Origin of the sequence: Hyphomicrobium sp. (assembly GCF_051860585.1) — a bacterium.
Lineage (GTDB): Bacteria > Pseudomonadota > Alphaproteobacteria > Rhizobiales > Hyphomicrobiaceae > Hyphomicrobium_C.
Window position 1 is genome coordinate 55,783 of sequence record NZ_JBHYDS010000009.1, and the last position, 55,207, is coordinate 110,989.

Annotated in this window: 56 protein-coding genes and 1 tRNA gene (1 of these 57 cut by a window edge); 33 read left to right on the forward strand and 24 right to left on the reverse strand. The window is 64.1% G+C overall.

The window, feature by feature from the left end; all coding sequences use genetic code 11:
• Positions 1-219: 219 nt before the first annotated feature.
• The gene (locus tag ACTIFK_RS14665; protein ID WP_439543828.1) at positions 220-1,278 is read left to right on the forward strand and encodes a phytase; all 1,059 of its coding nucleotides are present in this window, start codon (positions 220-222) and stop codon (positions 1,276-1,278) included.
• 228 nt (positions 1,279-1,506) lie between these two features.
• Here ACTIFK_RS14665 and ACTIFK_RS14670 read toward each other — a convergent pair.
• Positions 1,507-1,582, reverse strand: a tRNA-Ile gene (locus tag ACTIFK_RS14670).
• Positions 1,583-1,645: 63 nt separating this feature from the next.
• On the opposite strand from ACTIFK_RS14670, the gene ACTIFK_RS14675 reads away from it, so the two are divergent.
• From ACTIFK_RS14675 to ACTIFK_RS14685, 3 genes are all read left to right on the forward strand, one after another.
• A complete protein-coding gene (locus tag ACTIFK_RS14675) occupies positions 1,646-2,116 on the forward strand; it encodes an IS1595 family transposase (RefSeq protein WP_439543829.1) in 471 nt (156 codons plus the stop codon).
• Positions 2,117-2,169: 53 nt separating this feature from the next.
• Positions 2,170-3,027 (forward strand): hypothetical protein, encoded by an 858-nt coding sequence (locus tag ACTIFK_RS14680; RefSeq protein ID WP_439543830.1) that lies wholly within the window; start codon positions 2,170-2,172, stop codon positions 3,025-3,027.
• A gap of 195 nt (positions 3,028-3,222) precedes the next feature.
• The gene (locus tag ACTIFK_RS14685; RefSeq protein WP_439543831.1) at positions 3,223-3,942 is read left to right on the forward strand and encodes an SIMPL domain-containing protein; all 720 of its coding nucleotides are present in this window, start codon (positions 3,223-3,225) and stop codon (positions 3,940-3,942) included.
• Positions 3,943-4,004: 62 nt separating this feature from the next.
• On the opposite strand, the gene ACTIFK_RS14690 is transcribed toward ACTIFK_RS14685, so the two are convergent.
• The 5 genes from ACTIFK_RS14690 to ACTIFK_RS14710 all read right to left on the reverse strand — a co-directional run bounded on the left by ACTIFK_RS14690 (position 4,005) and on the right by ACTIFK_RS14710 (position 7,044).
• Positions 4,005-4,913, reverse strand: a complete 909-nt coding sequence (locus ACTIFK_RS14690; protein WP_439543832.1) for a carbon-nitrogen hydrolase family protein — start codon at positions 4,911-4,913, stop codon at positions 4,005-4,007.
• Entirely contained in the window at positions 4,913-5,503 is a 591-nt protein-coding gene (locus tag ACTIFK_RS14695) for a GNAT family N-acetyltransferase (RefSeq protein WP_439543833.1), read from the reverse strand. Before ACTIFK_RS14695 ends, ACTIFK_RS14690 begins: the two co-directional genes overlap by 1 nt.
• Positions 5,504-5,621: 118 nt before the next feature.
• Positions 5,622-6,047, reverse strand: coding sequence for a ketosteroid isomerase-related protein (locus ACTIFK_RS14700; RefSeq protein ID WP_439543834.1), 426 nt, complete (start codon positions 6,045-6,047; stop codon positions 5,622-5,624).
• A gap of 218 nt (positions 6,048-6,265) precedes the next feature.
• Entirely contained in the window at positions 6,266-6,589 is a 324-nt protein-coding gene (locus ACTIFK_RS14705; protein ID WP_439543835.1) for a hypothetical protein, read from the reverse strand.
• Positions 6,590-6,624: 35 nt separating this feature from the next.
• Positions 6,625-7,044, reverse strand: a complete 420-nt coding sequence (locus tag ACTIFK_RS14710) for a secondary thiamine-phosphate synthase enzyme YjbQ (RefSeq protein ID WP_439543836.1) — start codon at positions 7,042-7,044, stop codon at positions 6,625-6,627.
• Positions 7,045-7,091: 47 nt separating this feature from the next.
• Between ACTIFK_RS14710 and greA (ACTIFK_RS14715) the strand changes: the two genes are divergently transcribed.
• The 4 genes from greA (ACTIFK_RS14715) to ACTIFK_RS14730 all read left to right on the forward strand — a co-directional run bounded on the left by greA (ACTIFK_RS14715) (position 7,092) and on the right by ACTIFK_RS14730 (position 9,413).
• Positions 7,092-7,559 carry a transcription elongation factor GreA gene (greA, locus tag ACTIFK_RS14715; protein ID WP_439543837.1) on the forward strand — a complete coding sequence of 156 codons (468 nt, stop codon included), beginning with the start codon at positions 7,092-7,094 and terminating at the stop codon, positions 7,557-7,559.
• 166 nt (positions 7,560-7,725) lie between these two features.
• Positions 7,726-8,025, forward strand: coding sequence for a hypothetical protein (locus tag ACTIFK_RS14720; protein WP_439543838.1), 300 nt, complete (start codon positions 7,726-7,728; stop codon positions 8,023-8,025).
• 169 nt (positions 8,026-8,194) lie between these two features.
• Positions 8,195-8,692, forward strand: coding sequence for a hypothetical protein (locus ACTIFK_RS14725; protein WP_439543839.1), 498 nt, complete (start codon positions 8,195-8,197; stop codon positions 8,690-8,692).
• Between the two features lie 145 nt (positions 8,693-8,837).
• On the forward strand, positions 8,838-9,413 hold the full coding sequence (locus tag ACTIFK_RS14730; protein ID WP_439543840.1) for a BPSL1445 family SYLF domain-containing lipoprotein: 576 nt from the start codon (positions 8,838-8,840) through the stop codon (positions 9,411-9,413).
• Between the two features lie 28 nt (positions 9,414-9,441).
• Here ACTIFK_RS14730 and ACTIFK_RS14735 read toward each other — a convergent pair whose 3' ends face one another.
• The 5 genes from ACTIFK_RS14735 to ACTIFK_RS14755 all read right to left on the reverse strand — a co-directional run bounded on the left by ACTIFK_RS14735 (position 9,442) and on the right by ACTIFK_RS14755 (position 14,064).
• Positions 9,442-10,977, reverse strand: a complete 1,536-nt coding sequence (locus ACTIFK_RS14735; RefSeq protein WP_439543841.1) for a diguanylate cyclase — start codon at positions 10,975-10,977, stop codon at positions 9,442-9,444.
• A 146-nt stretch (positions 10,978-11,123) separates the two neighbouring features.
• Positions 11,124-11,486 carry a hypothetical protein gene (locus ACTIFK_RS14740; protein ID WP_439543842.1) on the reverse strand — a complete coding sequence of 121 codons (363 nt, stop codon included), beginning with the start codon at positions 11,484-11,486 and terminating at the stop codon, positions 11,124-11,126.
• A 99-nt stretch (positions 11,487-11,585) separates the two neighbouring features.
• Complete coding sequence (locus tag ACTIFK_RS14745) at positions 11,586-12,479, reverse strand: aldose 1-epimerase family protein (protein ID WP_439543843.1); 894 nt, start codon at positions 12,477-12,479, stop codon at positions 11,586-11,588.
• A 65-nt stretch (positions 12,480-12,544) separates the two neighbouring features.
• Positions 12,545-13,354, reverse strand: a complete 810-nt coding sequence (locus ACTIFK_RS14750) for a DUF429 domain-containing protein (RefSeq protein WP_439543844.1) — start codon at positions 13,352-13,354, stop codon at positions 12,545-12,547.
• A gap of 77 nt (positions 13,355-13,431) precedes the next feature.
• Positions 13,432-14,064: a hypothetical protein gene (locus tag ACTIFK_RS14755; protein ID WP_439543845.1), complete on the reverse strand. Its 633-nt coding sequence runs from the start codon at positions 14,062-14,064 to the stop codon at positions 13,432-13,434.
• Between the two features lie 296 nt (positions 14,065-14,360).
• Here ACTIFK_RS14755 and ACTIFK_RS14760 point away from each other — a divergent pair, with 296 nt between their 5' ends.
• Positions 14,361-14,699: a GIY-YIG nuclease family protein gene (locus tag ACTIFK_RS14760; protein ID WP_439543846.1), complete on the forward strand. Its 339-nt coding sequence runs from the start codon at positions 14,361-14,363 to the stop codon at positions 14,697-14,699.
• Positions 14,700-14,737: 38 nt separating this feature from the next.
• Here the strand turns inward: ACTIFK_RS14760 and ACTIFK_RS14765 are convergent, their stop codons facing one another.
• The 4 genes from ACTIFK_RS14765 to ACTIFK_RS14780 form a co-directional block, all read right to left on the reverse strand.
• Positions 14,738-14,971, reverse strand: a complete 234-nt coding sequence (locus tag ACTIFK_RS14765; RefSeq protein WP_439543847.1) for a hypothetical protein — start codon at positions 14,969-14,971, stop codon at positions 14,738-14,740.
• Between the two features lie 62 nt (positions 14,972-15,033).
• Positions 15,034-17,007 carry an RNA polymerase sigma factor RpoD gene (gene rpoD / locus ACTIFK_RS14770; protein WP_439543848.1) on the reverse strand — a complete coding sequence of 658 codons (1,974 nt, stop codon included), beginning with the start codon at positions 17,005-17,007 and terminating at the stop codon, positions 15,034-15,036.
• Positions 17,008-17,274: 267 nt separating this feature from the next.
• On the reverse strand, positions 17,275-19,275 hold the full coding sequence (gene dnaG / locus ACTIFK_RS14775; protein ID WP_439543849.1) for a DNA primase: 2,001 nt from the start codon (positions 19,273-19,275) through the stop codon (positions 17,275-17,277).
• Positions 19,276-19,796: 521 nt separating this feature from the next.
• A complete protein-coding gene (locus tag ACTIFK_RS14780; RefSeq protein ID WP_439543850.1) occupies positions 19,797-20,246 on the reverse strand; it encodes a GatB/YqeY domain-containing protein in 450 nt (149 codons plus the stop codon).
• Positions 20,247-20,331: 85 nt separating this feature from the next.
• Here ACTIFK_RS14780 and ACTIFK_RS14785 point away from each other — a divergent pair, with 85 nt between their 5' ends.
• The 7 genes from ACTIFK_RS14785 to ACTIFK_RS14815 all read left to right on the forward strand — a co-directional run bounded on the left by ACTIFK_RS14785 (position 20,332) and on the right by ACTIFK_RS14815 (position 29,158).
• A complete protein-coding gene (locus ACTIFK_RS14785) occupies positions 20,332-20,805 on the forward strand; it encodes an SRPBCC family protein (RefSeq protein WP_439543851.1) in 474 nt (157 codons plus the stop codon).
• A gap of 208 nt (positions 20,806-21,013) precedes the next feature.
• Positions 21,014-22,216, forward strand: coding sequence for a glutamine-hydrolyzing carbamoyl-phosphate synthase small subunit (gene carA, locus ACTIFK_RS14790; RefSeq protein ID WP_439543852.1), 1,203 nt, complete (start codon positions 21,014-21,016; stop codon positions 22,214-22,216).
• 129 nt (positions 22,217-22,345) lie between these two features.
• On the forward strand, positions 22,346-22,933 hold the full coding sequence (locus ACTIFK_RS14795; protein WP_439543853.1) for a hypothetical protein: 588 nt from the start codon (positions 22,346-22,348) through the stop codon (positions 22,931-22,933).
• A 110-nt stretch (positions 22,934-23,043) separates the two neighbouring features.
• Entirely contained in the window at positions 23,044-23,700 is a 657-nt protein-coding gene (locus ACTIFK_RS14800; protein ID WP_439543854.1) for a hypothetical protein, read from the forward strand.
• Positions 23,701-23,858: 158 nt separating this feature from the next.
• The gene (gene carB / locus ACTIFK_RS14805; protein WP_439543855.1) at positions 23,859-27,236 is read left to right on the forward strand and encodes a carbamoyl-phosphate synthase large subunit; all 3,378 of its coding nucleotides are present in this window, start codon (positions 23,859-23,861) and stop codon (positions 27,234-27,236) included.
• Positions 27,237-27,355: 119 nt separating this feature from the next.
• Complete coding sequence (gene greA / locus ACTIFK_RS14810; protein ID WP_439543972.1) at positions 27,356-27,829, forward strand: transcription elongation factor GreA; 474 nt, start codon at positions 27,356-27,358, stop codon at positions 27,827-27,829.
• A gap of 78 nt (positions 27,830-27,907) precedes the next feature.
• Positions 27,908-29,158, forward strand: coding sequence for an MFS transporter (locus tag ACTIFK_RS14815; protein WP_439543856.1), 1,251 nt, complete (start codon positions 27,908-27,910; stop codon positions 29,156-29,158).
• 3 nt (positions 29,159-29,161) lie between these two features.
• On the opposite strand, the gene ACTIFK_RS14820 is transcribed toward ACTIFK_RS14815, so the two are convergent.
• Positions 29,162-29,644, reverse strand: coding sequence for an Lrp/AsnC family transcriptional regulator (locus ACTIFK_RS14820; RefSeq protein WP_439543857.1), 483 nt, complete (start codon positions 29,642-29,644; stop codon positions 29,162-29,164).
• A gap of 151 nt (positions 29,645-29,795) precedes the next feature.
• Here ACTIFK_RS14820 and ACTIFK_RS14825 point away from each other — a divergent pair, with 151 nt between their 5' ends.
• Together ACTIFK_RS14825 and ACTIFK_RS14830 are read left to right on the forward strand one after the other, a co-directional pair.
• A complete protein-coding gene (locus tag ACTIFK_RS14825) occupies positions 29,796-30,833 on the forward strand; it encodes a mitochondrial fission ELM1 family protein (RefSeq protein ID WP_439543858.1) in 1,038 nt (345 codons plus the stop codon).
• Positions 30,834-30,971: 138 nt separating this feature from the next.
• Positions 30,972-31,706: a CPBP family intramembrane glutamic endopeptidase gene (locus ACTIFK_RS14830; RefSeq protein WP_439543859.1), complete on the forward strand. Its 735-nt coding sequence runs from the start codon at positions 30,972-30,974 to the stop codon at positions 31,704-31,706.
• A 67-nt stretch (positions 31,707-31,773) separates the two neighbouring features.
• On the opposite strand, the gene ACTIFK_RS14835 is transcribed toward ACTIFK_RS14830, so the two are convergent.
• Positions 31,774-32,475, reverse strand: a complete 702-nt coding sequence (locus ACTIFK_RS14835; RefSeq protein ID WP_439543860.1) for a DUF1003 domain-containing protein — start codon at positions 32,473-32,475, stop codon at positions 31,774-31,776.
• 168 nt (positions 32,476-32,643) lie between these two features.
• Between ACTIFK_RS14835 and ettA the strand changes: the two genes are divergently transcribed.
• The 4 genes from ettA (at position 32,644) to ACTIFK_RS14855 (ending at position 36,076) form a co-directional block, all read left to right on the forward strand.
• A complete protein-coding gene (gene ettA, locus ACTIFK_RS14840; protein ID WP_439543861.1) occupies positions 32,644-34,305 on the forward strand; it encodes an energy-dependent translational throttle protein EttA in 1,662 nt (553 codons plus the stop codon).
• Between the two features lie 148 nt (positions 34,306-34,453).
• Positions 34,454-34,690, forward strand: coding sequence for a hypothetical protein (locus ACTIFK_RS14845; RefSeq protein WP_439543862.1), 237 nt, complete (start codon positions 34,454-34,456; stop codon positions 34,688-34,690).
• A gap of 92 nt (positions 34,691-34,782) precedes the next feature.
• Positions 34,783-35,439, forward strand: a complete 657-nt coding sequence (locus ACTIFK_RS14850; RefSeq protein ID WP_439543863.1) for a glutathione S-transferase family protein — start codon at positions 34,783-34,785, stop codon at positions 35,437-35,439.
• 208 nt (positions 35,440-35,647) lie between these two features.
• Positions 35,648-36,076, forward strand: coding sequence for a hypothetical protein (locus tag ACTIFK_RS14855; protein ID WP_439543864.1), 429 nt, complete (start codon positions 35,648-35,650; stop codon positions 36,074-36,076).
• A 26-nt stretch (positions 36,077-36,102) separates the two neighbouring features.
• Here the strand turns inward: ACTIFK_RS14855 and ACTIFK_RS14860 are convergent, their stop codons facing one another.
• Positions 36,103-36,906: a pentapeptide repeat-containing protein gene (locus ACTIFK_RS14860; protein ID WP_439543865.1), complete on the reverse strand. Its 804-nt coding sequence runs from the start codon at positions 36,904-36,906 to the stop codon at positions 36,103-36,105.
• 85 nt (positions 36,907-36,991) lie between these two features.
• Positions 36,992-37,738 carry a Crp/Fnr family transcriptional regulator gene (locus ACTIFK_RS14865; protein ID WP_439543866.1) on the reverse strand — a complete coding sequence of 249 codons (747 nt, stop codon included), beginning with the start codon at positions 37,736-37,738 and terminating at the stop codon, positions 36,992-36,994.
• A 227-nt stretch (positions 37,739-37,965) separates the two neighbouring features.
• On the opposite strand from ACTIFK_RS14865, the gene ACTIFK_RS14870 reads away from it, so the two are divergent.
• Both ACTIFK_RS14870 and ACTIFK_RS14875 read left to right on the forward strand, forming a co-directional pair.
• Complete coding sequence (locus tag ACTIFK_RS14870) at positions 37,966-38,406, forward strand: response regulator (RefSeq protein ID WP_439543867.1); 441 nt, start codon at positions 37,966-37,968, stop codon at positions 38,404-38,406.
• 130 nt (positions 38,407-38,536) lie between these two features.
• Positions 38,537-40,312 carry a glucan ABC transporter ATP-binding protein/ permease gene (locus ACTIFK_RS14875; RefSeq protein ID WP_439543868.1) on the forward strand — a complete coding sequence of 592 codons (1,776 nt, stop codon included), beginning with the start codon at positions 38,537-38,539 and terminating at the stop codon, positions 40,310-40,312.
• A gap of 122 nt (positions 40,313-40,434) precedes the next feature.
• Here the strand turns inward: ACTIFK_RS14875 and ACTIFK_RS14880 are convergent, their stop codons facing one another.
• A complete protein-coding gene (locus tag ACTIFK_RS14880) occupies positions 40,435-41,331 on the reverse strand; it encodes an EamA family transporter (RefSeq protein ID WP_439543869.1) in 897 nt (298 codons plus the stop codon).
• Positions 41,332-41,391: 60 nt separating this feature from the next.
• Positions 41,392-41,802: a DUF983 domain-containing protein gene (locus ACTIFK_RS14885; protein WP_439543870.1), complete on the reverse strand. Its 411-nt coding sequence runs from the start codon at positions 41,800-41,802 to the stop codon at positions 41,392-41,394.
• Positions 41,803-41,888: 86 nt separating this feature from the next.
• On the opposite strand from ACTIFK_RS14885, the gene ACTIFK_RS14890 reads away from it, so the two are divergent.
• On the forward strand, positions 41,889-43,256 hold the full coding sequence (locus ACTIFK_RS14890; RefSeq protein ID WP_439543871.1) for a PLP-dependent aminotransferase family protein: 1,368 nt from the start codon (positions 41,889-41,891) through the stop codon (positions 43,254-43,256).
• On the opposite strand, the gene ACTIFK_RS14895 is transcribed toward ACTIFK_RS14890, so the two are convergent.
• The 3 genes from ACTIFK_RS14895 to ACTIFK_RS14905 form a co-directional block, all read right to left on the reverse strand.
• Positions 43,253-45,193 (reverse strand): acyl CoA:acetate/3-ketoacid CoA transferase, encoded by a 1,941-nt coding sequence (locus ACTIFK_RS14895; protein ID WP_439543872.1) that lies wholly within the window; start codon positions 45,191-45,193, stop codon positions 43,253-43,255. The genes ACTIFK_RS14890 and ACTIFK_RS14895 overlap by 4 nt on opposite strands.
• Positions 45,194-45,481: 288 nt before the next feature.
• Positions 45,482-46,774 (reverse strand): serine hydrolase domain-containing protein, encoded by a 1,293-nt coding sequence (locus ACTIFK_RS14900; protein ID WP_439543873.1) that lies wholly within the window; start codon positions 46,772-46,774, stop codon positions 45,482-45,484.
• A 58-nt stretch (positions 46,775-46,832) separates the two neighbouring features.
• Positions 46,833-48,239 (reverse strand): alginate export family protein, encoded by a 1,407-nt coding sequence (locus ACTIFK_RS14905; protein WP_439543874.1) that lies wholly within the window; start codon positions 48,237-48,239, stop codon positions 46,833-46,835.
• A 170-nt stretch (positions 48,240-48,409) separates the two neighbouring features.
• Here ACTIFK_RS14905 and ACTIFK_RS14910 point away from each other — a divergent pair, with 170 nt between their 5' ends.
• The 8 genes from ACTIFK_RS14910 to ACTIFK_RS14945 all read left to right on the forward strand — a co-directional run.
• Positions 48,410-48,586: a hypothetical protein gene (locus ACTIFK_RS14910; RefSeq protein WP_439543875.1), complete on the forward strand. Its 177-nt coding sequence runs from the start codon at positions 48,410-48,412 to the stop codon at positions 48,584-48,586.
• Positions 48,583-49,272 carry a hypothetical protein gene (locus ACTIFK_RS14915; RefSeq protein WP_439543876.1) on the forward strand — a complete coding sequence of 230 codons (690 nt, stop codon included), beginning with the start codon at positions 48,583-48,585 and terminating at the stop codon, positions 49,270-49,272. Before ACTIFK_RS14910 ends, ACTIFK_RS14915 begins: the two co-directional genes overlap by 4 nt.
• 101 nt (positions 49,273-49,373) lie before the next feature.
• Positions 49,374-50,588, forward strand: a complete 1,215-nt coding sequence (locus tag ACTIFK_RS14920; RefSeq protein WP_439543877.1) for a D-alanyl-D-alanine carboxypeptidase family protein — start codon at positions 49,374-49,376, stop codon at positions 50,586-50,588.
• A gap of 167 nt (positions 50,589-50,755) precedes the next feature.
• Positions 50,756-51,385 carry a dTMP kinase gene (gene tmk, locus ACTIFK_RS14925; RefSeq protein WP_439543878.1) on the forward strand — a complete coding sequence of 210 codons (630 nt, stop codon included), beginning with the start codon at positions 50,756-50,758 and terminating at the stop codon, positions 51,383-51,385.
• Positions 51,385-52,512: a DNA polymerase III subunit delta' gene (locus ACTIFK_RS14930; RefSeq protein WP_439543879.1), complete on the forward strand. Its 1,128-nt coding sequence runs from the start codon at positions 51,385-51,387 to the stop codon at positions 52,510-52,512. Before tmk ends, ACTIFK_RS14930 begins: the two co-directional genes overlap by 1 nt.
• Before the next feature lie 78 nt (positions 52,513-52,590).
• A complete protein-coding gene (gene metG, locus ACTIFK_RS14935) occupies positions 52,591-54,213 on the forward strand; it encodes a methionine--tRNA ligase (protein WP_439543880.1) in 1,623 nt (540 codons plus the stop codon).
• Positions 54,214-54,382: 169 nt separating this feature from the next.
• On the forward strand, positions 54,383-55,189 hold the full coding sequence (locus tag ACTIFK_RS14940; RefSeq protein WP_439543881.1) for a TatD family hydrolase: 807 nt from the start codon (positions 54,383-54,385) through the stop codon (positions 55,187-55,189).
• A protein-coding gene (locus tag ACTIFK_RS14945) for an MBL fold metallo-hydrolase (protein ID WP_439543882.1) crosses the window boundary here: on the forward strand, positions 55,186-55,207 show its 5' portion. 773 nt of this gene lie beyond the right edge of the window; 22 of the gene's 795 nt are visible here — the first part of the coding sequence; the start codon lies at positions 55,186-55,188; the stop codon falls past the right edge of the window. Before ACTIFK_RS14940 ends, ACTIFK_RS14945 begins: the two co-directional genes overlap by 4 nt.

Sequence of the window (55,207 nt, forward strand, 5' to 3'; positions counted from 1 at the left end):
TGGATGCGAACGGACTGTTGCGTCGCGGGCTCCCTAGGTAGCCGTGAGCGTCCGGAGCAATCGATCAGCGCCGCCGATGTCATCGTGCTGTTAAGCGGCGAAACGAGTTTCGGGGCGCTTCGCAGTTATCGGCATTGCGCCGGAGAACTGCCCATCATGGCGCGCGTCGATCGGAGCGGCGGCCGCCGACAGCTCATTCGATCCAAGGACCTATCCAACATGATCCGTGTTTTCTGCATCTTCCTCGCGTGTGCCGCCGTCGCCGTTCAACACCAAGCGGCGCTTGCGCAGGATGTTCCCCTGTTTGACGTGCCGGCTTCGGTCGAAACCGTAGCGGTGCAGGATAAAGGCGACGCGGCCGACGATGCGGAGATCTGGCGCAATGCGGCCGATCCGGCCCGCAGCCTGATTTTCGCGACCGACAAGAAGCAGGGACTGTTCGTGCTGGATCTCGAAGGGCAGATGAAGGAGTTCTTCCCGGTCGGCCGCATGAACAACGTCGATCTGCGCGAGGGATGGACGGCGGCCGGCAAGACGCGCGTGCTGGTCGCCGCGAGCGACCGGACGCAGCTCGGCATCACGTTCTTCATGCTCGATCCCGAAACGTTGGCCGTCTCCCACCTCAAGCAATCGTTCGTGCCGGCGGACGTGGGCGATCCTTATGGCATGTGCCTCTATCGGAGCCGGACGACGTCGAAGCTCTATGCCTTCGTAACCGGCAAGACCGGAGATGTCCGGCAATTCGAGCTCAAGCCGCGCGAGACGGGGGAGGTCGAAGCGGCGCTCGTGCGTAGCTTTGCCGTGGGTTCGATCGCCGAGGGCTGCGTCGCCGACGACAGATCTGGCAGGCTCTACATCGCCGAGGAGATGAAGGGCATCTGGCGCTACGGCGCGGAGCCCGAGACCGGAGACGCGCGCACGATGATCGCACCCGTCGACGGCACGCAGCTCGTCGCGGACATCGAGGGGCTGACACTTGCTCCTTCGGATGAGGCCGGCGGCTATCTCATCGCGTCCATCCAGGGCAACAACACCTTTGCACTGTTCTCGCTTCCGGATGAGAAGCTCGTCGCGCGTTTCAGCATCGCGGAGAACGCAGCCCTCGGCATCGATGCCGTCACCGGAACGGACGGCGTGGCCGTTGCGATCGGCGATTTCGGGCCGGCGTTCCCAAAAGGCATCCTGGTCGCTCAGGACGATGCGAACGCGGGCGGGACGGCCCAGAACTTCAAGATCGTCTCCTGGGGGGCGGTGCTCGACAAACTTCCGAGCCAATGACGCTGTTCGACGTCCCAACCGCTAAGAGCGAAGTGTGTCTGAAGCGGGCAGCCGGATAGACCTTGTCCGTCGTGTCCGAAAGTCACTCTCGTCGGAATGAGCAGCGGCTTGAGCGCTGCCGAGCGAGAAAGACGCGCGTGAAACGACACTCACCGAGGCGTGCTGCCCCGGGTGCTGTCCCGGCAGTATCGCGTGAGCCGAACGGAGAGCTCAAGTGATTGAATGTGTTGGTGGGCCCGCCAGGACTCGAACCTGGAACCAGGCGGTTATGAGCCGCCAGCTCTAACCGTTGAGCTACGGGCCCCCAGGGGAGGCGAGGCGACCTCTATAAACAGGTTCGACGGCTGGTGCCAGAGCATCCGGCAACGTGTGCCGGAGCATCGGCAAGGCGAAGAACAAGCACAAGGGCAAGCGCGGCGACGGCGGCACGGGCGGCGGCGGTTCCGGCAAGACGCCCATCGCTGGCGCTGTCAGCCGCAAGGGCAACGTCGTGGCGCGCGTCATCGAGCGCGTAAACGAGCGCAGCTTGAACCGCTTCATTGAGGACCGCGTATCGGAGAAGGTCAGCCTTCTCGTGACGGACCAGTACGTCGGCTACACCAGCGTCGGTAAGAAGTTCCCGCACGGCGTCATCAACCAAGCCAAGGGCCAGTACGTTGTCGGCGCAATCCACACCAACACAATTGAAGGCTTCTGGTCGATCTTCAAGCGCGGCGTGGTCGGCACCTACCACAAGGTCAGCAAGAAATACCTGCCGCTCTATATCGCCGAGTTCGAGTTCCGGTATAACAACCGTCAGAATCCCGACATTTTTGGGCAAGCCGTAGCGCGTTGCTGAGGCGCAAGAAGAGCCGCAAAAAGCGGAAGCGCTCTCAGTAAAGGGGTGAGGAAATGATCTGGGCGTTAGGTCGCAAGTACGCTGGTGCTCTCGTGCTCTCGTTCGCTTACTTAGGGTTATGCCTGCTGCTCGTATGGGCAGTTCCCTCACCATCGCCAACTCCAGGTGTCCGAGATCTGGGTAGCCCACAGCAGTCCCACACTTCCAATCAAACCAAGCAGGCCCACACAAACGACGCTGCACAAAAGGAAACGATACCGAGAGCCGCTAGCCAAAGCGGCAACGGCAGCAACGCCGCACAAAAACCCGGTCAAACCAACGGAGATGACAACGAGGAAACGGCGTTCAAGCGCCGCTCTGAATTGATGACGGCCATCGTCGCCCTCGCTACCGTCATACAAGCCCTGGGGTTGATGGTAACCATCGGCGTCATGATCTTTGTCTCTACCCGACAGTTGCGCGCCTACATTGGAGTGATCGATGGGAAGATCACTCTTCAAAACCTTGTGGAGGGAGGCCGAGGCTTCCATGTCCTCGTCGTTTTTAAGAACGCTGGCGTGACGCCAGCGCGCAATTTCTCCACGTGGTTTCCGATGCCAGTCATCCGAGACGTGTCTGAAACGCCGTTTGGCGAAACCGTTCCAATTAATGAGCGTGGCGGAACATCTGTTGTACTGCCAAACGCAACGCCGGGGATGGAGTACACGATTGCGGCCACAGAAGCCGAGATCGCCGACATCCGAAACGGTACTAAGCACATTTTTGTCTGGGGCGGCGCAGATTTCAAAGATGTCTTTGGACGTCCGCATGCGGTTGTTTTCAGAAAGGTGAATACTTCCGCAAATTTTATGCAGGAAGCTGGACATACTCTGACACTCAGAGCCCATAAGGCCGGTGACGACGAAAGTTGATATTATCAGGCCGCCCTGTCTCCACCATTTGGAGCACCGGTTGCTGCGTCTGTCACGTAGTGCATAATCGTCCAAATGAGGACGTCCAGCGTCCAGCCGAAGTCCGTCGGCGCACGAGGCGTGACTGCCGCCCCGCACAGCCTTCTTTCCACCGCGAACATATCCTAATCCGGCCCCTCCAAACTGGAGGACAGAATGCGACCGTTGATTGCCACGAGGCCCGCCGCCGTTTTCGCCGCAGCCGCCTTGCTTTTCACTCTGACGTCTCCCCTTCGCGCCGAGGACAAGTCCATGGACCGCCTGATCACCGTCTCCGCGACGGGCTACGCCTACGCCGAGCCGGATCGCGCGCGCGTCTCGTCGGGCGTCGCCTCCGAAGCGGAAACGGCGCGGGCAGCGCTGACGGCCAACACCGAAAAGATGAAGCAGGTCGTCGCTGCGCTCAAGGAAGCCGGCATCGATGCCAAGGACATCCAGACGAGCAACTTCAGCGTCGAGCCGCGCTACACCAACACGCGGGACGGTACGGCCTCCAAGATCGACGGCTATCGTGTCTCGAACCAGGTGACGGTCCTCGCGCGCGACGTGTCGGCGATCGGAACGTTGCTCGACAAGCTGGCCTCCGTTGGCGCGAACCAGATTTACGGCCTGACGTTCGAAGTCAGTAAGGCCGAGACGCTGAAGGACGACGCACGCAAGGAGGCCGTAGCCAATGCGCGCCGCCGCGCCGAGCTGCTCGCCGCCGCCGCGGGCGCCCAAGTCGGCGAGGTGGTCACCATCGCCGAGGACGTGCAATTCTCAGGACCGCGCCCGATGGCGATGTCACGCGCGACCGGGAACGCGGATTCGGTGCCTGTTGAAGCCGGCACGGAGACGCTGGAAGCCCGCGTCACCGTCACCTGGAAACTGAAGTAGGAACGGCCAGCTTCCGCGGCATTGGCCGCGGAAGCACCACCTGAGCCGGGCTCAGGCCGGGCTCAGAAGAGCGTCACCAACTCGACGGTCTTCTTGAGCGGCTCGGCGCCGGGCTGGGACGGCCAATCGCCGAAATTCCGCATCTCGCCGCTGGTGCGAAGCTGGCGCAACGCAGCGAGATTGACCGCCGCGAACACCCATTCGGCCTCGTTCAACGTCCCTTCGGCGAGCACGCCCGTGTCGCTCACGCCATGCTCGGGCGGCACGTAGATGCCAGCAGCACCTACGTTGAAATCGACCGCCGGAGACCACGGCGCATCGCCGACCGTCGGGCTCTGCACGGTGACGATGGTGTTCTCGAGTGCGCGGGCCTGCGAGCCGGTGCGAACGCGGTGGTAGCCGGAAATTCGCTCCGTGCACGACGGGACGAGAATGACATCGGCTCCCGCCTCCACGGCCGCGCGCGCCAGCAGCGGAAACTCGCTGTCGTAGCAGATCAGCACGGCGATCTTGCCGAGCGCCGTCTCGAACACGCGCAATGGCGCGCCGGCCGTCACGCCCCAGCCGTGCTCGAACGGCGTCATGATCAACTTGTCCTGCACGCCGACCGCGCCCGACGGCGTGACGAGCTGCGCCGAATTGACGAAGCGACCGTCGGCGGTTTTCGCAGGGCCCGAGCCGACGAGAATGTGCACGCCATGCTTCGCCGCCAGCGTTGCGTGAAACGCCACGCGTTCCGAGGCAATATGCGCGACACGCTCAAGCGTCGTCGTCAGGTCGTTGTAGACCTCTGGCCCGAAACAGGCGGCCTGCTCGATTGCGGCGTATTCAGGAAAGACGAGAAGTTCCGCGCCGGTCGCCGCACCCGCGGCCACCCAGGTCGCGATCTTGTCTTCCCATTCCGAAATCGAACCCGGCTGGCCGATCGGATACTGGGCAGACGCGACCTTGAGAATTTGCGGCGCCGTCATCAGAGAGCTTTCATCCAGAATTGCATCGTGTGCGTGGTCTCGTCGTCGTGGTCGACGTCTTTCCAGTCATAGGTTGCCGTCAGCCCCGGCACGGGAGCGTAGCCACGCTTGGTCCAGAAACCATCCAACGGCACGTAGCCGGCCGGCTTCAGCGCATGGTCGTCAGGACGCACGACGCGGCAGAAGGTCGAGTGCGTGAAACCGCCGAGCGCGTGCGCCTGGCCTTCGCGCAGCTCGAAGAACTTGTGGCCGAGCCCGTGTCCGCGATGACTTTTGAGCAGCACGCTCTCGCCGCAATAGAAGATCTTCGAAAGATCGTAGCCCGCGTTGCGGAAGGGTTCGCCGAACTCGTCCGCATGCTCGATCATCGGCGCACCGGTCGACGCGCCGACGACGAGATCGCCGTCGCGCGCGATCACGCAGACGGCGCCCTTCGCGGCGGCGAATTTCGCCAGATACTCTTCCTCATACGCAAGCGTGCCGTCGTAAAGATAAGGCCAGTCGCGGAACACGGTGATCCTGAGCCGTGCAAGGTCCGGCAGCACGGCCTCGATGCGCTGCCCGGTGAGCGCCTGAACCGAGAGGCTCATTCCATCATCCCTTTCTCAGCACATTTGCCCAAAAGGGGCCGGGAGCACTTGGCGAAGCCAAGCTTCGCTTGGACGGCTGCCCATTCGCGAAGCGAATGGAACAGCAGCCGTGAGCGGATTAAGCGACCTGCGCGATCCAGTCCGTGAGATTGTAGTACGTCGTCACGCGCGCGATCTTGCCGTCGCGAATGGCGAAGAACGTGCCGGCCGGCAGGACATACTTCTGGCCGTTGGCGGCGGGCAGGTCGCTGTCGCTGTTGACGTAGGTGCCGTTGACGTTGAACTCGGCGGCGGCGCGCGTGCCGTCCTTCGAGACCAGCACGGTGATCTCGGTCAGGTTTTCCTTGTAGTGGTGCGTCATGCGCGCGTTGAAGGCGCGGAACTTGTCCTTGCCGACGCGGCGCTCGCCCTGGTTCACGTCGTGGATCACGTCGTCGGTGAGATGGGCGATCATGCCCTCGCTGTCGCCGGCGTTGAACGCCTCGTAATAGGTGCGGATCAGCTTGGCGGTTTCGATGCGGGTCTGGCTTTCGGCGTCGCTCATGTTTTTAGCTCCGGTCAGGGGATTGGCCGCCTCATTAGCAAATTGTCGGTGCGGCCTCAAAGGGAACGCGGACCGCCGCCACGCGACAAAGAGCATCGCCAGCCACGGTCCGCGATCCACCCGCGAGGGTGAAAATCGTTAATGCGAAACAAGATGGAGCCTAATCGCGCGAGATGCGAGCGTCCGCTAGCCTCTCAATCGCATGTCAGGCGCTCGCTCTAGCGCTTCTTGGCGGCTTTCTTGGCCGGCACCTTTCTGACGACGCGCTTCACGGTTTTCTTGGCGGCGGCCTTCTTCGCCGGGGCCTTCTTGGCGCCGGATTTTTTCGCCGCGGCAGACTTCGCCGCGAGCGTTTTCGCGGCCGCGCCGCTCTTCTTCTTGCGCACGCCCTTGAAGGGCTTCTTGTCGTCCTTCACGTCGAGAAACTTGCCGCTCTTCTCGTCGCGTTTCGTCCACGTGCCGGTGATCGCGTTCTTGATCTGCGAGCGCGACTTCACCGCTCCGACGCGGCGATTGTCGCCGGCTTCCTTGTTTTTCGCCATGCTGTCCTCCCAGTGGATTCGATCCGCAGTGTCGGTCACGCGCCGATCACATGCAACACGATCTTGCGCGTGTGCGGCGCTTGACGGTGTTCGAACAAGTATAAACCCTGCCACGTGCCGAGCGCGAGTTCGCCGTGCGTAATCGGTATGACAATCGACGTTTGCGTGAGCGCGCTCTTCACATGCGCAGGCATGTCGTCGGGGCCTTCCATCGTGTGCACGAACAGCGGATCGCCGTCCGGCACGAGCCTGTGGAAGAACGCCACGAGATCGCGCTGGACGTCGGGATCGGCATTCTCCTGGATGACGAGAGAGGCGGACGTATGCCGGCAATAGGCCGTTAACTGTCCGGTTTCCATCGCCGCCGACGCGGCGAATGCGCGTGCGTCCCGGCTGAATTCGTAGAGCCCCGCGCCTGTTGTCTTAAGCGTGATTTCGCGCTGCGCTTGGCGCATCGAAGTGACCTCGTGAAATTACCGTCGGATGTGCGTATATCAGTGACATGAGCAGAGCCTTCGTCAAAGAGCCCGACGGACTGGAAGCCTTCGATGAGCTTCCCGAACGCCTCGTGTCGTCCCACCCCAACCTCGTCACCGAGGCGGGACTCGCGGCGATCGAGAACGAGGTGGCGCGCCTGTCGCGGGCCTACGCCGAAGCACAAACGTCCGGCGACCGCGCCGCGCTCAACGTCGCCGCGCGCGATCTCCGATACTGGAACGCGCGCCGCTCTACCGCGGAACTCGTTCCCGCCGCCGGCACTGCGACGGAAGTGCGGTTCGGGTCGCGCGTGACGATCGCGCGGGATGACGGACGCAAGCAGACGTATCGCATCGTCGGTGAGGATGAGGCCGACCCGGCGGCTGGCACGCTCTCATACGTCTCGCCCCTGGCCCGCGCGCTGATGGGCAAATCGCCCGGCGACGTATTCGTCATGGGGCCGGGCGAGATCGAGATTATCGAATTGGCGTAACAGGTTATCCGTGCACTGCGTAGCGCGCGCAGAATCATAATTACCGTAACAATAATCGCGAGTTGTGCTGTTCCCTGGGAAACAGCTTTAATGCTCGCTGGCGTTTTATCACGCCACGAGCCCGGCGCCCGCCGGGCTGAGGAGCTGAGGTTTAGGAGATTTCCCAATGAGCAGCATGTTCCGCGTCGGCCTTGCCGCGCTCGCACTCTCCGTCCTGTCCCTTGCCGCCGTTCCGTCCGCGATGGCGGCCGGCAAACCCGACGACAAGAGCGCTGATGCCGAGGTCAAAGGCGTCGGTCCCGAAGCCACGAAGGCCGCCAAGCACGCGGCGATCGGCAAATGGAAACGCGAAGTGGCCAAGGACGGAAACACGCCCGATTGGCGCACTGCGACGGAGAAGAAGGTCAAGTGCAAGAGCAGCCGCACCGAGACCGAATGCGAGGTCGAGGCTCGCCCGGCGCACTAGGTCACCGCAGGTCCGAAAACTGTGGCCGGGTCGTCTCACAGCGATCCGGCCGCTGTCGTTTTTGCCCCCGAAACCCTTGCGAATATGCGCAGGGCAGCCTTAGACTCGCCCCGTTGCAAAGCGCGCCATGCGAAAGGCGGGGGCTGAGATGCGGATCTGGAAGCCAGTATTGAAACCTCGGCGCTTGGGTCGCGGCGCATTTGGCGCGGCGCTAGGCACGCTCGCCCTCTGCACGCTCACCGTGTGCGCGCTTGCGGCAGCAGCCACCTTCGCGCGCGCCGGCAACGAAAACCCGGCGCTGATCGAGGTCAAGCTAGGCCTCAACACGATGAACAAGACCGACCGCGCAACCCTGTGGCGTCGGGTGGACGAATACGCCACCGTCGATGCACTCCAGGAGTTCTGCGGCCGCAAGCTCAACCTGCAGCGGCGCACGTGGGCGGCGGTCAGCCCCTGCGTGGAAGTCTCGTCGTTGCGCAAGGTCGCCGCAGTCTTCCGCACCAAGAAGTCCGAATACATCAAGGGCTGGGAAACGGCGCACGGCGATCCCGAAAAGAAAAAAGCCCTCTGCGATACGTGGCGCCCGAAGCTGCTCGAGTACCAGAAGGTGCTCGACGCACATATTTCGGAAGCGGCAACGATGTGCAGTGCGTGCCTCTTCTGCTGATCGGCGGACGGCTGAGCGTGGTCCGCTTTCCGCGCCACAAATACTCCGCGACCGCTTGCTAGGGTTTCGCGAACTGAGTCGGAACCGGCGAACCCCGCATCGAGCGCAGGGGCGCCGGGCCTCACAAGCACAGGATGACGTGACGATGACCGCCCCCAAGCCGACGCCCGCGATCTTCCGGGCGCTCGCCCTCAATCTGATGCTGGCCCTGGCGCTGCTCGCTGGCGGAGCGCGGGACGCGAGCTCGGCATCGGCTCGCCAGATCGACGCCGACGTGGACGACGCGCTGCACCACTTCTACCGCTCGGTCGGCGGGGCGAAGGAACTCATGCGCGACGCGGCGGGCGTGCTCGTCTTCCCGTCGGTGATCAAGGCTGGGTTCGGCGTCGGCGGCGAGTATGGCGAAGGCGCACTGCGCCGTCAGGGCTATACGGAAGGCTACTACAACACCGTCTCCGCCTCATTCGGTTTCCAGCTTGGCGCGCAGGCGCGCACGGTCATCATCGTTTTCATGAGCGACGAGGCGCTCGGCAGCTTCCGCCGCAAGAATGGTTGGAAGGTCGGCGTAGACGGATCCGTGGCGCTGATCACGGTGGGCGTCGGCGGCTCGATCGACAGCAACCAGATCAAGAAGCCCGTGATCGGGTTCATCCTCGATCAGAAGGGCCTGATGTACAACCTCACCCTCGAAGGCTCCAAGATCACGCGCATCGACCGCTGATCCCTGTCGCCTCGGACACAGAAGCCGCCTAAGCCGCGCGCTCGTGTGTGATCGCGACGGCCGTGGCCGCCGCCGCCTCGCTTGCGCGCAGGAACGGGCTCAAGGTCTCCGGTGCGTCGCCATCCTGCGCCGGATCGAAGAGACGCGAGCAGCCGCGTCCGTCGCGCTTGGCCCGGTAGAGCGCGATGTCGGCCTTCGCCAGCCACACATCGACGGAAAGCGGCGACGGCGCCTCGAACACGGCCGCGCCGATGCTGACGCTCACGTCGAGAACCTTGCTGCCGTAGAGTACCGGCATCATGAGCGTGCGTTCCACCAGATGAACGACGGCTGCCGCGTCTTCCGTGCAGGCCAGAGGGCGCGTGACGGCCGCGAACTCGTCGCCGCCGAGGCGGGAAAAGATGGTGAGCCTGCCGTCGAGCGCGCGCAGCCGGTCGGCGATGGCCCGCAGGACAGCGTCGCCCGCGGCGTGGCCGAGCGTGTCGTTGATGGCCTTGAAGTGGTCGCAGTCGATCAACAAGACCGCATAGGTGTCCTGCTTCTGCTCGCGCGACGTCAGCAGGTTCGAGAACACGCTCATGAACCAGCCGCGATTGGCGAGGCCCGTCGCCGCGTCGTGCCGTGAGGCATAGAGTGCGGTCTGCTCGCTCTCGGCAAGGCGGCGCGTAAGGCGGCGCACGGTCAAGGCGGCGAACAGCGTCATGGCCACGATCAGCCCGAGCGACACGGCGATGGCGGGAAGTGCGGCCAGCAGAATGGCATGCCCCGGGGATGCGAAGTCCCAGCTCAAGTGCGCGATGACGTTGCCGCGCGCATCGAGAACCGGATGGGTGTTCTCGCCGGCCTCGTCCAGATGTTTAGGCGAGACCACATTCAATTCATCGATGTGAGACAGCGATTCGAGCTTATCCAGCACGGCGGGCGTCATGACCTGGACGCCGATCAGCAGCGTCGGTTCGCTCGGCGTCTCGATCGCTTCGTCGTCCGGCGTGAATGGTGACACGGTGATCAACGCCGCCTGGCCATCGAGCTTGACGAAGTCGTTGACGTACAGCCCGTCGGTCATCGCGCCGTCTTGACGCTTATCGAAATCACCCGAGACGCGTGCGTCCTTGTAGAGCTTCCGCGCCCGGTCCATCGGTACGGCCGCCGCCGCGAGCAAGCCTGCGACCTTGTCGGGCGGTGGCGCTGCGTTGAACTCGCTTGAAAAGGTCGCCCGGCCGGAAGGATCGACGATGACGATCTGCTGCGGGCCGCTGGGCGACAGGGCTTCGCTGCCGAAGTTCTTGCGGATCCATTCGGTCCGCTTGTTCAGCACGACGTTGTGGAAGGCCGCATCCCAATTCGTCTGCGAAACCATCTCGGACGCATGCAGCTCACCGAGCAGCTTGATGCCGCGCTCGACCGCGGCCTGTTCGCGCTTCAGCGCGTTCTCGTTGATTTCGTTGACGACCAGAATGGCGTCCTTGCCGAGCAGGACGACGGCCACGAGCGCCGGCAGGCCCATGGCAAGACCGATCCAACGCGCGAGCTTAACGCCGCTCGACTCCTGCACGTTACGCATGGCCAGACATCCCCCAAGATGTTTTCCCTGACCTCATATAGTGCGCCGCAATGCTTGCAGTCGCTGCAACGCGAGCCATCAAATGCGAGCGAGTCCGGTAAGGATTTGTTGAGCATGTGCGCGCGGAGCCGGGCGTGGCGGCCGCGTCACCCTTCTTTTCCACTCTCGACGTGGAAGGCGTGCAGCACGCGATGGAAGATCGGCGCCAGCACGAAGCCCGTGGCGATAACGATGATGAGGCCGGAGAGGATGGCGTAAAAGCCCGCGAACCACTTTCCGGCCGTCGTATGCAACTCGGAGACGGGTCCCATGCCGGAAAGGATCATCGCCGCGTTCACAAACGAATCCGCAAGCCCCATGCTTTCCGTCACAGCGTAGCCAACCATGCCGATCAGCAGCCCGGCAAGCGTCAGCGCGAGCCACAGCCCCACCGCCTTCGCCATGCGGAGCGCGAACGTGGCGCGCGGAGCGACCTTCTGGGCGCGGCGCTCGAAGCCTTTCGACAGCATGCGAACCTCGACGATGAGAGGGGCGTGATCGCGTCCAAGCCTATCAGACCCGCCCCCCGTTCGCCGACCCATAACTCCGCAATGGTGACTAGGCGGGGCTCAGACCTCGGCGGGTCGAAGTTCAATCCCCATGCGCCAGGAGCGCCGCGCGCCGGGATCGAGCCGTACGATGCCCGGCTTGTCCCAGATCTCGCCGTCGAAGCCCGCCGGATCGGCATAGCCTTGCCAGGGCTCGATGCAGACGAACGGCGCGCTTGGAAGCGACCAGATGCCGAGGTGCGGGCTGTCCGGATAGTCGATGCGCAGCCGCGGGCCTGTGCTGGCGCCGTAGGTCGCCCCGCGTCCGGCGAGCGCGGTGAAGACCAGCGCGCCTCCGGTGAAGAGACGGTCGTCGAGCCGCAGTGTCCGGCCGTCGACAGGGGAGGGCTGCGCGGCGGGATCGAGCAGGCCGTGTGCGTCGGGCCGGAAGATGCGCGCCGTCTCCGCGGCATCGAAATGGATCGCGTGGTCGCCGCGCGCACTTCCATAGGGTAGAGGCCAGAGGAATGCCGGGTGGTAGCCGAAGCTCGCGGGCAGGGGACCATCGCCGGCGTTCGCAAGGTCCGCCGTCACGTCGAGCCGCGCGCCGGTGATGGCGAAGGTCAGGTCGAGCATGAATTCGAACGGATAGACGGCGCGCGTCGCGTCGTCGCTTGCGAGCCTCAACGTCACGCGGCTGTCGTGCGTTTCAAGCACCGAAAAGCGGCGCCGCCTTGCGAAGCCATGCCGAGGGAGGGTGAAGCTCTTGCCGCCGGCGCGGAACCGGTCGCCGGCCAGCGCGCCGACAATGGGAAACAGGATCGGCGCCCGGCCCGTCCAGAACGCGGCATCCCCGTTCCAAAGCAGATCGCAGCCCTCGCCATCCCGCAACGCCCACAACTCCGCCCCGAGCGTGTTGACCTCGGCGGAAAGGCCGCCGACGCCACCTGAGATGCGGATGATGTCGTCAGTCACGGCCGATCCTCGCCTGTAGAACGCTGCGTGCCGTCAGAGTCCGTGTCGACGTCGAACTCGGGCGCTCAATCCGCAACAGCAATGACCCCGTCGGCATGCGCTGCTTCGAATGCTCCGACAGTCCCGTTTCCAACTGCAAACGCCGCGAACGAGGCCACGACAGCGTCTAGGGCGTCGGGCGATTGGATCATCTTGTCTGCGTAGGGAATAGAGATTTCGATTTTGTTGCGGATCTGCTCTACGAGAGCCGCGCGTTCGGCGACGGCCGCTTTCGCCCCGTATCGCGTGTGCGCCATACCCCAATGCCTGAGTTGCGCAGCAGGAAAGGCTTCGACCAACACGCCTCGCGTCGCCGCATTCCATGGCCAGCACGGGCGGCCAGTGAGACCGATCATGCGGAGGCACGCCGCTGCGAAGGGCGCGCCCCCGCGAGGTCCGTTCCACATTGTGGAGCGCGTGTTGACGCCGCGCGACGCCCAGTAGGCTTCCGTCGCGCGTAACGGCTTGGGCTTGGCACGGTCTTTAGGCGCGTATCGCTCACCGAGTGCTAGGATCTCAGCGCCACGTGGAAACGGCCGGTCGTCTCCGTTGCTAATAAGGGCGACCTCACGGAGCAGCGCCGCGAACCCGCCCGGAGGCAGATGCTTCACGGGCAGGCAGAACGGCGCATCGATGGCCGCCGCGTCGAAATCGGCAGCTTCAAGCAGGCGCGCCAACCGGTGGTACGGGAGGCCTTCGCCTTCAAGCTCGTGAACCGGTCTGAGTTCCAAAAGCGAGCGGCCGTCCGTCACCGCAACCCAAACCGTTGGGCGGCTCACGCGTGAACGCCAAGGGGCTGCACCGCCCGAGAAATCAATGCCGACGAATCGTCCCATGACAGATTATTAGTGCGGCGCAAGGCTGGAGCAAACAGGCCGCGATGATGACTACGCTTGTCGCCAAGCGCCACCCGCTACGGGTCCTGCCGCGCGCCGATCTTCAACACGACCGCTTGGCCGTCGTGATCGCCAGTGGTGATGTCGGGGTTATCCGAGATCGCGTTGTCGAGCGGCGTCATGCCGATGTTTTGGAACCCGCTGTGCGCGACCAGCTCGGTCGCAAAGTTGTCGCGCGCTTGCTTGAACGACGCGTAGCGATGCGGCGGATCGTGCAGGAAGTTCACGCTTTCCCGGCTGAACGCGCCGATGAAAATGAAACCGCCATCGAACGCATGCGGGCCGAAGATGCGCCCGTGGTTGTTGGTCTCCTCGAAAATCCGATTGGAGAACGCGTCGTCACGCCCTTGAGGAAGTTGGCTGTAGAGTGATCCGCCGACATAGCCGCGATAGCCGGTCGAGTGGCCGAAGCGAACGGGATAGCCCGCCTTCTTGGCAGCCGCGATCAGGTTCGTGCGCGCCTGATCCGGGCTCGACGAGGACGCGTCGATGAGGATGACGTTGATCGGCTCATGCAGCCTCTTGCCGCCGACGCGTTCCCCGAGCCAGTGCGCCACCGAGCCGTCCTTGGCGATCATCCACTTGCCCATTGACGGCAGATCCGGTGGCGTCGCGATATCGGCAGGCGGGAGGGTGAGCGGGGCATCCATGGCAGCCAACTCCTGCGCCTGCGCCTGCGCAACGCATACTCCAACAGCCATGAAGCAACAGGCCACGAGAGAGATGAGAGATCGGATCGTCATTTGGGCGCTACCACGGCCATGATCGCTTCTAGCATAGCGGGGAGCGGGCCGATTGATCGGCAATTTTGCGATGCCACGAAAATCGACCCACTCCGTCATCCCGGCGAAGGCCGGGATCCAGCCACGGTTCCGATCAAAACGACGGATCGGAACGCAACCGGCGTTTTCGAAACTAGGCGGTTGTTCGAGCATGGCGGTCGGTCGTGAAACTTCCCTGCGTCTACATCTTGGCGAGCAAACAGTTCGGCACGATCTACGTCGGCGTGACGAGCAACCTGCACCGCCGCATGGCCGAGCATTCACAGGGACTTCTTGAAGGCTTCACGAAGAAGTACAGCGTAAAGTGTCTGGTCTACTTTGAGCTGCATCAGACTTTGCCGGACCCCATTCACAGGGAGAAACAACTCAAGGCGTGGCGGCGTCGATGGAAAGTGCGCCTTGTCGAACAATCAAATCCCGAATGGCACAATCTATTCGATGAGACGACTGGCGAGATCCGCTGTGGACCTGCCGATGTGCATTGGCTGTCGCGGGCCGATTGATGGGTGGCTGGACCCTGACCTTCGTCAGGGTGACGTTCTTATCGCAATTTGCGCGCGTAATTCTCCCGCACGTGCTGATTGATGTAAGTAGTCAACCCTTGTCCCGCTTCCGCGAGGCGTTTCATCGCCTCGATGTGCTCGCGGCCCGGACGGCGATAATCATATTCGTAACCGTGGCCGTCCTTGAACCAGACACGAATGGAAGTGGGGCCGACCGCGAAATAGCGAACGCCAGCGTTGCGCCCGAAATTGCCGTAGGCCTTGCGGTCCATTTTTCCCGCTCCCGGCATTCTCAAACAAAAAAGCCCCCGATCTCTCGGGGGCTTTTGTTTGATCAGTTGTCCAGGAAGCTCCGCAGCTTCCTTGACCGGCTCGGATGCTTGAGCTTCCGCAGCGCTTTCGCTTCGATCTGGCGAATACGTTCGCGCGTCACCGAGAACTGCTGGCCGACTTCTTCCAGCGTGTGGTCGGTGTTCATCCCGATGCCGAAGCGCATGCGCAGCACGCGTTCCTCGCGCGGCGTGAGCGAAGCCAGCACCCGCGTCGTCGTCTCGCGCAGGTTGGCGGCGATGGCCGCCTGATCCGGCAGCACCGCGTTGCGGTCTTCGATGAAGTCGCCGAGATGCGAATCTTCCTCGTCGCCGATCGGCGTTTCGAGCGAGATCGGCTCCTTGGCGATCTTGAGAACCTTGCGCACCTTCTCGAGCGGCATGGCGAGCTTTTCGGCCAGCTCTTCCGGCGTCGGCTCGCGGCCGATCTCGTGCAGCATCTGGCGGCTCGTGCGGACGATCTTGTTGATCGTCTCGATCATGTGCACGGGGATACGAATGGTGCGCGCCTGATCCGCGATCGAGCGCGTGATGGCCTGACGGATCCACCACGTGGCGTAAGTCGAGAACTTGTAGCCGCGGCGGTACTCGAACTTGTCGACCGCCTTCATCAGGCCGATGTTGCCTTCCTGGATGAGATCGAGGAACTGCAGGCCGCGGTTCGTGTACTTCTTGGCGATCGAGATGACGAGGCGGAGGTTGGCTTCCACCATCTCCTTCTTCGCCTGGCGGGCTTCGCGCTCGCCCTTCTGCACGGCCTTGACGATCCGGCGGTACTCGGTGATTTCGAGGCCCGTTTCCGTCGCCAGCTCGTGGATGTCCTTGCGGATCTGCGCAATCGCAGGCCGCTCGTTCTTGATGAGGTTGCCCCACTTCTTGCCGTTGTCGGCCATGCGGTCGAGCCAGGTCTGATCCAGCTCGTTGCCGAAGTATTCGTCGATGAAGGTCTGGCGCGGCACGCCATAGCTGTCGGCGAGGCGCATCAGGCGGCCTTCGAGGCCGACGAGGCGGCGGTTGATCGAATAGAGCTGCTCGACGAGGCTTTCGATACGGGCATTGTTGAGCGAGAGGCTCTTCACGTCCGTGATGATTTCCTCGCGCAGCTTGTCGTAAGCCTTCTGCTGCTGGCGCGAGCCGGATTCACCGGCCACCTGCTGCTCGAGCTTCTTGTCCTGCTGCTTGCGGAGCTTCTTGTACGTGCCGGCGATGTTGTCGAAGGTCTCGAGAACCTTCGGCTTGAGTTCGGCTTCCATGGCTGCAAGCGAGAGCGCGTTCTCGAACTCGTCGTCGTCGTCGCCGTCCTGGCCGGGCGTTGCGCCTTCGGCGGCAGGCTCTTCTACTGCAGCCTCTCCGGCGAGCGCCGGAGGAGCCTTGGCCTCGGGGCCTTCATAGGTTGCTTCGAGATCGATGATGTCGCGAAGCAGAATCTTGCCTTCGTTGAGTTCGTCGCGCCAGATGATGATGGCCTGGAAGGTGAGGGGGCTTTCGCAGAGCCCGGCGATCATCGCCTCGCGGCCCGCCTCGATGCGCTTGGCGATGGCGATTTCGCCCTCGCGGCTCAGCAGCTCGACGGAGCCCATTTCGCGCAAGTACATGCGGACGGGATCGTCGGTCCGCTCCGTCGGCTCCGCACGCGTCTCCGAGCGCGCGGGCAGGCCTGCGGATACAACCGAGCGGCCGCCCTCTTCTTCGTCGGCTTCGGGTGCCGCCGTATCGGCGCCCTCTTCGCCTTCCTCGGTCTCGACGACGTTGATGCCCATGTCGGAGAGCATCGCCATCGTGTCTTCGATCTGGTCCGGCGAGACCTCTTCCGACGGCAGCACGGAATTCAGTTCGTCGAGCGTGACGTAGCCGCGCGCCTTAGCCGTCTTGAGCAGGCGTTTGACGGCCTGATCGGAGAGGTCGAGTAGCGGGCTATCGCGCTCCGAAGGTTCGGCCGTCGCGGTATCCTGCTCTTCGTTCTTTGCAGCGTTTGCCATGTGTTCTTAACCGTCGCCCTAAACTGAGGCCGTCGCCTAAATTGAGGTAGGGGTGCAGCCGTTACACCCTGTTTGTCTCGTCCTCCGCGGCCCGCCGGCCATGGAGATGATGGATCTCTGGGCGTGAGCCCGTTGGCAGTGTGTGCTTCAGCCCGTTCGCAGTCTGGAAGTCCGCTCAAACGACGGCAGCACGCTTGTTCCGTTCAGGAAAATGCCCGTGCCCCGATCGGCCGATATGGTCGCAATTCCGGACGTGGCGCCCCCCTATCAAGACGTGCGGCCGGCGTCGGCCGCGGCATCGAAGACATCGGCAACGCTGAGCGCTTCGAGCTGCCGCTTGAGATCGCAGATGCGGGCGAATGACACCTCACTGCGATCGTCATGCCAAGCGCGCTCGGCCGCCTCCAGCGATTGCTGTAGTCCAACATGCCGTTCGTGCATCGCGAGGGCGTGGCGCCAACCATCTTCCACCTCGGAGCGCCCGGCCTGGGGCTCAGCAAACCGATCGCATTTATGCGAAACGGAGCGTTCGACGAGGCTCAGAACCTTGCCGACGCTGGATTTGTTCAAGTGGGTTCGAAGCGACTCCGTGTCAAGTGAATTATCGAGAGCGTGGGCCGAAAGAATGGCGTCCCGTAGCCCGGAAAGCGCACTCGACGTGAAGGGCAGATCCGCCAGCACCTCGGCCTGTTCCTCGATAAGCCACGGATGGTTAAGGACTGCCTTAATCAGAACGGCCTCGCGATGCGCCGTTTGCGGCCCATCGTTCGAGACCAGGGCACTTTTCCTGAGGCTGGAGCTAGGATTAACCCGCTCGGTGCTCTGCCCGAGGCTCGGCGGGAAGACGCGCCCGCCCGCGCCACGCCGCAGAGCGCCCGAGGTGCCGCCGCGCGCATTCGGCACACCCGACCTTGGCCAGGAGCCAGTCCGGTTGCCGCCGCCGCCACTCCGCTGACCCCCGCCGTCGCGCTGGCCGCCGCGCCACTGGGCTTCCTGCGGTTCGCCCCACGCCGCCCGCAGGCGCTGGCCCAGCGCTTGCCGGTAGTGCGCGCGGACGCTTTCGTCCTCGATATGCCCGATCAGGGCCTTCAGCGTCTTTTCGAGCCCGGCCCGCCGCTCGGGCGTCGACCAGTCTCGGCCCGCCCATTCGCGCTCGAACAGCACGTCGACCAAGGGACGGGCACGGCCGAGGCAACCGTCCAGGGCCGCCGGGCCCTGCTGGCGCACGAGATCGTCCGGGTCGAGGCCGTCCGGCAGGAACGCGAACATCACGCTCGCGCCGGGCTTGAGGTGGGGGAGGGCCGTGTCGACCGCCCGGAACGCGGCCCGCTTGCCCGCGCCGTCGCCGTCGAAACAGAGGATCGGCTCGGCCGACATGCGCCAGAGCAGCTTGAGCTGGTCTTCCGTCAGCGCGGTGCCGAGCGGCGCAACCGCTTCGTCGAAGCCCGCTTCCGCGAGCGAAATCACGTCCATGTAGCCCTCGACCGCAATGACGCGGTCCTTGTCATGGGCGGCGGCGCGCGCGCGATGCGCATTGAACAGCAGATTACCCTTATGAAACAGCGGTGTTTCGGGCGAGTTCAGGTACTTGGCGTTTTGCTCGGGATCGAGGGCGCGCCCGCCGAACGCCACGATGCGGCCCTTGGCGTCGCCGATCGGAAACATCACCCGGTGCCGGAACCGGTCGTAGGCGACGGGGATGTCGTCGCCTGCGATCAGCATCCCCGACAGCGTCATCTCCTCGAGCGTGTAGCCCGCCTTCGCCAGATGCTCCTTGAGCGCCGACCGCGAATTGGGCGCGTATCCGATGCGGAACGTGGCGAGCGTCTCCCGCTTGAGACCGCGCTTCTCGATGTAGCGCCGCGCCTCCGTGCCGGAAGCGCCGGCCAGCGCCGCCTCGAAGAACTTGGACGCCTCTTCCATGAGTGCCAGCAGGCGCGTGCGCTCGTCGGCCCGTTCTTTGTCCTCGAACTCGGCCTTGGGCAGCGCCACGCCGGCTTCCTCGGCCAGCCGCTCGACCGCTTCTGGAAAGCTCAGGCCTTCCGTGGTCATGACGAACTTGAAGATGTCGCCGTGCTCGCCCGAGGCGAAGCAATGGTAGAAGCCCTTCTGGTCGTTGACGAAGAAGGACGGCGTCTTCTCGATCTTGAAGGGCGAGAGCCCGGCGTACTCGCGTCCCTTTCGCTTGAGCGCAACCTTCCGGCCCACCACTTGGCTCACGGGGAGCCTGGCGCGGATTTCGTCCAGCAGATGGGGCGAAAATCGCATGGAAGATCAGAGATCCAAGCCGAATCGTTCACAAAAAGCGTCTGCCAGACTTACGCGATTCGCTTGAGCCCTCGTTGCCCGCTCCACCCCCGCAAACCCGTTGTGAGCACAATCCACAGGGGCTCGGTCGTTGTGCCTCCTCTCGATCGCGCATTCGGGGATGCTTGCGTAGGCCCCGATCTTCATCGGGGTGACGGAGAGTTTGGCGGGCCGGTCGCCCCAATATATTCGTCATGCCGGCGCAGACGGGCAGGTGGGACTTCTCACGGGCTGCGGCATCCGCTTTTGCTCCGTCATCCCGGCGAAGGCCGGGACCCACGCCAGTATCAACAGTCGCGACGGTGGACCGAGACGCGACGACGCTCGCGGCTAGGTCGGATCATCGACTTCCAGCAGATCAATTGATGAAGCTTGCGTGGGTCCCGACCTACGTCGGGATGACGGTGGGAGCCCTATGCAACCGACTGCCTTATGGCCGACGAGCAGCTGTGTGTCTGTAACCGCTGCCGGTTGCCCGCTGCCTATTTCAACAGCTCCTTCAGCACTCCGCTGGCCTTGCCGAAGTCCATCTGGCCCGCGAACCGCTCTTTCATGGCGCCCATGACACGGCCCATGTCCTTCGGGCCGGCCGCGCCAAGCTCGGCGACGAGCGCCGTCACGGCTGCCTTGGTGGCAGCCTCATCCATCTGCTTGGGCAGATAGGCCTCGAGAATCGCGATTTCCGACTTCTCCTGGTCGGCCAGATCGGTGCGCCCCGCCTTCTCGTAGGTCGCAATGCTCTCGCGGCGCTGCTTCACCATTTTCTGCAGGATCACGACGATCTCCGCGTCGCCCACATCGGTCGGCGCTTGGCCGCCGATGCCGAGTTCGCGGTCTTTGATCGCCGCCGTGATCAGGCGCAGCGTGGTGAGGCGCGCCTTCTCGCCCGCCTTCATGGCGTCTTTGACGTCTTGATTGATGCGTGCGCGCATGGAAACCCTCTCAATCGGCAGCTGTTGGGCCGCTATATAGGCCACGCGATCAGAAATCGCGAGCGATGCGGCAAGGGAGGGACCTATGACGCGTGAAACCCGGCCGGGCAGAACGGACCGCGCCGCACGGATCATCCAAGCCCCGCCCGACGTGATCTACCGGGCCCTCGTCGACCCGGAAGCCATCGTGACGTGGCGTCCGCCGAAGGGCATGACGGGCCGGATGGAGGCGTTCGAAGCCCGCGAAGGCGGGCGTTTTCGCATGGCTCTCCTCTACGATGAACCCGGGCATGGCAAAACCGCGGAGAACATGGATGTCGTCGAGGGCCGGTTCCTGGAGCTGGTGCCGGACCAGCGCGTCGTCGAGGTCGTGACGTTCTGCTCCGACGATCCGGCCTACGCTGGTGAGATGACGATCACGACGACGCTGTCCCCGGCCATCGGCGGGACCGAAGTCGCGATCCGTTGCGAGAACGTTCCGGCCGGCATTTCCGCCGAGGATCACCAAGCGGGGCTGGCGTCGACGCTCGGTAATCTCGCGGATTTCACCGAACGCTGACGACGGCGTAAGTCGCGGCCGCGCAACCGTCCAAGGTGCGGCTGCGCAGCGCAGATTTGTGACGACGCGGGCGCGCCCCATTCCTTGACCGCACGGCCCCCCTCGCATAGGGTCCGCCGCAATCCATGGACCCCGGCCCGAGCGGACCTCGCACTTGCTTAAGCGCGCGCGAGATGGCACCGCCGAGCCCAAAACGAGCAGGCCGCCAATGTCGTTTGAACCCGCCCCCTGGACCGACATCAAGAAGACGGCGCGCCTCGTGCTGGACGACGGGACCGTGATCTCGGGCGTCGGCCTCGGCGCGACAGGATCCGCCCCGGGCGAGGTCTGCTTCAACACCGCCATGACGGGCTACCAGGAGATCCTGACCGACCCGTCCTACGCCGGCCAGATCATCACCTTCACGTTTCCCCACATCGGCAACATCGGCGCCAACGCCGAGGACACCGAAACGTCGAACCTCGCGTCCCGTTCCGGCGTCCGCGGCTGCGTGCTCCGCGCCGAAATCACCGGCCCGTCGAACTATCGTGCCGCCCAGAATTTCGACGCCTGGCTGAAGGCGCGCGGCATCATCGCGATCAGCGGAATCGACACGCGCGCCCTGACGGCCCGCATTCGCGACAAGGGCATGCCGAACGCCGTCATCGCGCACGAGCCGTCGGGCGAGTTCGACATCGAGAAGCTGCGCGCCGAGGCGAAGGCCTGGCCCGGCCTGTTGGGCCTCGATCTCGTGCCGGACGTGACCAGCGGCCAGAGCTACACCTGGGACGAGACGCGCTGGGTCTGGAATGAAGGCTACGGCCGCAACGAGTCCCCCGAATTCCACGTCGTCGCCATCGACTACGGTTTGAAGCGCAACATTCTGCGCTGCCTGGCCTCCGCCGGCTGCAAGGTCACGGTCGTTCCCGCCACGGCGAAGGCCGAGGACATCCTGGAGCGCAAGCCGGACGGCGTCTTCCTGTCGAATGGCCCGGGTGACCCGGCCGCGACCGGCGAATACGCTGTCCCAGAGATCCGCAAGCTGGTCGACTCCGGTCTGCCGATGTTCGGCATCTGCCTCGGTCATCAGATGCTCGGCCTCGCGCTAGGCGCGAAGACCCGCAAGATGCACCAGGGTCATCATGGCGCCAATCATCCGGTCAAGGACTTCACCACCAACAAGGTGGAAATTACGTCGATGAATCACGGATTTACCGTGGATCGCGAGACGCTCCCCAAGGGTGTCGTGGAAACCCACGTTTCTCTGTTCGACAACACCAACTGCGGGCTCGAACTCGAGGGCCGTCCGGTGTTCTCCGTCCAGTATCACCCGGAGGCGTCACCCGGTCCTCAGGACAGCCACTATCTGTTCACGCGCTTCGTCAACAAGATGCGGGAACGGCAGGGCGGCGCGCTCAAGACGGAGCGCTAAGCCACGCGGCTCAGGTGTTTTTCATGACGGCGAATTAATCCCGCCGGTGATCGACTTTTTCCCGGGGGCCCGTATAGGATGCGCGCCGGTCCGAGGACCAAGTCGAAGCACGAACGAAGAGAAGCCGAAATGCGCACCCGTTTGTTGATCCTCCCGCTCGCCCTTCTGGCGGCACCCGTTGGCGCAGCGCAAGCGTGCGAAGGCAAAGCGGAAATCGAAGCCGCCTTTACCGCCCAGCACCAGAATCCCTGGCGCACGGAAAGCGCATCCAAGAGCGACACCGGTATCGAGCAGTCGCAGACGTTCGATTTTCAGCCGCCGGATCGCATCTATCGCAAAGTGACGTCCGGAACGGAAACCGTAGAGACGGTCGGTGTCGGCAAGCAGGCCTGGACCAACGCGACCGGCGTTTGGGAAGAAATGAAAGCTGAGCTCGCCAATCTAGTGGCAGCACACATGAAAACCAACTTTGCGCCACCCAGGGTTTCGGTCGTTTTCAAGTGCCTCGGATCGGTCGACTACAGCGGCAAGAAGCTGCTCGGCTACCAGACTGAGCCCGAAACGGTCGAAGGCAAAGTCGTAGCAAGGACGATTTATGTCGATCCGGACACAAAGCTTCCGGCCTTCAACGTCGTCGGCACCGTGGACGGCAGCGAAGAGATTATGAAGGAAGCCTACAGCTATCCGACAGACGTCAAGATCGAGAAACCGCTTTAAAGCGGTCCGATGCTCCGAAAGCCTGAAGGGCACGGCGCGCGCGAATGCGACACTGGGAAGAAATGCAGCCCGCGGCCCACTGGGTGCGCGATGTGAGGAGAAGACGGAAGATGGGTTTGAAGCGCGCTACCACCAGCGTTGCGGCGATCGCAGGCGCGATCAGCCTGCTCGCAGCCGCGCCGGCCTTTGCGGACTGTTCGACCGAGGTTGCCTTGGGCGTCAATTCGCAAGGCAAGCAGAAGTTTCTCCGCAAGGAGACGAACATGGTCACCGAGGCAGGCCCCGCCAAGATGGTGGTCGAATATGCGACCCCTGACCGGATGCGCCAGATCCTCACGCCGCTGACCGAAGGCAAGCCCGTCGAAAGCATCGTCGTGGGCGATAAGGCCTGGACCAACAACGGTGAGGGCTGGAAGGCATCGCCCTCGCATGAAGCCGATCAGCTCGTCCAGTTCATGATCAAGTCGATCGCGCAGGTCTATCAGGAGGTCGGCAAGTTCGAATGCACCGGCCTCGAAACCATCGAAGGCAAGGAGCTGCGCGGCTATCGCGGCCTCGACGAGCCGCCGCCGTCGGCTCCCGGCGCGCCGCCGGCAGAAAAGATGAAGAACGAAGCCGTGCGCATGGTCTATCTCGACCCTGTCACGGGCCTGCCGGCACGCAGCATTCTCGCCCGTCCCGGCTACCTGGATAAGCCGATCTTCAAGGAAGTTTACACCTATCCCGACAGCATCGTCATCGAACCGCCGAAAGACGTTGTCAAATAGACGTTGGACGCGGCAGACGACCGGATCGGCGAGCGAGGGTGCCCCAAGGCGCCCTCGCTTGCTGTCGGGTCCTTCGCAGATGTCGCAGGTCCACCGGATGAACCGTCACGTCTCGCCTATAGCCAAACCCAACACCGTCGAATAGAACCGGCCTCGCCATGCCAAAACGCACAGATATCGACTCCATCCTCATCATCGGCGCCGGCCCGATCATCATCGGCCAGGCGTGCGAGTTCGATTATTCGGGCACTCAGGCCTGCAAGGCACTGAAGGCCGAGGGATACCGGATCATCCTGGTCAATTCGAATCCGGCCACGATCATGACGGATCCCGAACTGGCCGATGCGACATACATCGAGCCGATCACGCCCGAGATCGTCGCCAAGATCATCGTCGAGGAACGCCGCCAGCGTCCGAACGAGAAGCTGGTGCTGCTGCCGACCATGGGCGGCCAGACTGCGCTCAACACGGCGCTCGCGCTCGACAAGCAGGGCATTCTCGCAAAGCTCGGCGTTGAGCTGATCGGCGCGCGCGCCGAAGCGATCGACATGGCCGAGGACCGCAAGCTTTTCCGCGACGCGATGGACCGCATCGGCCTTGAAAGCCCGCGCGCCGTCATCGCTTCGTCGCCGGAGATCAAGGACGCCGAAGGAAACATCGTCGGCTACGACAAGGCGGCCGGCTTCGTCGAGGCGATGCGCGGACTAGATGTGATCGGTCTGCCATCCATCATCCGCCCCGCCTTCACGATGGGCGGCACCGGCGGCGGCGTCGCCTACAACCGCGAAGAATTCGAGACCATCGCGCGCTCCGGCATCGACGCCTCGCCCGTCGGCCAGATCCTGATCGACGAGAGTCTGATCGGCTGGAAGGAGTATGAGATGGAGGTCGTCCGCGACAAGGCGGACAACTGCATCATCGTCTGCTCGATCGAGAACATCGATCCGATGGGCGTCCATACCGGCGACTCGATCACGGTCGCCCCGGCGTTGACCCTGACGGATAAAGAATACCAGATCATGCGCGACGCCTCGCTGGCGGTGCTGCGTGAGATCGGGGTTGAAACCGGTGGCTCGAACGTACAGTTCGCCGTCAATCCGGCAGACGGACGCCTCGTCGTCATCGAGATGAACCCGCGCGTGTCGCGCTCGTCCGCGCTTGCGTCGAAGGCCACCGGCTTCCCGATTGCGAAGGTCGCGGCCCGCCTCGCCGTCGGCTACACGCTGGACGAACTCGACAACGACATCACCGGCGGCGCCACCCCGGCCTCGTTCGAGCCGTCGATCGACTACGTCGTCACGAAGATTCCGCGCTTTGCGTTCGAGAAATTCCAGGGCGCCGACACGACGCTTACGACCGCGATGCGCTCGGTCGGTGAGGCGATGGCTATCGGCCGTACGTTCGCCGAAAGCCTGCAGAAGGCGCTGCGCTCCATGGAGACGGGCCTTACCGGGCTCGACGATATCGAACTCGAAGGCCTCGGCGCCGGCGACGACAAGAACGTCATTCGCGCCGCCCTCGGCCACCCGACGCCGGATCGCCTGCTCAAGGTCGCCCAGGCGCTTCGCCTCGGCCTCGACGCCGAGCAGGTGCACGCCGCGTGCAAGATCGATCCGTGGTTCATCGCCCGCATCGAGGAAATCCTGGACGTCGAAGCGCGCGTGAAGGCGCATGGGCTTCCGAAGTCCGCCGAACATATCCGTTTCCTCAAGTCGATGGGCTTCTCGGACGCCCGCCTGGCCAAGCTCGCCGGCAAGACCGAAGCCGACGTGCGTGAAGCGCGCCTCGCCGCCGGCGTGCGCCCAGCCTTCAAGCGCATCGACACGTGCGCAGCCGAATTCGCGTCTCCCACCGCCTACATGTACTCGACCTATGAGCGCGGCCTCGTGCTGGACGAAAACGGCGAGGGCGATGCAGCCCCGGCCTGTGAATCGCAGCCGACGGCGCGCGAGAAGATCATCATTCTCGGCGGCGGTCCGAACCGCATCGGCCAGGGCATCGAGTTCGACTATTGCTGCTGCCACGCCTGCTTCGCGCTGACGGCGGCAGGATTCGAGACCATCATGGTCAACTGCAACCCGGAAACCGTCTCGACCGACTACGACACGTCCGATCGCCTCTACTTCGAGCCGCTAACCGCCGAAGACGTGCTCGAGATCATCCGCACCGAGCAGTCGAACGGCACGGTCAAGGGCGTCATCGTTCAGTTCGGCGGCCAGACGCCGCTCAAGCTCGCGAGCGCACTCGAGGAAGCGGGCGTGCCCATTCTCGGCACCTCGCCCGACGCCATCGATCTCGCCGAGGACCGCGACCGCTTCAAGGCGCTGATCGAAAAGCTCGGACTCAAGCAGCCCGAGAGCGGCATCGCACGTGCGCCCGAAGAGGCCGCCGGCATCGCCGAGCAGATCACCTTCCCCGTTGTCATCCGGCCCTCCTACGTGCTGGGCGGACGCGCGATGGAAATCGTGCACGACCGGTCCGAGGTCGACCGCTACATCAAGCGCCTGTCGGCCACGCTCGACCGGCCGAGCGAACTTGTCGTTTCCGCCAAGCGCCCGCTGCTCATCGACCGGTATCTCGCCGACGCCATCGAAGTCGACGTCGACTGCCTGTCGGACGGCAAGGACACGTTCGTCGCCGGCATCATGGAGCACATCGAGGAAGCCGGCATCCACTCGGGCGACTCGGCCTGCTCGCTGCCGCCGCACTCGCTCTCGCCCGCCATCATCGCGGAGCTTGAGCGCCAGGCGCGCGAGCTTGCCCTTGCTCTCGGCGTCGTCGGCCTCATGAACGTGCAGTTCGCCATCAAGGGCGAGACCGTTTACGTCCTCGAAGTCAATCCGCGAGCGTCCCGCACGGTGCCGTTCGTCGCCAAGGTCATCGGCACGCCGATCGCCGCCATCGCCGCCGAGATCATGGCCGGCCGCCCGCTCGCGAGCTTCGGACTGAAGCCGGTCAAGGTCGATCACGTGGCGGTCAAGGAAGCCGTCTTCCCGTTTGCGCGTTTCCCCGGCGTCGATCCGATCCTCGGACCCGAGATGCGCTCCACGGGCGAGGTCATGGGTATCGACCGCGATTTCTCGATCGCGTTCGCCAAAAGCCAGCTCGGCGCCGGCCAGAAGCTGCCCAAGTCCGGCACGGTGTTCGTGTCGGTTCGCGACAGCGACAAGGACCGGATCGTGGCCCCGTTGCGCGAACTTGTGGACCTCGGTTTCAAGATCATCGCCACGCGCGGCACCCGCCGTCACCTCGAAGCGCACGGTGTTCCGTGCGTCCAGATCAACAAGGTGCTCGAGGGCCGTCCGCACATTGTGGACGCGATGAAAAACGGCGACGTGGACCTGGTTTTCAATACAACTGAAGGCGCCAAGGCCGTCTCGGACAGCAAGGACATCCGGCGCACGGCCTTGCTTCACCACATTCCCTATTATACAACTTTAGCCGGTGCGGTCGCAGTCACCCGCGCGATCAAGGCTCTCAAGGCCGATTCTCTCAACGTGGCCCCGCTGCAGGTCTACCTCGGTCGCGCCATTTGAGACTTTACGCCTCGTCAGGCGTTATGCGACGGCCGTGTCCTTAAGCGTACAGGAATGTTGCTAGTTTTGGTGCCGGCCGCGCAGGCCGGGCCGGATGGGAGATTTTAAGCGAAATGTCTATGGAACGCGTCCCGATGACGGTCGAAGGGTTCAAGCACCTCGAGGAGGAGCTTCATCGCCTCAAGGCCGTAGAACGTCCGCGGATCATCCTGGCGATTTCCGAAGCTCGTGCGCACGGCGACCTTTCCGAGAACGCGGAATATCACGCCGCCAAGGAACAGCAGGGCATGAACGAAGCCCGCGTGTCGGAGCTCGAGGACAAGATTGGCCGCGCCGAGGTCGTCGACACGTCGAAGCTGTCCGGTTCCTCCATCAAGTTCGGCGCCACGGTCACGCTTGTGGACGAGGACACCGAAGAGAAGGTCAAATACAAGATCGTGGGCGACCTCGAAGCCAACGTCCGCGATGGCAAGATTTCGATCTCTAGCCCGATTGCACGTGCGCTGATCGGCAAGTCCAAGGGCGACTCCGCCGAAGTGACGACGCCGAAGGGCCCGCGCTCCTATGAAGTTTTGAAAGTCGAGTGGAAGTGAGCGGGAGCCGGCCGGGTTCATCAGTCGATCATGACTGAAGCCGGCCGCGTCCTCACGCCCGCGTGCGGGTGACAGCCTTTGAGCGAAACTGACAGCGGACCTTCGGCGCAGCCGCCATCGGCGTTCGCCTATCGGTCCTTCCGCCTCTACTGGATGGCGCGGTTTCTGAACGGCTTCGCGACCCAGATCATCTCGGTCGCCGTCGGCTGGCAGATCTACGACGAAACGCGCGACCCCTTCCTGCTCGGCCTGGTCGGCCTCGTCCAGTTTGCCCCCGCCATCGTCTTCGTCCTCGTTACCGGATCCGTCGCGGACCGTTACAACCGGCGCGTCGTGATGAGCCTCTGCATAGGCCTCGAAGCGCTTTGCGTCGCGGCGCTCGCGGGGTTCTGGATCGTCCACGCGTCCAATCCCGCGCAGCACGGGCACATCTGGCCCATCTTCATCATCCTGACGCTGTTCGGCGTCGCGCGCGCGTTTCTGACGCCGTCCGTGCAATCGCTCGCCGCCAACCTCGTGCCCCGCGAATCCTTCGCCAACGCCGTGGCCTGGAACTCGTCTGCGATGCAGGCCTCCTTCACCATCGGGCCGGCCATAGGCGGACTTCTCTACGGCCTCTCGTCGCTCGTGCCCTATGCGGTGTCGTTCGTATTGTTTGGGCTCGCGGCCCTGATGACCATCCTCATTCCGAAGCCGCCGCAGAAGACCACGTCCGAACCGCGCTCGATCGAAACCATGCTGGCGGGCTTCCGCTACATCCGCAACAACCCGGTCATCCTCGGCGCTATCTCGCTCGACATGTTTGCCGTGCTGCTCGGCGGCGCGACCGCGCTGCTGCCCGTGTTCGCGCGCGACGTGCTCGACGTCGGCCCGTGGGGGCTCGGCTTCCTGAGGTCCGCCGCGGGCGTCGGCGCTCTCGTGATGGTCGTCTGGCTGGTCCGCAATCCCATTCGCGACCACGCCGGCAAGGTGATGTTCGCAACCGTCGCCGTCTACGGCCTCTCGATCATCGTCTTCGGGCTGTCCACCACGCTATGGCTGTCGCTGCCTGCGCTGTTCGTCATGGGCGCGGCCGACATGGTCAGCGTCAACGTGCGTTCGACTTTGATCCAGCTGGCAACGCCGGACGAATTGCGCGGCCGCGTCACCGCGGTCAACAGCGTCTTCATCGGCGCGTCGAACGAGGTGGGCGAATTCCGTGCCGGCACCATGGCCGCATTCATCGGAGCCGTCCCCGCCGTCGTCATCGGCGGCGTCGGGACACTCGCCATCACCGGCTTGTGGACGCGGCTGTTCCCGTCGCTTTACGCGAAGCGCCGCCTGACTTGATGTCTAGTCCCCGTCCGGCGCGGACATCGGCACGCCCGGCGCGAGCTTGGCGCGGCGGATGGCGAGATTGGTCTTCACGCTCGCGACATTCGGCGCCGCCGTCAGCTCCTTGAGCACGAAGTCCTGGAATGCGGTGAGATCGGGCGCGACGCACTTCAGGATATAATCGCTTTCGCCGGACAGCATGTAAGCGTCCCGCACCATCGGCCAGCCGAGCACGCGGTTCTCGAAGCTGCGCAGGTCCTGTTCGGCCTGGTTGTGAAGGCCCACCAGTGCGAACGCCGTCAGCTCGAAGCCCAGCGCCTTCTCGTCGATGAGCGCGGTGTAGCCCTGGATCACGCCGGCATCCTCCAGCGCCCGCACGCGGCGCAGGCAGGGCGGGGCAGAGAGCCCGACGCGCTTGGCCAGGGCCACGTTCGTGAGCGCGCCGTCGCTCATGAGTTCGCGCACGATGCGGCGGTCGACGGCGTCCAGGCGAAGTGGCATGGCAGCTCTCTCGGGAAAACGGTCGAAGCTCGGACCTAGGATAGTCGCGCAACAAATGTAAAGGAATGCTCCGCTGGACGATCCGCCGCGCGACCGGGCCAGGCCCAATCCGGCAGTAGACAGCACGGCGCCGGCCAGGGAAGATCACGCGATGCAGAACGACACGCCGCCGATCGACCCAGCGCGCTCGCGCCCGCCCACGCTGGCCGGCGCCCGCGCCTGGATCATCAGCGACGGCAAGGCCGGCCACGAGGCCCTGACCCGTGGCGTTGCCGAGGCGCTTGGCGTCGCCGTCGAATGGAAGCGCGTCGCCCCGTCCGGCATCTGGAAAGCCATGGCGCCCTGGGGGCCGGTGGCTCCGGGAGAGCGCTTCGGCCAGCCCGACACCGCCTTCGCTCCGCCCTGGCCGGACATCGCCTTGGCGGCGGGCCGGACGACGATGCCCTATCTCCGTGCGCTGAGGAAGCACGCCGGGCTCAAGACCTACACCGTGGTGATGATGGACCCGAAGACGGCCCCGGCGAGCGCGGACCTCTTCTGGGTGCCGCAGCACGACAAACGGCGCGGGCCGAACGTGATGACGACCCTGACCGCGCCGCATCCGCTGTCGCCGGCCCGCTTGGCCGAAGTGCGCAGCCAGGGCGACAACGCCATCGCGCGCCTCAAGACGCCTCGTGTCGCGGTGCTCGTAGGGGGACCGAACGAGCGCTATCGCTATCCTGCCGAGACGGTCGCACGCCTCGCGGAAACAGTGCGCTCGCTTGCCGCCCTCGGCGCCGGGTTGATGATCACTGTTTCGCGTCGCACGCCGCCGGAGCTCGTCGCAGCCCTCGACGCCGCAGTTGAGGGCGCGGACGCGCTGTTCTGGAAAGGCGAGGGGGCCAATCCCTACGCGGCGTTCCTAGCTCACGCCGACGCCTTCCTCGTCACCGCCGACAGCGTCAACATGGTGGGAGAAGCGGCGGCCACCGGGCGTCCGATCTACGTCTTCGAGCCGGAAGGCGGCGCGCCGAAGTTCACGGCGCTGCACGACGCGCTGCGCGCCCAAGGGGTGACGCGCAACGCCCCGGCGCGTTTCGACACGCTGGAGCAATGGGACTACCCGCCACTCTACGCCGCCACCGCCATCGCCCGTGAGATCGAGACCCGCTGGCAGCGCCGCAAGGCCATGCTGCCGGGCTTGACCTAGAGTGCTTCCGGAAAAGTGGGAACCGGTTTTCCGATAAGAAGCACGATAGAACAAAGGGCTAGAGTCTTTCGGCGATTCAACCAAAACCTGAAAGACTCTAGCCCTCAGCAATCAAGAGCGACGAGAGCCTTCGAACCCATGACGGCACCGATCACAGCCGGCGGCACGCTCCCTTCGGAGGGTGCGCTTTCATTTCCCTCGCGCGTTTGGCGCTGGATCGAGATGGCGATCCTGTTCGCGGGCGGCCCGATCGGCATGTACTGGCTCGTGCACGGCGAGAAGATGCCGATCTTCGCCGCCACCTTCGGCCAGAAGATCCCGATCTTCGTCGCCCTGCTGCCTGTGCTCACGATCGCCGTTCTCATGCTCCTCGCGGATCCCACGTTCCAGCTCCGCCGCGAGCTTTCGCGACGCGTCTCCTGGCGCAACGCGCTTTCGATCCTGACCGTCTTCGCGATTGGCGGCGGCTATGCAACCTATTGGGTGCTGACGCACCATCCCGACTGGTTCCTGGAATTTCCGACCAACCGGCCGGAAACGTACCGCCGCATCATGCTGGCCTATCCGCTGTTTTCGGTCGCCGCGCAGGAGCTGCTCTATCGCACGTTCTATTTCCACCGCTACGGACCGCTGTTCGGCAGCCAAAGGTGGCTCGCAGTGATCGTCAACGGCGTCGCGTTCGGCTTTGCCCATATCGTCATGGGTTCGCAGTTCGCGATTATCGCCACGATGCTCGGCGGATTAATTCTCGCCGCCCGCTACGCCCAGACCCGCAGCTTCTGGGCCGTCTTCATCGAGCACACGATCTGGGGCTGGCTCATCTTCACCGTCGGCCTCGGCCGCTACTTCTTCACGGGCGTCTCGAACGTGTAGGCAACGGGCAGCAGGCAGCCGGCAGCATCAAAAAGTCATACCCGTTGCCGGCTGCCTGCTGCCGATTTCACCTTCTCTTGTCCTGCATGATCTCGAGCTGCAACTGCTGGATTTCGGCCAGCCGCTGCCACTGCTTGCTGATGAGGTGATCGAGCTTTTCGTGCAGATGCCGGATCTCAAGCTCCGCTTTGAGGTTCACCTGATAGTCGTTGAGTGAGCGCAGCCGGTCCTTCGCCTCCTGTCGCTTCTGGCTCATCATGATGACGGGGGCCTGGAGCGCGGCGATGCACGACAGGATGAGGTTGAGCAGGATGAACGGGTAGGGATCGAACGTGTCGGACCCGCGCGCGAGATTGAACGCGATCCACACGCCGAGCAGCACCAGGAAGCTGATGATGAACATCCAGCTGCCGCCGAAACTCGCCAGGTGATCGGAGACGATTTCGCCGAAGGTGCGCTTCTCGTCGAAGTCCTCTTCCACGTTTTCCGCGAGCGTCTCGTTGGTGGCGAGACTTTCGGCGACCCTCCGTTCGATCTCGCTGATGTCGCCAGTTTCCGCCGAAAGCAGTTCCTCGACATAGAGCGTCCGATAGCGTGCGAGCTCCGCCCGTGAGACCAGCGCGTCGGGCGGCAAGTCCGGGAAGTCGCGGTGGATGAGTTCGGCCAGGCTCGGCCGGATCGTCTCCAGGTTCACGAGTTGCCGGCGGGGCCACTCGCGCCCGGTGATCGCGCAGGGCGCCTTGGAAGATTGAGTGCCGTGGTTTTGCATGGGGCTGGCCTCTGCCGGGAGCGTTTTCCCCTTGAAAATGGCAAGGGGTGAGCGGAAGGGCAACCGGTCCGCACCCTACAGATCCGTATTCCAGCGATTGAGATTGGCGGCCCGATCCGCTAAAACCCGCCCAACTCCCGAAACCTTCAAAAAGGAAGAGGCGCCCGAATGGCTGCGGCCCACCAGTACGTCTACCACATGCACAAGCTCTCCAAGGCCTACCCAGGCGGCAAGCAGGTCCTAAAGGACATCTCGCTGTCGTTCCTGCCCGGCGCCAAGATCGGCGTCGTGGGCCTCAACGGCGCGGGCAAGTCGACCCTTCTCAAGATCATGGCCGGCACCGTCGACGACTTCCTGGGCGAGGCGAAGCCCGCCGACGGCGTCAAAGTCGGCTATCTGGCTCAGGAGCCCGAACTAGATCCCTCGAAGGACGTGCTCGGCAACGCCATGGAGGGCGTGGCGGAGAAGAAGGCGATCCTCGACCGCTACAACGAGATCGCCGCCAATTATTCCGACGAGACCGCCGACGAGATGACGGCGCTCCAGGACCAGATCGACGCGCTGGACCTGTGGGATCTCGACACCCAGGTCGAGCAGGCGCTCGACGCGCTCCGTTGTCCGCCCGGAGACAGCCCGGTGACCAATCTCTCGGGCGGCGAAAAGCGCCGCGTGGCGCTGACCCGCCTGCTGCTGTCGAAGCCCGACATCCTGCTGCTCGACGAGCCGACCAACCATCTCGACGCCGAAAGCGTCGCCTGGCTCGAGCACTTTCTGAAGGAGTACACAGGCTGCGTCATTCTCGTGACGCATGACCGCTACTTCCTCGACAACCTCACCGACTGGACGCTGGAGCTGGATCGCGGACAGGGCGTTCCCTACAAGGGCAACTATTCGAGCTGGCTCGAGCAGAAAGCCAAGCGCGCCGAGAGCGAGAAGGCCACCGAGGAAGGCCGCCAGAAGCAGATGGCCCGCGAGTTGGAATGGATCCGCTCGTCGCCCAAGGCGCGGCAGGCGAAATCCAAGGCGCGTATCTCGGCGTTCGACAAGCTCGTGGAGGAATCGGGCCGCGAAGACTTGGGCAAGGCCTCGTTCTCGATCGCGCCCGGCCCGCGTCTCGGCGACATGGTTGTCGAGGTCGACGGACTGTCGAAGGCGTTCGGCGACCGCCTGCTGATCGATAACCTGACCTTCAAGCTGCCCCCGGGCGGCATCGTCGGCGTCATCGGCCCGAACGGCGCCGGCAAGACGACGCTCTTCAAGATGATAACGGGCAAGGAGCAGCCGGACGGCGGCTCGATCAAGCTCGGCCCGACGGTCAAGCTCGCCTACGTCGACCAGAGCCGCGACCATCTCGACGACAAGAAGACCGTGTGGGAGGAAATCTCGGGCGGCCTCGACATCATGAAATTCGGCGACAAGAAGGAAATGTCGAGCCGCGCCTATTGCGGCTGGTTCAACTTCAAGGGACCGGACCAGCAGAAGAAGGTCGGGCTGCTCTCGGGCGGCGAGCGCAACCGCGTGCATCTCGCCAAGATGCTGAAGGAGGGCGGCAATCTGTTGCTGCTCGACGAACCGACCAACGACCTCGACACGGAAACACTCGGCGCGCTCGAAGCGGCCCTTGAGGATTTCCCGGGCTGCGCCGTGGTCATCTCACATGACCGCTTCTTCCTGGATCGTCTCGCGACCCACATCCTGGCTTTCGAAGGCGACAGCCACGTCGAATGGTTCGAGGGCAACTTCGAGGCCTACGAAGAAGACAAAAAGCGCCGCCTCGGCGAAGCCTCCGTCGAGCCGCACCGCATCAAGTTCAAGCGGTTCGAGAGGTAGGGCGAAATTGACAAATTTGGATTGCTCGCAGCGGGTTAAATCCTGCTGCGAGCCTCGCTTTACGCATTTGTAAGCGCGATGTAAGCGCGCCCCGCCAATCTCCGGGACTATAACTGGCAGTGCACTGCCAAGCCCCAAGGAGATTACGATGAAAAAGTTATTTGCAACGCTTGCCCTGCTGGGCGCACTGAGCATCTCGGCTCACGCCGACGACAGCTGTCAGGCTCAAGCGGCCGCAAAAAAACTTCACGGAGCGGCCGAAACGAGCTTCATCAAGAAATGCTCGTCCGGCTCGAAGGCCAAGTGCGAAACGGATGCCAAGGCCAAGAACCTGCACGGCGCTGCGGAAACGAGTTTCGTGACGAAGTGCATGAAGGGCGCGTGAGCGCCGAACGGCCCCTTGGCTAACGGACGTATGTTCGTATAAAAAGCTCCAGCTTTGCGCCGCGCAACGGTCGCGAAGAATGGGCTCGCCCAATGCCGCTCACGCTCTACGCCCACCCGTTCTCGTCCTACTGCCAGAAGGCCCTGATCGCGCTCTATGAGAACGCGACGCCGTTCACCTATCGCGTGCTCGGCGAAGACCCTGAGGCCGGCGCGGACTGGGCGAGCCTGTGGCCGATGAAGCGGATGCCGGTCCTCGCCGATGGTGACCGCACGGTCTTGGAATCGAGCACGATCATCGAATACCTCGACCAACGGCATCCGGGGGCCGTGCGCCTCGTTCCCGAAGAGGCCGGCGCCGCGCTCGACGCGCGCATGTGGGACCGCATCTTCGACAACTACATTATGACGCCGATGCAGAAAATCGTGCTCGACCACCTTCGCCCGGACGGCAAGCGCGATCCCCATGGCGTGCTTCATGCACGCGAGATGCTCGACACCGCCTATAGGTGGATCGACGGCGCGTTTGCGGGCAAGCAATGGGCCGCGGGCGATGCGTTCGGTCTTGCCGATTGCGCTGCCGCGCCGTCCCTCTTCTATGCCGACTGGGTGCAAGAGATCGATCCCGAGTTTGCCAATCTCCGGGCCTACCGCGCGCGCTTGCTGGCGAGGCCTTCGGTTGCGCGCTGCATCGACGAAGCCCGCCCCTATCGGAAATATTTCCCGCCCGGCGCGCCCGACCGGGATTGACCTGATCACGCCGCCTGAGGCGTGCGGCCCGGCTGAGGGCCGATCGATTTTTTTTGCAGCGCACGTAAGCAGACCGCCAGGAATGCGGGCAGCGACCCCGGCTAAGTCTCTCGGTCCCCAGAAATATTCACGCTAAGCGACGCGTTCGATTGACCGCGGCCGCGACGCGTTTTTGAATGTTTTGCGACAGTCGATTGGGAGACCGCCCATGATGAGCATGATGTCCACAGGTCACTTGAACGTCTGCGCTCTGGCCGCTCTCTGCATCGCGGCGCTTGGAGCGGCGCCTGCCCTCGCGCTTCAGAGGGGCGCGAGCGACATGTTGCGGAATACGGGCGAGGTCCACGATCTGCCCGCGATCGATGGCAAAAGCGAGCTCGTCTATCTCGACTTCAACGCGCCGTTGGAGCGTATCGTCCCTGCGCTCCTGCGCACCTCGTCCTACCAGTGGCCCTACAACGCATTCGAAATGCTGGTCAAAAAGCATGGGCGCAGCAAGGTTCGGGAGGCCATCGCAACGCACTTGCGGGCCCTCAACGACACGGCGCTGCTGTTGACCCACAAAGGCGCGGCGATGGGCTGGAACAATCCGCTGTCCGAGCTGAAGCTGCCCGGCGATACGTGGCTCAGAAAATGATCTGCACCCGCTCGACCTGAGGCCGGCTAATTCGAATAGGCCCGGTCGAGGTTGCGCGCCTTGTCGAGGTTCACGGCCTGATCCCGGCCCACCAGGGCTTCGATATGGGCCGAGCTGAGATCCGCCCCGTTGAAATCGGCCTTCGCGACGTTCGCGCCATGGAAATCCGCCCCCGAGAGCGCCGCGCCCGCAAGCACGCTGCCGGACAGGTTGGCCTCCTTGAGGGATGCGAATTCCAAGACGACGCCGATCAGCCCTGCGTTCGTGAGCGACGCGCCGTCGAGCTTGGCCGAGCGCAGGATGAAAGGATGGCGGCGGCTGTCGCGTGCGGGCTTGCCGTCGGTCATGTTGATGCCGTCGAGGTGCGCACCCACCAGGCTCGCCTGGGACAGGTCGCACGCCACGCGCGCCTTCGAGAGGTTGGCGCCGTCGAGCTTCGCGCGCAGGAATTGGGAGGAGACAAGGCTCGCGCCCTCGAGATTGGCGCTCGTGAGGTTTGCGTCCACGCCCCAGGCCTGATTGAGCATCGCGCCGGAGAGATTCGCACCCGTGAGGTTCGTGCCGTTGAGGCGCGCCGCCTGAAGGTTGGCGCCGTGCAGATCGAGACCGGAGAGGTCGAGCCGGTTGAGCTGCTTGCCGCTGAAATCCACGGCCCCCGCAGAACCCGCCGCCGCGATGGCCGCCTCGACGTCAGCGCGCGAGACATCGGCCTTCGTGAAGGCGTCCGAGTTGAGGTCAATGTACTGCCACAGATCCTGCGCCGGCGATGGCGGGATGGGCATCGCGAAAAGCAAGCCAACGGCTGTAGAAATCGCGAACGCAAAGCGCATCGTCACCACCCTGGAATATTTTCCGGACCTTACCGCGCCGCCGCGCCTAGTGCGAGCGGCGGATGTGGCCTAACTGCAAGCGACCCTAGTCTTCGGGATACACGCCGCGCAGCACCTCGTCGAAATGCGCCTTGACGCTGTCGTTGCAGGCGCAGGCGCGCTCCACCAGCATTTTTTTATCACGCACGACAAGCGACCCGCGCCGCGTTTCCAGAATGCCGTCCGCCTTGAATGTCTGGATTACGCGGCTGGTGTAGCTCCGGCCGACGCCAAGCATCGACGCCAGTTCTTCATGCGTCAGCGGCACGACTTCGCTGTCCGTGCGCTCCATCGCCGACACGATCCACTTCGCCGTGCGCTGTTCGATGGAGTGGATTGCGTTGCACGCCGTCGACTGGAAGATCTGCGCCAGCAGGCAATCGGCATAGCGAGCGAAAAGCGAGCGCAGGCTCGGCGAGCGCGCTTTGGCCGCTTCGAGCTGGCTCACCGGCATGGAGCTGAACCGGCCGCCGAATTTCACGACGACGCGGCAATAGGCGGGCAGATTTCCCAAACTGACGATACCACCGACGGCGCCTTCGCGGCCGATCAGGATCGTCTCGACATCGCGTCCGTCCGCGTTCGCGACGAGGTAGGAAATGAGGCTAGGGCCGCAGGGGAAGTAAACCGTGGCGACGTTGTCTCCAGGCTTGTAAAGCTCCTGCCCGCCCTCGCAATCGATGACGCTCAGATGCGGCTTGATCAACGCGAAATCGTCACGGCGCAAAGCCCGCAATAGGTTGCTTTCGCAAATTTCGTCGTCGCCCGGCCGCGAGCTACTTTCAAGAACCATTCAAACACCTGTGAACCCCTATCCTGTCCCTTGTGTGCACAAGTGCACAGACACCGCAAGGGTTAACTGCTTGAGTGATTGCGGTCGAAGTGAGGTTGAAAGTTCATTTCGATCTGCTCGTGAGAGCACTCCTAAACACGTTCTGCACTTGGTTTCCGTGACGCATCCCAGGCGGCCAGAAATCGAGATCGATCACTGGCGCCCTGACTTTGAGCAGGAGTTTGCAGGTGGATCACGCAGATCGTTCCTTCCGCATCGACCTCCAGACCAGTGAGCCAGTTATGGGCACGTCCGATAGTGAGCCTGAGCTGACGCCGCGCCCGCCGAAAGACGTTCTCATCGTCGAAGACAACTTCCTGATAGCCTTGGACACGCAGGAGATGCTGACAGAGCTTGGCGTCACCAGCGTCCGCACCGCAGGCACGGTCGAGGAAGCCCTCGAAATGATCGCCGCACAGGTTCCGGATTTTTGCCTTCTGGACGTCAATCTGGGCCAAGAAAAGAGCTTCGACGTGGCCGAGCGGCTGTTTGCCCTCGGCGTGCGGTTCGCCTTTGCGACCGGCTACGGCGAGCGGGACGCATTCCCGGTCCATTTCGCCGACGCCGCCATCGTCAGCAAGCCCTACACGATCGACAGGCTCCGTCAGGCCATCGCCTTCACCGAGTAGCTCCGCACACCGCTACCGCCAGTGCGGTCACGCGAAAAGACGTGCGGCCGCGCGAAACAACGCATGTTGCCGCGCTTTGCGTCCGACTAAGATAGGCGCCCGGTCGAAGAAGCCTGGAGCGCCGCCACGCATGGATCTCGTACGCCTCTACACGCGTGCTCTCTCACAGCTCTCGTCCGAAAAGGCCTTGGCCGTCACGCTCGCGCTGGCGTCGGTCGCGATCGGCTTTGTGCAGCTTGCCGAGCCGATCCTGCTCGGCCGCGTGGTCGACGCGCTCTCGCGGGGCGAGGCGGCGTTTCCCACAATCGGACTTTGGGCCGCGCTCGGTCTGTTCGGCATCTTGGCGAGCGTCGTCGTCGCGGTGTTCGCCGACCGCCTGGCCCATCGCCGCCATCTGGCCGCCATGGCCGACGCCTTCGAGCGCGCCATCACCCTGCCGCAGGGCTATCACGCCAGCCGGGGCTCGGGTGCCGTCGTCCGCTCACTTCTCCAAGGCACGGATTCCCTGTTCTGGTTGTGGCTCGGGGCCATGCGCGAGCAGGTGACGGCTGTTGCGGGCGTGGTGATGCTGGTGCCCGCGGCGATCCACATGGATCCGCGCATGGCCGCCATCCTCGGCGTGCTTGCCGTCGCCTACATCGCCATGAACGCGCTCGTCATGCGCAAGACAAAGGCCGGGCAGGCGAACGTCGAGCGCTACAATTCCGCCGTTTACGGGCGCGTGGGCGACGTGATCGGCAACGTCACGGTCGTCCAGAGCTTCGCGCGGCTGCGCGCCGAGACCGACGCCATGCGCGCCGTCATGAGCGACCTTCTTGCCGCGCAATACCCCGTGCTGACCTGGTGGGGAATCCTGACGGTCCTGCAACGCGCCGCCGCGACCATCACCATGGTTGCCGTGTTCGCAACCGGTGCGGTGCTCGCTGGCCGTGGCGAACTGTCGGTCGGCGAGATCGTCTCGTTCGTGGGCTTCGCCAGCCTCCTGATCGCCAAGCTCGATCAGATATCCGGCTTCGTCACGGCCATGCACCGGCGCGCGCCGATCATGCGGGCCTATTTTGCGCTGCTCGACGAGCGCGATGAAATTTCCGAGCGCCCCGGCGCCCAGCCGCTGCCGCCGGTCAAAGGGGATGTGCGCTACGAGGGCGTGAGCTTCCGCTTTCCCGACACGGAGCAAGGCGTTTTCGATCTCACTCTGAACGCGAAGCCCGGACAGACCGTCGCGCTCGTCGGCCCGACCGGTTCGGGGAAATCCACCACCGCCTCGCTGCTCATGCGCTTGCGCAATCCCGAGGCCGGCCGCGTGCTGATTGATGGCCACGACATTACCGGCGTGACGCTCGCATCGGTGCGCCAGCAGATCGCCGTTGTCTTCCAGGATGCGGGCCTCTTCAACCGCTCGATTGGCGACAACATCGCCGTTGGCCGGCCGGGCGCCACGATGGCCGAGGTCGAGCACGCCGCGCGCATGGCCGAAGCGCACGACTTCATCGCCCGCAAGCCGGAAGGCTACGGCTTCGTCATCGGCGAGCGGGGCGTGGCCTTGTCCGGCGGCGAACGCCAGCGCATCGCCATCGCGCGCGCCATCCTGAAGGACGCGCCCATCCTCGTGCTCGACGAAGCGACCAGCGCCCTCGATGCCGAGACGGAGGCCCGCATCAAGCGCGCGCTCGACCGCCTGCGCGCGGGCCGCACCACGTTCATCATCGCGCACCGCCTGTCGACTGTCGCCAATGCCGACGAAATCCTCGTCCTCGACCAGGGGCGCATCGTCGAGCGGGGCAGGTTCGCGGAGCTTGCGGCGGGGAAGGGCTTGTTCGCGCGCATGGTGTCGGAAGGCGGCTTCACGATCCCGAAAGCGGTCGACGGCGAGCCGCAGAAGGACATGGCGATCTCCGCCGGCTAGAGTGCTTCCGGAAAAGTGGGAACCGGTCATGGCGGAGCCATGCCAGCGACAGTGTCCGGTAAGAAGCGCGACAAAACAAAAACCTAGAGCCGTTCCGCGGTTCCGCTTAGAGCGGAACGGCTCTAGGCCGCAACCGGCTTGCGCAGCCGCGGCCACAACAGGTTGAGCGCGAGACCGCACATGACGAAGGCTGCCGCCCAGAGCTTCCAGTCATCCAGCGGCTCGCCGAGCCAAACGGCCGACGCCCCCATCCCGAAGATTGGCACCAGCAGCGACATCGGCGCGATCGTGGCGACGGGATAACGCGACAGCAGCGCGCTCCATACCGCATACCCGAACAGGGTATTAGCAAAGGACTGCCAGGCAACTGAGGCCCACGTGGCGACAGTCGAGTTGGTGAGTCCCGTCTGAATGGCCGGCCAGCCTTCGAACGCGAACGACAGCGCAAACAGCGGCAATGGCGCGAAAAGACTTCCCCACACGACGTAAGCCAACATGTCGACGTTGGGAGTCGAACGAACGATAATATTGCTCAGCGCCCAGCTGGCTGCTGCCGCAAGCACGAGCGCAAGGCCTAGGAGTGTTGTTGTCGCGTCGGTATGCTGCAAAATGATGAGCAAGCCAGAGAACGCAATCGCTAGCGCGACGACCTGATAGGCGCCGAGTCGTTCCCGACTAATCATGGCGGCCAGCAGAACGGTGAAGAACACCTGCGTCTGCACGACAAGTGACGCCAGTCCCGGAGTGATCATCCCGTGCATGGCGGTGTAGAGCAGGCCGAACTGCCCTGCGCCGACGAAAACACCGTAGGCCGCGAGGTTCAGCCACGGCACCGCCGGCCGCTTCAGGAACAGCACGGCGGGCAAGAGTGCGAAGGTAAAGCGGAGCGCTGCAAACAGGAGAGGCGGAAGATGCTCGAGTCCGACGTAGATGACGACGAAGTTCGAGCCCCAGACAGCCGTCACCGCAAGCGCCAGCAGCGCGTCGCGCAACGAGAGACTGTCGGGCGCGGCGCGCACTGGTATCGGGAGCCTAAGGTAGGGCCGGCGGACGAAATCGGCCGCGGCGGTTGGTGGTGATTAGCCCGCGACGGCGGGGGCGGGCGTGGGCGTGTTGGAACGGCTGACGCCGAACCCGTGCATGCGGAGCTTCCACTGGAGCGCGACGATGAAGCCCTTCACTGGCTGCAAGAGAACGAGCGTGAGAATAACCGTGAGCGGCAGCCAAAGCGACCAGTGCACCCAGACCGGCGGCGCGTATGTGAACTCCGCCCAGAGCACGAGGCCGACGACGATGTGGCCGACGATGGACATGACGATGTAAGCCGGCATGTCGTCGGCGCGGTGATGATGCAACTCCTCGCCGCACGACGGGCAGGACTCGACGACCTTGAGGAACTTGCCGAACAGACGGCCTTCGCCGCATTCGGGGCACTTGCAGCGCGCCCCGCGCAAGAGCGCCAACTTCATGGATGGCTCGGCAGCGGTCATCTGAGGTCTCCTCGGGTCGCCTTATTGATTTCCTGGACGATACCCACGATTGTATGGATCCACAACGCGCGAAATGACCCAATTGTATGGATTGGACACCGACAATCTCCGACCGTCAGGGGCCGATCTACCAGCGCATCGTCAACGCGCTGGCGGACGACATCGCGGCCGGTCGCGTCCACAGCGGGCAACCCCTTCCGACCCACAGGGCCTTGGCGACGGCGCTGGGTGTCGACGTCACGACCGTCACGCGTGCCTACACCGAAGCCGGGCGCCAGGGGCTGACCGAAGCGCGCGTCGGACGCGGAACGTACGTCAAGGGAGCGGCCCCACAGTCCACACGCCCGCTCGCGTCCCCCGGCATCGATCTCTCGATGAACCTCCCCCCGCAACCCGCCCATGCGCGTTTCGATTCACGCCTCGCGCACAGCCTCGGTGAAATCCGCGCCGGTCCTGGCTTTGCCGCCTACTTCGCCTACCAACAGCCGGCGGGAACGCTGAACGAACGCCAGATCGCGGCCGCCTGGATGGACGCGGTCTTGCCGGGCGTAACGGCGGATCGCGTGCTCCTCGCGCCGGGAACGCAAGCGGCTTTGTACGCCCTCCTGGCCGCGCACACGCAGCCAGGGGACACGGTTCTCACGGAATGCCTGACCTATCCCGGCATCAAGGCGGTGGCGACGGCCGTGGGCGTCACGCTCGCAGGTGTCGCGATGGACGGCGACGGAATGATCCCCGCGGCGCTGGACCGGGCGGCGCGCGCTCACGCCGCGAAGCTCGTCTATTTGATGCCGACGATCCACAATCCAACGACGATCACCATGCCGGAGGAGCGCCGCCGCCGGATCGCGGACGTCATCCGCAAACGCGGCCTCGTCCTGATCGAGGACGACCCCTATTCGTTTCTTGCTCCCGGATCGCTTCCGCTGACCGCGCTCATCCCGGACCGGAGCTACCTCGCGGCCAGCCTCGCCAAATGCATCGCGCCCGGGTTTCGAGCGTCCATCCTGGTCACGCCCGACACGCAGGCTTCGGAGAAGGTGGCGAAGCGGTTGCGAGCCATGCTGCAAATGTCGGTGCCGTTGATGGCAGCCGTGCTGACGCGCTGGATGCGGGACGGCACGGCATCCGCCATCGTCGATGCCGTACGCGCGGAAGCCGTTGCCCGCCAAAGCCTCGCCCGCAAAATCCTAGGTCCAGACAGCTTTGCGGCGCACCCGCAAGGGCTCCACGCGTGGGTGCCTCTGCCGGACGGGTTGCCGGCCGGGCGCTTCGCTGCTGAACTGCATGGCCGCGGGTTGGCAGTCGTGACCGCCGATGCCTTCGCGGTCGACGCGGAACCGCCCGGCGCGATCCGTCTCGCGCTCGGCGCGGCGCAAAATCGCGCCCAGCTTGTCAAGGCCCTCGAAATCCTGTCCGGGGCCCTGACCAGCGGAGGCCTTAAGCGGCCCTAGACACGCTCCTCCTCGAGCACGGCGGACGCGTCTTTGGCGTTCTCATAGACCTGCGTCTTGAGCCCACGCCGGCGCAGCGCATCCTGAAGCTTCAGGCGCGTGAGTTCGCTCGTCGCGTAGCGCGCCGTGCGCTCGTAGTGATGCTTGACCATGTACGCGACCATGTCGGCGTACTCGTCATAGAGATCTTCCGCGATCCGGCAGCTGTCCTGATTGACGAGCGAGTTGACGCGCTTGCCCGCTTTCTCGCACGCGGCGACGAGCACCTTCTGCAGGTCGGCGACATCGGCCTTCTTGCGCACGCTCCAGGCTTGCAGGTCGACGGAGAGAATGTTGCGGGCCGGATCGTAGCTGACGCGCTCGGCGAGTTTGACGTTCAGGAGATCGGCGAGCAGGTCCATCGGCTCGTTGAGGAACAGCCGCGGGTTCATCGTGATCGGCTTGTGGATATGCGGCTTGAACGCCATGTGCGGAAGGATGTCCCGCTCGATGTCGATGCCGGGCGCCACCTCGATCAACTCGAGGCCGTGGTCCGTGAGCTGGAACACGCAGCGTTCCGTGACGTAGATGACCGGCTGAGACTTCTGCGCGGCGTACTGACCGGAGAACGTCACCTGCTCCACCTGCTTCACGAATTTTTTGGCGCGCCCTTCCTTGACGATGCGAATCTTGCCGTCCTCGATGGCGATTTCGAGCCCGCCTGCCGTGAACGTGCCCGCGAACACCACCGCGCGCGCGTTCTGCGAAATGTCGATGAAGCCGCCGCAGCCGTTCAGTTTGCCGCCGAACTTGCTCGTGTTGACGTTGCCGAGGCTGTCGCACTCCGCCATGCCGAGGCAGGTGAGATCGAGGCCGCCGCCGTGATAGAAATCGAACATCTGGTTCTGGTCGAGGATCGAATGCGCGTTCGCCGATGAGCCGAAGCTCGATCCGCCCGCGAGCACACCGCCGACCGCTCCGGCCTCCGTCGTCATGACGAGGTAGGGCGTGACTTTCTCTTCATTGGCGACATTGGCGACGCCGTCCGGTGCACCGACACCGAGGTTGATGACGCCGTTGGGCGGCAGTTCGAACGCGGCGCGCCGCGCGATGATCTTGCGCTCGTCGAGGTTCATGGTCGGCAGGCTGTCGACGGTCACGCGAACTTCACCGGCAAGGCCGGCATCGTAGAGCACGCCGTAGTTCATGCGGTGCATCTCGGGCGGATCGGCGATCACGACGCAATCGACGAGAATGCCGGGCACTTTGACGTCTTTCGGCTTGATCGAGCCCTCGGCGACGATGCGTTCGACCTGCGCAATGACGAGGCCGCCATTATTGTGTGCGGCCATGGCCTGCGCGAGCACATCCAGCGTCAGCGCCTCGCGCTCCATGCTGAGATTGCCGAGCGGGTCGGCGCTCGTGGCGCGGATGAGCGCGACGTTGAGCGGCGTCGCCTTGTAGAACAGCCACTCCTGGCCCTCGACCTCGACCAGCTTGACGAGGTCTTCCTTGGTCACGGTGTTGACCTTGCCGCCGCCGAGACGCGGATCGACGTACGTATGCAGGCCAACCTTTGAAAAGAGCCCCGGGCTGCTGGAAGCGCATGTCCGGTACAACTTGGAAATGACGCCCTGGGGAAGATTGTAGCCCTGGATCTTGTTCTCCTGGGCGGCCTGCGCGACCTTCGGCATGCGCCCGAAGTTGGCGGCGATGACGCGTTTGAGCAGGCCTTCGTGATGCAGGCGGCCGGTGCCGAGCCCTTTGCTGTCGCCAGCGCCCGCGCACATGATGAGCGTCAGGTCGCGCGGCGCGCTCGTCTCGACGAAGCGCTTCTCGAGGGCGGCGTGAAGCATCTCGGGAATGCAGCTCTGCACGAACCCTGTGGTCGCGATCACATCGTTGTCACGAATGCGCGCAATAGCTTCGTCAGCCGAAACGACTTTGTTAGTCCGCATATCTTGTTTCCCCCAGGGGCCTTCACTCTTTGATGCCAGGCCGCGGGGACGCCGCATGCCGGGTCGTCGGTGAAGTGCTCGAAGCTCGTTCAGGGTATAAAGACCCCCCCACCCCCGGGCAACGACCCGCTCGCGCAGCACATCGTCCTACTCGGGTGGGTAAGGCCAGCCTACCCACCCCCCCCGGGAGCGGGCACGGGCCGCCTGGGCCTGAGGGCGGCCGGCGCGAGCTTGGCCCCCCCTCTGAATTGACCACCCATTCTCTCTAAAGATGGTCGGCCCTAACGCTCATTTCATCAGGTGCTTGGCCACGGCGTCGTAGGCGGGCAGGGAGGTGGGATCGTTGGCGGCGTTCCCAGCCTGGGGATGCGACGAGAACCGGGCGATAACCATGCGGGCTTTCGGGTCGATATAAATCGCCTGGCCGTGCACGCCGCGCGCCATGAAGGCGCCGTGCTCGTTGTGGGACACCCACCACATGCCGCGGTAGCTCCATCCCTTGAGCAGGCCGTAGCCCGCCTTCTTGAACAGCTCCGTGTCGCCCCCGGCCCGAATGCGCGCGATCGCCGCTTGGGGCACCAGGCGGCGGCCGTTGATGACGCCGTCATCGAGCAGCAGCAGTCCGATCCGGGACAGGTCGCGCAGGCCGGCGTTGAGGCCACCTCCCGCGAAGGGCGTGCCGATGGAATCGACCGTGTAGTAGGCGTCCTGCTCGGCGCCCATCTTGCTCCAGATCCGCTCCGACAACAGGTCCGCGACGGATTTTCCGGTCACTCTCGCGATAACCCAGCCGAGCGCATCCGTGTTGATGGTCTTGTAGCCGAAGGCCGCGCCGTGCTCGCCGCTCTTCTGGACGGTTTCCAAATATTCGAAATAGCTGCGCGGGCCGGCATAGTCGGCCGGTTTGGGCAACGGATTGCCCGCGGCGCCGTAGACCCAGACGTCGGCCTTCGGATCCGCGTAGTCCTCGCTGTAACGCAGCCCGGTCGTCATATCGAGCACCTGCCGGACCGTCGCGTCGCCGAACGCGCTCTTGGCCAATTCGGGCACGATCGTACCGACCTTCGCGGTTTCGTCGATCGCACCGTCCGCGACGAGCATCTCTCCCAGCAGCCCGGTGAGCGATTTGGTGACCGACATCGCGCCATGTTGGCCGCCTTCGTCGAGGCACCCGGCATATCGCTCATAGACGATCACGCCGTCATGAAGGATGACGATGCCGTCGGTGTAGTTCGCGGCGAGTGAGGCACGCCATGTCATCTCGGTGCCGCCGCCGAGTGGAGTGAAGGTGACGTTGTCGATCGACGCGTCGATGTTGCGCTTGAACGGCAAGGGATCGCCCAGCCCGCGGCGCACTCCGATTGTCGGCATGAGCTGACGGAAATGGCAGACGGTCCAGCGCAATTTGGGGAAGCTGAAGTAATCGCTGTCGGTAAACCGGATGATCTTGTCGGCTGGCGGCGGGAAGCCGGTCATCCATCCAAGTGTGCGCGGATCGGAGGCTTCGGCCGACAACGCCGCGGCGTCCTCGGCCCCGGCGGTCGCAGGTCCCGCGAGTGCGCCGAAAGCGATGACAAACATTGGTGCCAGCGCACATGCGTGCGATCTTTTGGTGCCCAGGTCCGAAACCGCGGCACCCTCAGAAACTGACCACGACATTGACGAAACCTCCTGTCCACGTGGGCGGCGTCGCATCGCCGATCGAGGCGATGCCCGGCCCGGGGGATGAAAAGCTCAAGCCGCCGGTCAGGTAGGTATTGGGGTTCAGCTTGCGAATGTATTCGAGAAAAACGTCGTCTGCGAGATGCGGGCTTGTGACCCCGGTGATCAAGAAGGCGTTGTCGCCCACAACGACGAGACGGGTGGCCTGTCCGAATTGCAATGGGCTTAGCATTTCATTGGCGTTGATGGAGGAATAGCGCAGCGTCAGCGTATCGTCCGCCGTTGGCGTGACGCTCAGGCTCAATTGGTGCGCGTTGACGTTGGAGTTGATGAACACCATCGACGACTTCGATCCAGTCGACCAGGAGCTCGGCGTCCCCTCGAAATAGAGGGGGTCGAAACGCTCGAGCTCGGGTGTCGAAGGATCGTCGCCGGAAAATGTCTGGTACGAATAGGTTAGCGTCGGCTTCCAAGGGGTGTGCGCGAAGGTGTAGCCGATTTGGATGCGACCGCCCCAGGCCTGGAGATCGACGCTCGGGTTCCATTCATAAGCGAAATCGGCTCCGACGAATAAGGGCTCGAGAACGCCGTCCGCAAATGGATTGGTGCGCAAGTAGAGATTGATAAAACTCAGCCCGGCTCGGCCGTTCGCAATCAGGCTCGGCGGCCCTATCCCTCCCGGTGCGGCCTTCGGATAGGGAGCCGACGAATCCAGCACGTGCGCAACGGTCACCCCCGCGAACGCGCCTCGCGAGCCATCGTAGCGAACGTCGGCGCCGGCGATCTCCGTGAACGTATTGCTGCTCGGGACTTCATTGGGATCGATGTAAAATGCCGTAGCGGAAACGGCATTGGAGCGGGCACGTCCAAGAGCGGCGAACTCCCAGGCTTTGCGCGGACCGAGCTTGAGCGCGCCGCGCTCGAAACCGCTGGTTCCACCGTTGGCGAGCAGCATTCCGGTGCCGGCCTTGAATTCCCGCGGGCCGACGGAAAAATCCACGGAAGGCTCACCGGAATCGGCGGAGCGCAAACCGAGATAACCCTCTTCGAAAGTCGTCTGCGCGGTGTCGCCGGATTCAAAGGCATCAAATCCGCGGGTTCCGGATGTCACGGCGGAAAGCTTGCCATAAGCCATCAGGCCGTTGCCAAGCGGCGCGGAAAAGCTGATGCCGGGTTTGACGTAGCTCTCCAGCCAATTCTTGTTGGGCTCGAAAATCGCCGGCGGCGTTGTTACGCTGGCCAGATCCCAGAACAATTGCTGTTCGGCCACGGCATTCACGCCGGCTTCGATATGCGCTCGGACACTCAGCCCGCCAGTGCCGTAGAGACGCATCGGGTCTTGGGCATGTGCCGGGTAGGGAGCCAACACAAGGGTGACGAGCAAGGCGGCTTCTGCAACCGCCAGCCGGTGGCGACTTGTCGGTATCGGGGCAATCGCGTATCGCGAACCCGCGACCATTCGCTACCCTCCGGACCGCGTCCAACCATCAAGAAACCGTGTGAGATCGAGACACGCCAAGCATCGTCGCCTTCGTACCCCTGTACGAGAGCTTGATGGCTGCCGCCCGGATGTCAATCCGCGACGCCAGCTTCTTCGGTGGAATCGACGCAGAAGCGATGCCAAAAGACATTTTCGCTACAGCGCGGGGCCACACCATTGCCGGATTGGTGAGCCTTTTGGGCATCGGCAAATGGGGTGCCAATGGGGTTGAGTGGGAGGGACGAGAATGACCAAACTCAGAATCGGCGAAATCCAGCAGGACGCCACGGAGATCACCACGGACAATGCGAGGCACTTTCATGGTGGGCTGGGAGCGACGGTGCTCTCGGCGCTCGCAGTCCTGTTTTCGGCCTACAGCCTGTGGGATACGTCGCTCAAAAGCGCCGATCTGCGCGCCTACGTGCCGCGAGTTATTTACTACGCCGCTCCCTATCAGAACACGAACTTCGAGATGATCTCGATCCCGGTCACGATCGCGAACGATGGCGCCCAATCCGGTACCATCCTGCACATGGACCTCGCCGTCACCGACCCGCGAACCAAGCAGACGAAGCACTTCTATGCCGCCGAGTTCGGCGTCTGGTCCATGGAGCGCGCCCGCACGAAGAGTTTCACGGGCTTCGCCCCGATCGCGCTCGAAGGCCGTTCGAGCCGCACGGACTCGATTCTGTTCTACACCCGCGGCGAGGAAGAGAAGCCCGAACAGATTATCCGCGAGGTCGGACCCTACGAGTTCAAGCTCACCCTGACGCCCGCGGAGGGATCGAACGGTCTCGGCCTGAAGCAGGAGCCGAAACCCATCTCGGTCTCGTTCGAGCGCGTGCTGCCGTTCTACGATGCCCGGGCCTTCGAGAGCGGCACGATCTTCATGCATGCGAAGGACTGGCAGACGTCCAGCAACACGGCTTCGGATTAGGCCAACTCCACTCCGGATTAGGAGACGGACCGCATTGACTTAGAGCCGCGCCGGGCCATAGTTCGCCCCATCGGCCGCCCGGCGCGAGGATTCCTCAGTTCATGCACCGCAAGTTGACGATCGCCGCCGCATTCGCTGGCTTTCTGCTGGCGCTTGTCCCGGCTGCGCGCGCACAGCAGTCCGGTGGCTTCACGACGACCGCGCCGAACGCCATCCTGATGGATTACGCGTCGGGCTCGATCATCTTCCAGAAAGCGGCCGACCAGTTGATCCCGCCAGCGAGCATGAGCAAGCTCATGACGCTCGCGGTGCTGTTCAAGGCCTTGAAGGACGGCAAGTACAAGCCCGAGGACGAATTCAAAACGAGCGAGAACGCCTGGCGCACGGGCGGCGCCCCGTCCGGCACTTCGGCGATGTTCATTCCGATCAACACCTCGACGCCGATCAGCGAGTTGATCCAGGGCATCATCGTCCAGTCCGGCAACGACGCGTGCATCACGGTCGCGGAAAACATGGCCGGCTCGGTGGACAAGTTTGCGACGATGATGGAGGCGGAGGCCCGGCGCATCGGTCTCAAGAAGTCGACGTTTCGCAATCCGACAGGCCTGCATCATCCCGAACACCTGATGACGGCGCGCGAACTGACCCTGCTCGCGCGGTATCTCATCAAGGAGTACCCGGAGTACTACAAGATCTTCGGCCAGCGCGAATTCCAGTACCGCAAGCACAAGTTCTACAACCGCAACCCGCTGCTGCGAGAGGAAAACCTCGGCGTCGACGGCATGAAGACCGGCCACACGAAAGAGGCCGGCTACGGCATCGTGGTGTCCTCGATGAACGACGGCCGCCGCCTGATTGGCGTCATGGCCGGATTGCCGAACGAAAAAGAGCGCAAGTCGGAAACCCAGCGCATGCTGGAGTGGGGCGCCAAGAGCGTATCGCGCGCCAAGCTGTTCAATGCCGGTGAGGCCATCGGTTATGCGCGGGTCTGGGGCGGCAGCGATTTCTATGTCCCGCTGGGCGGCGAGGGCGATCTCGAAGTGATCCTGCCCAAATACCCGGTGAACCAAAAGATCCGCGGCGAGATCGTCTACGAGGGCCCGTTGAAGCCGCCCGTCCGCAAGGGCGATCAGGTGGCCATGTTCCGGGTCACGAGCACGGCGCCCGGCAGCAGCGAACCGATCGCCGTCAGCGAGACGCCTCTCTATGCCGAGCAGGACGTCGACGAGGCGAGCTTCGTCTGGCGCGGCGTCGATTCTCTCTTGCACCTCGCTTTGCGTGTTGTCCCGTCCCTGCGGCGCACGGCGTCACCCTGAGGGCAGACGCCCTGTAGATCGCGATGTGGTACAGCCCAAAACCCGCCGAAACATGCGGACGGCCACGCGTGCGTCTGGCGCAAAGGCCACGGCGGGCGCGATGCGTCCGCACGCACCTTCCATCCGGCCGGATCTGCCACTAGTGTCCGCCCCCAGAAAGGCCGAAAATGACACGTGGAAAATTCATCACATTCGAAGGCGGCGAGGGGGCGGGCAAGACCACCCAGGTCGCCCGTTTGGCCGAGCGCCTGCGCGCCGGCGGCATCGAAACCGTCATCACGCGCGAACCGGGCGGCACGCCGCTCGGCGAAAGCATTCGCGAGGTCGTGCTGGGCGCGTCTCCCGAACCGGTGACGGAGCTTTTGCTGTTTGCCGCCGCCCGCGCCGAGCACGTGGCCAAGGTGATCCGCCCCGCCTTGAAACACGGGACATGGGTCCTCTGTGATCGCTTCATCGACTCGACGCGCGTCTACCAGGGCCTCCTCGGCGGCGTGCCCGGCGACCTCATCGGCGCGATCGAAATGCACTCCGTCGCGCCGACGTTCCCCGACCTGACCTTCGTGCTCGACGTCCCGGCCGAGGAAGGCTTGAAGCGCACCGAAGCCCGAGGCGCGCTGACGCGTTTCGATGCCGAGCACGCGAGCTACCACATCAAGCTGCGCGACGCGTTCCGCCAAGCCGCCGAAGCCGAGCCCGAGCGCTGCGTGCTCATGGACGGCGGCCGCACGGCTGACGAGATCGCGGCCGACATCTGGCGCACGCTCTCCACGCGCTTCGTCGCCGGGGCGCGGACCTGATGGCTCGCGCGCCCGCTCTCCACGAGATCGAGGAATTTCCCGAGGCCGACCGTCTCGACGGCTTCGCGCACCCGCGCGCCACGCCGCGCCTTTATGGCCACGAACCCGCCGAGCGAACGCTGCAGTCTGCATTCGAGTCCGGCCGCATGCATCACGGCTGGCTGATCGCAGGCCCGGAGGGTATCGGCAAGGCGACGCTCGCGTATCGCTTCGCGCGCCATGCCCTGGCCGAGCCGGGCGAACGCCAATCGGATTCGCTCGATGTCGGCATGGAGACGCGCGCCGCACGCCAGATCCTTGCCCTGTCGCATCCGGGCCTGCTCGTCATTCGGCGCGCCTACGACATCAAGGCCAAACGCTTTCCCGCGTCCATCCCGGTCGACGAGGTTCGCCGTCTCAAGACCTTCCTCGGCCGGACCGGCGAGGACGGCGCCTGGCGCGTCGTCATCGTCGACCGCGCCGACGAGCTCAACGTGTCGGCCGCCAACGCCCTGCTGAAATCGCTCGAAGAGCCGCCGCCCCGCACGATATTTCTGCTGATCTCCTCGGCGCCCGGCCGGCTGCTCGTCACGCTGCGGTCGCGCGTGCGCATGTTGGACCTCGCGGCGCTCGAGGAAGAGCCGCTGCGGCGCGCCGTAAGCCAAGCCTTCGCGGCGAGCAATGAGGAGGTGGCGAGCGCCGCCCCGCAACCTTCCGAATGGGAGCGCTTGGCGGCCCTCTCGGGCGGCAGTGTGCGCCGCGTCCTCTCGCTGCATGCCGCCAAGGGGCTGGCGCTGCACGAGCGGATCATCAAGATCCTGGACGGTCTGCCGCAGATCGACTGGGGCGCCGTGCATACCCTCGGCGACGAACTGTCGGGCCAGGCGGCCGAGCAGCGTTATCAGCTGTTTTTCGAGCTGCTGATGGATGCCATCGCCCGGCTTGTCAGCGTCGAGGCGCGTGGGCAGGGCACCCAGGCGGAGATTGTCCGGGCCAGCCGGCTCATCGGCCCGCAGCGGCTTGCCACCTGGGCCGGCTTGTGGGAAAGAGTGGCCGCGGAGAAGGCCGATGCCGAGGCACTGAACCTCGACCGGAAGGCTCTGATCCTGAATGTCTTTTCGAAGCTCGACGCCGCCTCACGAGGTTGAGGCCGCGCCCGGCGGCCAGATCGCTAGACGAGATTGTCTGGCGAGAGCGCGATCCCAACGAGGTCCCTACGAGGCAGCATGAGCGGTCGAGAGAAATTCTACATCACCACCGCGATCTCTTATCCGAATGGCGCGCCGCACATCGGCCACGCCTACGAGGCGATCGCCACCGACGCCATCGCCCGCTTCGAACGCCTCGACGGCCGCGACGTCTTCTTCCTGACCGGCACGGACGAGCACGGCCTCAAGATGAAGCAGACGGCCGCCAAGGAAGGCCTGACGCCCCGCGCGCTCGCCGACCGCAATGCGGCGCGCTTCATCGAGATGGCGGAGCTGCTCGGTCTTTCGCACGACGACTTCATCCGAACGACGGAAGAGCGCCACTACGAGGCGTGCGCGGAAATCTGGCGGCGCATGGACGCCGCCGGCGACATCTTCTCGAAGAAGTACGGCGGCTGGTACTCGGTCCGCGACGAGACCTACTACAAGGAAGCCGAGACGGAAGTGCGCGAGGATGGCGCGCGCTACGCCACGCCGACCGGCACGCCCGTCGAATGGACGGAAGAGGAAACTTTCTTCTTCCGCCTGTCGGCCTATGAGGAGCGCTTGCTCGCCCACTATGAGGCCAACCCGGATTTCATCCTGCCGCCCGAGCGCCGCAACGAGGTCGTCAGCTTCGTCAAGGGCGGGCTCGAGGATCTCTCGATCTCGCGCTCGACGCTCGACTGGGGCATTCCGGTTCCCGGCGCCCCCAGTCACGTCATGTACGTGTGGGTGGACGCCCTCACCAACTACATCACCGCCACTGGCCTCCTGAACACACCGAAGGGTGCACGCGCAGATTTTTGGCCCGCCGACGTGCACGTCATCGGCAAGGACATCGTGCGCTTTCATGCCGTCTACTGGCCCGCCTTCCTGATGTCGGCAGGCATCGAATTACCGAAGCGGATTTTCTCGCACGGGTTCGTGCTGAGCAAAGGCGAGAAGATGTCCAAGTCGGTCGGCAATGTCGTCGATCCGTTCGACCTTGTGCGCGCTTACGGCCGCGATCAGGTGCGCTACTTCTTCCTGCGCGAAGTCATGTTCGGCCATGACGGCAACTATTCGCAGGAGGCGATCGCCAACCGCATCAACGCCGATCTCGCCAACAACCTCGGCAATCTCGCGCAGCGCTCGCTGTCGATGATCTTCAAGAACTGCGACGGCAAGATCCCGGAGCCCGGTGAGTATACCGCCGAGGACACCGCCATCTTGAGCGCAACCGACGCGCTCTATGCCGAAGTCCGCGCCGCCATGGATAAGCAGGCCGTCACCCGCTACCTCGACGCCGTCTGGAGCGTGATCGCGGACGCCAACCGCTATTTCGCCTCAGAAGAGCCGTGGGCGAAGAAGAAGACCGATCCGAAGCGCATGGAGACTGTTCTTTATGTGACGGCGGAAATCGTGCGCCAGTTCGCCATCCTGGCCCAGCCGGTAATGCCGGAACTGACCGCAAAGCTGCTCGACCTTATCTTGCCCGGCACGGGCGCCGATGAGCGCGCCTTCACGAAGCTTGGGCAAGCGGGACGTCTCGTACCGGGCACGCCGATCCCCGAGCCGCAAGGCGTTTTTCCGCGCTATGTCGATCCGGAGGAAGCGGCTAAGGCGTCCGCAGTGCCGCTCTCCAAGCCCAAAAAGGGTGGCAAACAAGGCGCGACTTAGCCATGCGCTCTTTTCCCTCTCCCCCTGGGGAGAGGGTTAGGGTGAGGGGGCTTGGACGAGACAGAAGATAGCGGTGGTCGCGTTCACAGCGCCCCCACACCCGGTAGCGATCTAGCGATCTCTACCGGCCTCTCCCCAAGGGGAGAGGCGAAGTACGGCGGAGCCAAGGATGCTTGTTGATCATCACTGCCACCTCGACTTCCCGGAGTTTGCACCCGATCTTGACGGCGTGGTCGCGCGTGCGAAAGCGGCGGGCGTGGGCACGATGGTGACGATCTCCACGCGCATCCGGAAGTTCGATCGGATCCGCGCCATCGCCGAGCGCTACGACGACGTGTGGTGTTCGGTCGGCACGCATCCGCACAATGCCGACGAGGAGCGCGGCATCCCCGCCAGCGAGATCGTCCGCCTCTCGCACCATCCCAAGGTCGTGGCCATCGGCGAAGCGGGCCTCGACTACTACTATAAGAAAGCGAGCCCCGAGGCGCAGGCTGAAGGCTTCCGCGCGCACATCGCCGCCGCGCGCGAAACCGGATTGCCGCTCGAAATCCACACGCGCGACGCGGACGCCGATACGCTCGCCCTCATCGAGGACGAACACAAAACCAACGGGCCGTTCCCCGGCGTGCTCCACTGCTACACTGGCGGCCCCGAGCTGGCGCGCCGCGCCGTCGAGCTCGGCCTCTACGTCTCGTTCACCGGCGTCATCAGCTTTAAGAAAACGGAAGCCCTGCAGGAGATCGCGCGCAATGTACCGGCCGATCGCGTGCTCGTCGAAACCGACGCGCCGTTCCTGGCCCCGGTTCCCTTTCGCGGCAAGACCAACGAACCGGCCTATGTCGTGCATACGGCGGCCGCGCTGGCGCATATTCGCGGCGTCTCGGCCGCGGAGATCGCGCAAACGACCACCGACAACTTTTTCAGGCTCTACACGAAGGCGCGGCGTCCGGCTTTGACGGAGCCCGCCCGCTCATGAGCATGCGCTTCACCATCC

Excerpts from the sequence above, each read along its gene's own strand:
- ACTIFK_RS14665 (WP_439543828.1), top strand. The coding sequence starts at position 220 with ATGATCCGTGTTTTCTGCATCTTCCTCGCGTGTGCCGCCGTCGCCGTT.
- ACTIFK_RS14680 (WP_439543830.1), top strand. The coding sequence starts at position 2,170 with ATGATCTGGGCGTTAGGTCGCAAGTACGCTGGTGCTCTCGTGCTCTCG.
- ACTIFK_RS14685 (WP_439543831.1), top strand. The coding sequence starts at position 3,223 with ATGCGACCGTTGATTGCCACGAGGCCCGCCGCCGTTTTCGCCGCAGCC.
- ACTIFK_RS14690 (WP_439543832.1), bottom strand. The coding sequence starts at position 4,913 with ATGACGGCGCCGCAAATTCTCAAGGTCGCGTCTGCCCAGTATCCGATC.
- ACTIFK_RS14695 (WP_439543833.1), bottom strand. The coding sequence starts at position 5,503 with ATGAGCCTCTCGGTTCAGGCGCTCACCGGGCAGCGCATCGAGGCCGTG.
- ACTIFK_RS14700 (WP_439543834.1), bottom strand. The coding sequence starts at position 6,047 with ATGAGCGACGCCGAAAGCCAGACCCGCATCGAAACCGCCAAGCTGATC.
- ACTIFK_RS14705 (WP_439543835.1), bottom strand. The coding sequence starts at position 6,589 with ATGGCGAAAAACAAGGAAGCCGGCGACAATCGCCGCGTCGGAGCGGTG.
- ACTIFK_RS14710 (WP_439543836.1), bottom strand. The coding sequence starts at position 7,044 with ATGCGCCAAGCGCAGCGCGAAATCACGCTTAAGACAACAGGCGCGGGG.
- greA (WP_439543837.1), top strand. The coding sequence starts at position 7,092 with ATGAGCAGAGCCTTCGTCAAAGAGCCCGACGGACTGGAAGCCTTCGAT.
- ACTIFK_RS14720 (WP_439543838.1), top strand. The coding sequence starts at position 7,726 with ATGAGCAGCATGTTCCGCGTCGGCCTTGCCGCGCTCGCACTCTCCGTC.
- ACTIFK_RS14730 (WP_439543840.1), top strand. The coding sequence starts at position 8,838 with ATGACCGCCCCCAAGCCGACGCCCGCGATCTTCCGGGCGCTCGCCCTC.
- ACTIFK_RS14735 (WP_439543841.1), bottom strand. The coding sequence starts at position 10,977 with ATGCGTAACGTGCAGGAGTCGAGCGGCGTTAAGCTCGCGCGTTGGATC.
- ACTIFK_RS14740 (WP_439543842.1), bottom strand. The coding sequence starts at position 11,486 with ATGCTGTCGAAAGGCTTCGAGCGCCGCGCCCAGAAGGTCGCTCCGCGC.
- ACTIFK_RS14750 (WP_439543844.1), bottom strand. The coding sequence starts at position 13,354 with ATGGGACGATTCGTCGGCATTGATTTCTCGGGCGGTGCAGCCCCTTGG.
- ACTIFK_RS14755 (WP_439543845.1), bottom strand. The coding sequence starts at position 14,064 with ATGGATGCCCCGCTCACCCTCCCGCCTGCCGATATCGCGACGCCACCG.
- ACTIFK_RS14765 (WP_439543847.1), bottom strand. The coding sequence starts at position 14,971 with ATGGACCGCAAGGCCTACGGCAATTTCGGGCGCAACGCTGGCGTTCGC.
- rpoD (WP_439543848.1), bottom strand. The coding sequence starts at position 17,007 with ATGGCAAACGCTGCAAAGAACGAAGAGCAGGATACCGCGACGGCCGAA.
- dnaG (WP_439543849.1), bottom strand. The coding sequence starts at position 19,275 with ATGCGATTTTCGCCCCATCTGCTGGACGAAATCCGCGCCAGGCTCCCC.
- ACTIFK_RS14780 (WP_439543850.1), bottom strand. The coding sequence starts at position 20,246 with ATGCGCGCACGCATCAATCAAGACGTCAAAGACGCCATGAAGGCGGGC.
- ACTIFK_RS14785 (WP_439543851.1), top strand. The coding sequence starts at position 20,332 with ATGACGCGTGAAACCCGGCCGGGCAGAACGGACCGCGCCGCACGGATC.
- carA (WP_439543852.1), top strand. The coding sequence starts at position 21,014 with ATGTCGTTTGAACCCGCCCCCTGGACCGACATCAAGAAGACGGCGCGC.
- ACTIFK_RS14795 (WP_439543853.1), top strand. The coding sequence starts at position 22,346 with ATGCGCACCCGTTTGTTGATCCTCCCGCTCGCCCTTCTGGCGGCACCC.
- ACTIFK_RS14800 (WP_439543854.1), top strand. The coding sequence starts at position 23,044 with ATGGGTTTGAAGCGCGCTACCACCAGCGTTGCGGCGATCGCAGGCGCG.
- carB (WP_439543855.1), top strand. The coding sequence starts at position 23,859 with ATGCCAAAACGCACAGATATCGACTCCATCCTCATCATCGGCGCCGGC.
- greA (WP_439543972.1), top strand. The coding sequence starts at position 27,356 with ATGGAACGCGTCCCGATGACGGTCGAAGGGTTCAAGCACCTCGAGGAG.
- ACTIFK_RS14820 (WP_439543857.1), bottom strand. The coding sequence starts at position 29,644 with ATGCCACTTCGCCTGGACGCCGTCGACCGCCGCATCGTGCGCGAACTC.
- ACTIFK_RS14825 (WP_439543858.1), top strand. The coding sequence starts at position 29,796 with ATGCAGAACGACACGCCGCCGATCGACCCAGCGCGCTCGCGCCCGCCC.
- ACTIFK_RS14830 (WP_439543859.1), top strand. The coding sequence starts at position 30,972 with ATGACGGCACCGATCACAGCCGGCGGCACGCTCCCTTCGGAGGGTGCG.
- ACTIFK_RS14835 (WP_439543860.1), bottom strand. The coding sequence starts at position 32,475 with ATGCAAAACCACGGCACTCAATCTTCCAAGGCGCCCTGCGCGATCACC.
- ettA (WP_439543861.1), top strand. The coding sequence starts at position 32,644 with ATGGCTGCGGCCCACCAGTACGTCTACCACATGCACAAGCTCTCCAAG.
- ACTIFK_RS14845 (WP_439543862.1), top strand. The coding sequence starts at position 34,454 with ATGAAAAAGTTATTTGCAACGCTTGCCCTGCTGGGCGCACTGAGCATC.
- ACTIFK_RS14850 (WP_439543863.1), top strand. The coding sequence starts at position 34,783 with ATGCCGCTCACGCTCTACGCCCACCCGTTCTCGTCCTACTGCCAGAAG.
- ACTIFK_RS14855 (WP_439543864.1), top strand. The coding sequence starts at position 35,648 with ATGATGAGCATGATGTCCACAGGTCACTTGAACGTCTGCGCTCTGGCC.
- ACTIFK_RS14860 (WP_439543865.1), bottom strand. The coding sequence starts at position 36,906 with ATGCGCTTTGCGTTCGCGATTTCTACAGCCGTTGGCTTGCTTTTCGCG.
- ACTIFK_RS14865 (WP_439543866.1), bottom strand. The coding sequence starts at position 37,738 with ATGGTTCTTGAAAGTAGCTCGCGGCCGGGCGACGACGAAATTTGCGAA.
- ACTIFK_RS14875 (WP_439543868.1), top strand. The coding sequence starts at position 38,537 with ATGGATCTCGTACGCCTCTACACGCGTGCTCTCTCACAGCTCTCGTCC.
- ACTIFK_RS14885 (WP_439543870.1), bottom strand. The coding sequence starts at position 41,802 with ATGACCGCTGCCGAGCCATCCATGAAGTTGGCGCTCTTGCGCGGGGCG.
- ACTIFK_RS14890 (WP_439543871.1), top strand. The coding sequence starts at position 41,889 with ATGGATTGGACACCGACAATCTCCGACCGTCAGGGGCCGATCTACCAG.
- ACTIFK_RS14895 (WP_439543872.1), bottom strand. The coding sequence starts at position 45,193 with ATGCGGACTAACAAAGTCGTTTCGGCTGACGAAGCTATTGCGCGCATT.
- ACTIFK_RS14900 (WP_439543873.1), bottom strand. The coding sequence starts at position 46,774 with ATGTTTGTCATCGCTTTCGGCGCACTCGCGGGACCTGCGACCGCCGGG.
- ACTIFK_RS14910 (WP_439543875.1), top strand. The coding sequence starts at position 48,410 with ATGGCTGCCGCCCGGATGTCAATCCGCGACGCCAGCTTCTTCGGTGGA.
- ACTIFK_RS14915 (WP_439543876.1), top strand. The coding sequence starts at position 48,583 with ATGACCAAACTCAGAATCGGCGAAATCCAGCAGGACGCCACGGAGATC.
- ACTIFK_RS14920 (WP_439543877.1), top strand. The coding sequence starts at position 49,374 with ATGCACCGCAAGTTGACGATCGCCGCCGCATTCGCTGGCTTTCTGCTG.
- tmk (WP_439543878.1), top strand. The coding sequence starts at position 50,756 with ATGACACGTGGAAAATTCATCACATTCGAAGGCGGCGAGGGGGCGGGC.
- ACTIFK_RS14930 (WP_439543879.1), top strand. The coding sequence starts at position 51,385 with ATGGCTCGCGCGCCCGCTCTCCACGAGATCGAGGAATTTCCCGAGGCC.
- metG (WP_439543880.1), top strand. The coding sequence starts at position 52,591 with ATGAGCGGTCGAGAGAAATTCTACATCACCACCGCGATCTCTTATCCG.
- ACTIFK_RS14940 (WP_439543881.1), top strand. The coding sequence starts at position 54,383 with ATGCTTGTTGATCATCACTGCCACCTCGACTTCCCGGAGTTTGCACCC.